At 70.1% G+C, this 57,671-nt stretch carries 47 protein-coding genes (1 of these 47 only partly in view); 13 read left to right on the top strand and 34 right to left on the bottom strand.

Features of this window, described 5'->3' with window-relative positions; translation table 11 throughout:
* Positions 1-1,169: 1,169 nt before the first annotated feature.
* A complete protein-coding gene (locus tag J4573_RS26835; protein ID WP_208258632.1) occupies positions 1,170-1,394 on the top strand; it encodes a hypothetical protein in 225 nt (74 codons plus the stop codon).
* Between the two features lie 612 nt (positions 1,395-2,006).
* On the opposite strand, the gene J4573_RS26830 is transcribed toward J4573_RS26835, so the two are convergent.
* On the bottom strand, positions 2,007-3,818 hold the full coding sequence (locus J4573_RS26830; protein ID WP_208258631.1) for a hypothetical protein: 1,812 nt from the start codon (positions 3,816-3,818) through the stop codon (positions 2,007-2,009).
* Between the two features lie 812 nt (positions 3,819-4,630).
* Positions 4,631-5,200 carry a response regulator gene (locus J4573_RS26825; protein WP_208258630.1) on the bottom strand — a complete coding sequence of 190 codons (570 nt, stop codon included), beginning with the start codon at positions 5,198-5,200 and terminating at the stop codon, positions 4,631-4,633.
* A 400-nt stretch (positions 5,201-5,600) separates the two neighbouring features.
* Here J4573_RS26825 and J4573_RS26820 point away from each other — a divergent pair, with 400 nt between their 5' ends.
* Entirely contained in the window at positions 5,601-6,050 is a 450-nt protein-coding gene (locus tag J4573_RS26820; RefSeq protein ID WP_208258629.1) for an SRPBCC family protein, read from the top strand.
* A gap of 291 nt (positions 6,051-6,341) precedes the next feature.
* On the opposite strand, the gene J4573_RS26815 is transcribed toward J4573_RS26820, so the two are convergent.
* On the bottom strand, positions 6,342-8,879 hold the full coding sequence (locus J4573_RS26815; RefSeq protein ID WP_208258628.1) for an ankyrin repeat domain-containing protein: 2,538 nt from the start codon (positions 8,877-8,879) through the stop codon (positions 6,342-6,344).
* A gap of 393 nt (positions 8,880-9,272) precedes the next feature.
* On the opposite strand from J4573_RS26815, the gene J4573_RS26810 reads away from it, so the two are divergent.
* Complete coding sequence (locus J4573_RS26810) at positions 9,273-10,241, top strand: NAD(P)-dependent alcohol dehydrogenase (RefSeq protein WP_208258627.1); 969 nt, start codon at positions 9,273-9,275, stop codon at positions 10,239-10,241.
* A 74-nt stretch (positions 10,242-10,315) separates the two neighbouring features.
* On the opposite strand, the gene J4573_RS26805 is transcribed toward J4573_RS26810, so the two are convergent.
* Positions 10,316-10,591: a hypothetical protein gene (locus J4573_RS26805; RefSeq protein ID WP_208258881.1), complete on the bottom strand. Its 276-nt coding sequence runs from the start codon at positions 10,589-10,591 to the stop codon at positions 10,316-10,318.
* Between the two features lie 57 nt (positions 10,592-10,648).
* On the opposite strand from J4573_RS26805, the gene J4573_RS56690 reads away from it, so the two are divergent.
* Positions 10,649-11,011: a proteasome accessory factor PafA2 family protein gene (locus J4573_RS56690; RefSeq protein ID WP_372442896.1), complete on the top strand. Its 363-nt coding sequence runs from the start codon at positions 10,649-10,651 to the stop codon at positions 11,009-11,011.
* On the opposite strand, the gene J4573_RS26795 is transcribed toward J4573_RS56690, so the two are convergent.
* From J4573_RS26795 to J4573_RS26780, 4 genes are all read right to left on the bottom strand, one after another.
* Positions 10,967-11,914 (bottom strand): hypothetical protein, encoded by a 948-nt coding sequence (locus J4573_RS26795; RefSeq protein ID WP_208258626.1) that lies wholly within the window; start codon positions 11,912-11,914, stop codon positions 10,967-10,969. The genes J4573_RS56690 and J4573_RS26795 overlap by 45 nt on opposite strands.
* A 649-nt stretch (positions 11,915-12,563) precedes the next feature.
* Entirely contained in the window at positions 12,564-13,382 is an 819-nt protein-coding gene (locus J4573_RS26790) for an LLM class flavin-dependent oxidoreductase (protein ID WP_208258625.1), read from the bottom strand.
* Complete coding sequence (locus J4573_RS26785) at positions 13,379-14,224, bottom strand: alpha/beta fold hydrolase (RefSeq protein WP_208258624.1); 846 nt, start codon at positions 14,222-14,224, stop codon at positions 13,379-13,381. The genes J4573_RS26790 and J4573_RS26785 overlap by 4 nt, the downstream gene beginning before the upstream one ends.
* Before the next feature lie 38 nt (positions 14,225-14,262).
* Positions 14,263-15,531, bottom strand: coding sequence for an MFS transporter (locus J4573_RS26780; RefSeq protein WP_208258623.1), 1,269 nt, complete (start codon positions 15,529-15,531; stop codon positions 14,263-14,265).
* A gap of 83 nt (positions 15,532-15,614) precedes the next feature.
* Here J4573_RS26780 and J4573_RS26775 point away from each other — a divergent pair, with 83 nt between their 5' ends.
* Positions 15,615-16,508 carry a LysR family transcriptional regulator gene (locus J4573_RS26775; protein ID WP_208258622.1) on the top strand — a complete coding sequence of 298 codons (894 nt, stop codon included), beginning with the start codon at positions 15,615-15,617 and terminating at the stop codon, positions 16,506-16,508.
* Between the two features lie 33 nt (positions 16,509-16,541).
* On the opposite strand, the gene J4573_RS26770 is transcribed toward J4573_RS26775, so the two are convergent.
* From J4573_RS26770 to J4573_RS26755, 4 genes are all read right to left on the bottom strand, one after another.
* Positions 16,542-16,985, bottom strand: a complete 444-nt coding sequence (locus J4573_RS26770; protein ID WP_208258621.1) for a pyridoxamine 5'-phosphate oxidase family protein — start codon at positions 16,983-16,985, stop codon at positions 16,542-16,544.
* A 287-nt stretch (positions 16,986-17,272) separates the two neighbouring features.
* Entirely contained in the window at positions 17,273-18,154 is an 882-nt protein-coding gene (locus tag J4573_RS26765; RefSeq protein WP_243773619.1) for an aminoglycoside phosphotransferase family protein, read from the bottom strand.
* Positions 18,155-18,203: 49 nt separating this feature from the next.
* Complete coding sequence (locus tag J4573_RS26760; protein ID WP_208258619.1) at positions 18,204-19,790, bottom strand: pyridoxal-dependent decarboxylase; 1,587 nt, start codon at positions 19,788-19,790, stop codon at positions 18,204-18,206.
* Positions 19,787-20,647 carry a class II glutamine amidotransferase gene (locus tag J4573_RS26755; protein WP_208258618.1) on the bottom strand — a complete coding sequence of 287 codons (861 nt, stop codon included), beginning with the start codon at positions 20,645-20,647 and terminating at the stop codon, positions 19,787-19,789. The genes J4573_RS26760 and J4573_RS26755 overlap by 4 nt, the downstream gene beginning before the upstream one ends.
* A gap of 173 nt (positions 20,648-20,820) precedes the next feature.
* On the opposite strand from J4573_RS26755, the gene J4573_RS26750 reads away from it, so the two are divergent.
* Together J4573_RS26750 and J4573_RS26745 are read left to right on the top strand one after the other, a co-directional pair.
* On the top strand, positions 20,821-22,143 hold the full coding sequence (locus tag J4573_RS26750) for a dihydrolipoyl dehydrogenase family protein (RefSeq protein WP_208258617.1): 1,323 nt from the start codon (positions 20,821-20,823) through the stop codon (positions 22,141-22,143).
* A gap of 91 nt (positions 22,144-22,234) precedes the next feature.
* Complete coding sequence (locus J4573_RS26745; protein WP_208258616.1) at positions 22,235-23,212, top strand: pirin family protein; 978 nt, start codon at positions 22,235-22,237, stop codon at positions 23,210-23,212.
* A gap of 168 nt (positions 23,213-23,380) precedes the next feature.
* Here the strand turns inward: J4573_RS26745 and J4573_RS26740 are convergent, their stop codons facing one another.
* From J4573_RS26740 to J4573_RS26725, 4 genes are all read right to left on the bottom strand, one after another.
* Positions 23,381-24,679 carry a cytochrome P450 gene (locus tag J4573_RS26740; RefSeq protein ID WP_208258615.1) on the bottom strand — a complete coding sequence of 433 codons (1,299 nt, stop codon included), beginning with the start codon at positions 24,677-24,679 and terminating at the stop codon, positions 23,381-23,383.
* 1 nt (position 24,680) lies between these two features.
* Complete coding sequence (locus tag J4573_RS26735) at positions 24,681-24,881, bottom strand: ferredoxin (RefSeq protein ID WP_208258614.1); 201 nt, start codon at positions 24,879-24,881, stop codon at positions 24,681-24,683.
* On the bottom strand, positions 24,878-25,525 hold the full coding sequence (locus tag J4573_RS26730) for a TetR family transcriptional regulator (protein WP_208258613.1): 648 nt from the start codon (positions 25,523-25,525) through the stop codon (positions 24,878-24,880). The genes J4573_RS26735 and J4573_RS26730 overlap by 4 nt, the downstream gene beginning before the upstream one ends.
* Positions 25,526-25,594: 69 nt before the next feature.
* Positions 25,595-27,310 (bottom strand): alkaline phosphatase family protein, encoded by a 1,716-nt coding sequence (locus J4573_RS26725; RefSeq protein ID WP_208258612.1) that lies wholly within the window; start codon positions 27,308-27,310, stop codon positions 25,595-25,597.
* Between the two features lie 257 nt (positions 27,311-27,567).
* On the opposite strand from J4573_RS26725, the gene J4573_RS26720 reads away from it, so the two are divergent.
* Positions 27,568-28,056 carry a hypothetical protein gene (locus J4573_RS26720; protein WP_208258611.1) on the top strand — a complete coding sequence of 163 codons (489 nt, stop codon included), beginning with the start codon at positions 27,568-27,570 and terminating at the stop codon, positions 28,054-28,056.
* A 25-nt stretch (positions 28,057-28,081) separates the two neighbouring features.
* Here the strand turns inward: J4573_RS26720 and J4573_RS26715 are convergent, their stop codons facing one another.
* The 10 genes from J4573_RS26715 to J4573_RS26670 form a co-directional block, all read right to left on the bottom strand.
* A complete protein-coding gene (locus J4573_RS26715; protein ID WP_208258610.1) occupies positions 28,082-28,456 on the bottom strand; it encodes a gas vesicle protein K in 375 nt (124 codons plus the stop codon).
* Positions 28,453-28,662: a gas vesicle protein gene (locus tag J4573_RS26710; protein WP_208258609.1), complete on the bottom strand. Its 210-nt coding sequence runs from the start codon at positions 28,660-28,662 to the stop codon at positions 28,453-28,455. The genes J4573_RS26715 and J4573_RS26710 overlap by 4 nt, the downstream gene beginning before the upstream one ends.
* Positions 28,662-29,429 (bottom strand): GvpL/GvpF family gas vesicle protein, encoded by a 768-nt coding sequence (locus J4573_RS26705; RefSeq protein WP_208258608.1) that lies wholly within the window; start codon positions 29,427-29,429, stop codon positions 28,662-28,664. Before J4573_RS26705 ends, J4573_RS26710 begins: the two co-directional genes overlap by 1 nt.
* Entirely contained in the window at positions 29,426-29,812 is a 387-nt protein-coding gene (locus J4573_RS26700; RefSeq protein WP_372442891.1) for a gas vesicle protein, read from the bottom strand. Before J4573_RS26700 ends, J4573_RS26705 begins: the two co-directional genes overlap by 4 nt.
* Before the next feature lie 13 nt (positions 29,813-29,825).
* Positions 29,826-30,086, bottom strand: coding sequence for a gas vesicle protein GvpO (locus tag J4573_RS26695; RefSeq protein ID WP_208258607.1), 261 nt, complete (start codon positions 30,084-30,086; stop codon positions 29,826-29,828).
* 1 nt (position 30,087) lies between these two features.
* The gene (locus J4573_RS26690) at positions 30,088-30,333 is read right to left on the bottom strand and encodes a gas vesicle protein GvpG (RefSeq protein ID WP_208258606.1); all 246 of its coding nucleotides are present in this window, start codon (positions 30,331-30,333) and stop codon (positions 30,088-30,090) included.
* 3 nt (positions 30,334-30,336) lie between these two features.
* The gene (locus J4573_RS26685; protein ID WP_208258605.1) at positions 30,337-31,083 is read right to left on the bottom strand and encodes a GvpL/GvpF family gas vesicle protein; all 747 of its coding nucleotides are present in this window, start codon (positions 31,081-31,083) and stop codon (positions 30,337-30,339) included.
* Positions 31,080-31,532 (bottom strand): gas vesicle protein GvpJ, encoded by a 453-nt coding sequence (gene gvpJ, locus J4573_RS26680; RefSeq protein WP_208258604.1) that lies wholly within the window; start codon positions 31,530-31,532, stop codon positions 31,080-31,082. Before gvpJ ends, J4573_RS26685 begins: the two co-directional genes overlap by 4 nt.
* Before the next feature lie 42 nt (positions 31,533-31,574).
* Positions 31,575-32,171: a hypothetical protein gene (locus J4573_RS26675; RefSeq protein WP_208258603.1), complete on the bottom strand. Its 597-nt coding sequence runs from the start codon at positions 32,169-32,171 to the stop codon at positions 31,575-31,577.
* Between the two features lie 90 nt (positions 32,172-32,261).
* Entirely contained in the window at positions 32,262-33,167 is a 906-nt protein-coding gene (locus tag J4573_RS26670) for a YihY/virulence factor BrkB family protein (protein WP_307796910.1), read from the bottom strand.
* Between the two features lie 210 nt (positions 33,168-33,377).
* Between J4573_RS26670 and J4573_RS26665 the strand changes: the two genes are divergently transcribed.
* Positions 33,378-34,193, top strand: a complete 816-nt coding sequence (locus J4573_RS26665) for an SRPBCC family protein (RefSeq protein ID WP_208258601.1) — start codon at positions 33,378-33,380, stop codon at positions 34,191-34,193.
* A gap of 37 nt (positions 34,194-34,230) precedes the next feature.
* The gene (locus J4573_RS26660) at positions 34,231-35,313 is read left to right on the top strand and encodes an SRPBCC family protein (protein WP_243773617.1); all 1,083 of its coding nucleotides are present in this window, start codon (positions 34,231-34,233) and stop codon (positions 35,311-35,313) included.
* 7 nt (positions 35,314-35,320) lie between these two features.
* Here J4573_RS26660 and J4573_RS26655 read toward each other — a convergent pair whose 3' ends face one another.
* Positions 35,321-36,004, bottom strand: a complete 684-nt coding sequence (locus tag J4573_RS26655; protein ID WP_208258600.1) for a response regulator — start codon at positions 36,002-36,004, stop codon at positions 35,321-35,323.
* On the bottom strand, positions 36,001-37,656 hold the full coding sequence (locus tag J4573_RS26650; RefSeq protein ID WP_307796908.1) for a sensor histidine kinase: 1,656 nt from the start codon (positions 37,654-37,656) through the stop codon (positions 36,001-36,003). The genes J4573_RS26655 and J4573_RS26650 overlap by 4 nt, the downstream gene beginning before the upstream one ends.
* Positions 37,657-37,769: 113 nt before the next feature.
* On the opposite strand from J4573_RS26650, the gene J4573_RS26645 reads away from it, so the two are divergent.
* Positions 37,770-39,149, top strand: a complete 1,380-nt coding sequence (locus J4573_RS26645) for a cation:dicarboxylate symporter family transporter (RefSeq protein WP_208258599.1) — start codon at positions 37,770-37,772, stop codon at positions 39,147-39,149.
* A gap of 2 nt (positions 39,150-39,151) precedes the next feature.
* On the top strand, positions 39,152-40,108 hold the full coding sequence (locus J4573_RS26640) for a CE1 family esterase (RefSeq protein ID WP_208258598.1): 957 nt from the start codon (positions 39,152-39,154) through the stop codon (positions 40,106-40,108).
* Positions 40,109-40,126: 18 nt separating this feature from the next.
* On the opposite strand, the gene J4573_RS26635 is transcribed toward J4573_RS26640, so the two are convergent.
* The 6 genes from J4573_RS26635 to J4573_RS26610 form a co-directional block, all read right to left on the bottom strand.
* Positions 40,127-41,398: a phosphodiester glycosidase family protein gene (locus J4573_RS26635; RefSeq protein WP_208258597.1), complete on the bottom strand. Its 1,272-nt coding sequence runs from the start codon at positions 41,396-41,398 to the stop codon at positions 40,127-40,129.
* Positions 41,399-41,401: 3 nt separating this feature from the next.
* Entirely contained in the window at positions 41,402-42,874 is a 1,473-nt protein-coding gene (locus tag J4573_RS26630; protein WP_208258596.1) for an MptA/MptB family glycosyltransferase, read from the bottom strand.
* 69 nt (positions 42,875-42,943) lie between these two features.
* Positions 42,944-43,300: a hypothetical protein gene (locus J4573_RS26625; protein WP_208258595.1), complete on the bottom strand. Its 357-nt coding sequence runs from the start codon at positions 43,298-43,300 to the stop codon at positions 42,944-42,946.
* A gap of 27 nt (positions 43,301-43,327) precedes the next feature.
* Positions 43,328-43,525 (bottom strand): MbtH family protein, encoded by a 198-nt coding sequence (locus tag J4573_RS26620; RefSeq protein WP_243773616.1) that lies wholly within the window; start codon positions 43,523-43,525, stop codon positions 43,328-43,330.
* Positions 43,525-44,538 carry an iron-siderophore ABC transporter substrate-binding protein gene (locus tag J4573_RS26615; protein WP_208258593.1) on the bottom strand — a complete coding sequence of 338 codons (1,014 nt, stop codon included), beginning with the start codon at positions 44,536-44,538 and terminating at the stop codon, positions 43,525-43,527. The genes J4573_RS26620 and J4573_RS26615 overlap by 1 nt, the downstream gene beginning before the upstream one ends.
* A 57-nt stretch (positions 44,539-44,595) precedes the next feature.
* The gene (locus J4573_RS26610) at positions 44,596-56,505 is read right to left on the bottom strand and encodes a non-ribosomal peptide synthetase (protein ID WP_208258592.1); all 11,910 of its coding nucleotides are present in this window, start codon (positions 56,503-56,505) and stop codon (positions 44,596-44,598) included.
* 130 nt (positions 56,506-56,635) lie between these two features.
* Here J4573_RS26610 and J4573_RS26605 point away from each other — a divergent pair, with 130 nt between their 5' ends.
* A protein-coding gene (locus tag J4573_RS26605) for a salicylate synthase (RefSeq protein WP_208258591.1) crosses the window boundary here: on the top strand, positions 56,636-57,671 show its 5' portion. 254 nt of this gene lie beyond the right edge of the window; the window shows 1,036 of its 1,290 coding nt (coding positions 1-1,036); it begins with the start codon at positions 56,636-56,638; its stop codon lies beyond the right edge, outside the window.

Genomic DNA, 57,671 nt, shown 5'->3' with positions numbered 1-57,671 from the left:
CAAGTCCAACCAGAACCCGAGGTACCTGCGGTATTCCAACGCGGTCACGGCACTCCGGTGGATAGTCGGTGATCTCAATAGGGAACGCGGTGAGAGCAGTCGCGGTTGAGTGTTCGCTCGCCTCCCGGCGGCATGTGAGTGTGTTTCGCGCGCCAGCTCGCCGATGTGGGGTCTGGGTGGGGAGAGGCCGTGCCGCGCAGTCAGGCTGTGGCGGCGCCGAGCGCAGGCTACTCCGAGGCACATAGTGGCGGGTCTGACGACGACCCGGTCACGTGGCGGTTGCCCTCGGTGATCGGAACCATGCCTGTCACGTGGGCTGCGCGATCGCTGAGAGTCTGCGTCGGTATCAGCTGTTGTGCATGTGCCTGCGGGTAGTGAGGTACGCGAGCGCCTCGTCCAGTGCGAGCAGGCCGGTCGTGGTCATCGTTCCGCGATCTGCGCCGGCTGCTCGGCGTCGACGTCGCCGACCGCGGCGAGACGCTCGCGCATGCGGCTGACGATGCGAGGATCTCCGCGTCCTTGGCGGCCGAGCCAAAGATGCGAAAGTCCGGACGGTAGACGAGTGCGGCGAGTTGGGTGCGCTCGAAGAAGTCACGGTAGGCGCCCTCGATGTCTCGGTTTCGATGATCGACACGATGCATCCGCCGATCGCAGCGAAGAAGGCGGTGCCCAGGCCGGTGAGATCCGTGGCGGTGCGGGTGAGCAGAGGACGTCGTCGAAGCGACCACGCTGCCCGTCTCGGACGACGCGGCCCTGCGAAGCCAGCGTGCCGGTGAGCGGGTCGGCCGGGTCGGCCAGTGCTCCGCCGTGCGGCGGCGGCACGTCACCGCCCCAGAACGCCTCGTCGCGCCGGCGGGCGGCCTCGAGGTGGGTGCGGCTGGCCGAGGGGGCGCGAAGGGCGTTGGGTCTTGCCTTGCAGGAGAGCACGAGCTCAAGGCCGGGCAGGATCGGAACTGATCACCTGTTGTTTGGCCTGTTGGCGGGAGGTGGGGTGGCCGCCGAGATGCTCGCCGTCCATGGCGCGACCACGGAGCGTGTCCGCTCTACTCGGCGGCAGTTGGCAAGCGTATGTATTGCGGCTGCGCCGAGGGCATCGGTGCAGAGGCACCGACTGGCGGTTCGCTGGTGCTGCCGGAGGAACTGGTGGTGGTGAGGGGCGGCTGGCGGTTGTGTGGCAGGCCAAGGACGATGCCATCGAAGCTCAGGACTATGCTCGCGCCGCCGAACTTAGGGACGAGGAGAAGGCCACGCTGCGCCGCGCCGTGAGTGAACTTGACGAGCAGCTGGCCAGAACCCAGTTCGCCGCCGCGATCGACGCGGTCATGAAGCTGCAGGCTGAGGTGGGCAGGCTCGGCGGACTTCTTCAGCACTGGCATGGCGCCGACGCCTGGTGAGCTCCTGAAGGCGGTGAGGGAGTAGTCGTCGGGGGCGTGGAGTCGGTGGTGCTCGCGGTGCCGCTGAAATCGCCGGTAACCGTCGATCACGTGGCGGAGGTCGGCCGCGGCCAGTGCCGATGTGCACCTCCACGAACGGGACCGTCGAGCAGGCGATGCTGTGCTATTGCCGGGCCGGATCGGGGCCGCGGTGCGTCCCTATGGGCACTCGGTGCTCTGGGGTGCTCGGGCATGTCCATGTGGCCGATTCGATCTCTCTGGCGAGAGTCATGGGGTGCGGGTGCCCGGGAAGACAAGCAGGCCACACTGGAGCACCCGTCCCGGGACGCATGTACTCCAAGAAGAGATCTTGAACTTGTTCGGCGCATTGTCTTGTCGCGGTCACCGAGTTCCAGGAGGGGTCTACGGCCAGGCTGCCGAGTCGCGCCCCGTTAATGAGCAGGTCGCCGCGCAGCATCCCGTCTTGCATTCCGTAGGAATCGTGACCGAGTTCGGCCGCGTATCCGGCCGCCGCAAGGTCGTTTGCGACGGGCCGGAACGCGTCCTCAAGGTGAGTGTCCATCACCCTCATCTTAGGCCTGGCCTATGAGCACAGGCCGTCACGAGCATCAATTAAGGGCCTGGCTTGTACGTGCAATTCACGAACGCGTACCCGCCAGCGGCAGGGTACGGGATGTTGAACCAGTACCAAAGGAACGATACTTCCGAGCCATCCTGCATGGTGTGCGACAGATTGGCGCCGACGACCGGGAAGGGGTTGGACAGGCTTCCATGGAAGAAGTAGTCCCATGGCTCGACGTGTGGTTGATACGAATTGGCTTGGTAGCCGTCGGCAAACGTCTGGTTGGCGTAGTAGACGGTTCCCTGAATGCCGGTCGATGCTTTGATCGGTGCCGACCACGGGAGGCTGGTCGGGCCTGACTCGATGTTGACTGTTGCCGATGGCTCGTCGAATATCCCGGTGCATGGCGGGAAAGCGGCGGCCCTCGCGGCTTTCGGGCGTACCAGGACGAGTGGCCGGGAAGCTAGCGTGTCGTCTTGTCGCGCCTTGTTGAGCTCGTCCATTTCCTCCTGTGTCAACTGGCCTCCGCCGTGCGGCTGTCCTGTCCCGATGGTTTTGGCGATGAGCTTGAGGACCGGGTCGGGCAGGAGGTCGTTGAGGAAGTAGCCGCGGACCGAGATCTGAACGTGCACGGGTGCGGCGCCGTGGTTGGTGACGGTCAGTTTGCCGTCTCGGCTGGGGATCGAGATGTCCGAGCCGGAGGATGTGCCGACGGTGCCGCTGAGGTCGTCGTAGTTGACTGAGGAGATGTTGGGGTCTTGGGTTCCGGCCGGGTAGACCGACAGGTATCCGGCCTCGGTCGGCTGACGGGCGCCGATGTTGATGGCAGCCGCATCGACCGCGCTGGCCGGCACGTTCGCCGGCTGCACCACATCAAAGGTGAGTGAAGCTCCCGCACCGAGGGGTGTGGTGGTCTTGTCGGGCTGCTGCCCTTCGATGGTGTTGAGCACGTTGGTGGGCTCGACCGGCTTGTAGGTCGCACCGCCCTGTTCGGCGGCGTTGTTGAAGTAGCCGCGCACCGACACCGACACATGCACGGTCCCGGACCCGTGGTTGACCAACGTCAGCTGCCCGGTACCCGACAGGGGCGCAAGGGTCAGGTTGGAGTCCTGCCCGCCGGGGCTGTAGTCCAGGACGCCGATACCCGAATCCTTGGAGTCGGACGGGTACAGCGAAATCCAGCCCTTTTGCGGCTGCGACACCGCCGCGACGTGCAGCGCGGCGACCCGCGCCCCGGTCGCGGGAATGCCGCCCTTGCCGGCGACGGTGAAGGTCACCTGGGAGTTTGCGGGGATCGGGGTCGTCTGAGACGGGGTGCCGGTGCCGTTGCGGGTGTCGTAGATGACGGCACTGTTGACCGGGTAGTACTCGGTGCCGGCGCTGGTGGCCGAGGCGTCCAGGAAGTAGCCGCGGGTGGCCACGAACAGATGCACGGCGCCGTCACTGTTGTTGGTGACGGTGACCTTGCCGGCCGAGGTCAGGCGAGTGATGTCTTGCCCGGTGGCGCTCTCCCCTTCGCGGAACGCCAGGGTCGCGGTGGTGGTGAGTGCGTCGGAGGGGCTGACGGTGAACCATCCGAACTTCTCCGCGCCGATCGCGGAGATGTTCAGCGAGACCGCCGACACCCCGGTCGCTGGGACCTGGCCTTGCCCGGCAACGTTGAAGGTCACCGACTTGCCGGGGGCGAGCTTGGCAGTGCCGACACCGCCGGTGCCGTTGCGGGTGTCAGCGATCGCGCTGATGGGGACCGGTACGTACTGCTGGTTGGAGGGGGCAGCGTCTTGCGCTACGTCGGCCCTGGCGGCCGGTGTGGCGGCGCGCGGCGCGGTCATCGCACCGGCCAGGGCGAGGACGATGGCCAAAAGCGCGAGGGCTCTGTGCCCTCTCTGTTTGCTCAGAGAACTGTGGGGGGACAAGTACGTCCTTCCGCTCGATCGAGGTTTGCGGGCCTGCGGCCTCTGTCGAGCGGGGACTCGGGCGGGGGCGCTGGCACGCCGGGGAACCTCCCCACCCACAAACTCGAACATAGATTCGAGTCCGTGGTGCGCCTCCAGAACGTAGCCCAGTCGGGCATATGGAGCCAATGGGGTCTGCGGCAAAGAAGCTTTTGCCATCAAGGCAGCGTTAAGACCGTCAACCGGCCGCGCATCGCAGGCGTCCGCACGCGGAAAGCTGCCCACTGCCCCGACCCGGAGGTAGTGCAGCGGTACGTGCCGAGCGCCGTAAGAATTGGCATGGGTCCCCGGTAACAGACCGCTTTTGTGGCTCGGGGCCCGGGGCGTAGGGCCCGAGTCGATGTCCAGCAGGTCGACGACCTCCTCACCCGATGAGGTCACTCGGCCGCCGCTGGTGCCTTGAGCTCGTCGACGTAAGGCCAGGCCCGGGAACCGGGGGGCCGCGCCGCAGGCCGGACAATCAGCTGGCTCGTGGATTTCCAGGACCGGGGACGGAGGTGAGCTGCCCCGGGTTCGGTGAAGTTTGTGGGATGCCCCGGGTTCGATCACGGATCTGATGGCGAGGTAGCCACCCGGCAATCCACCGACCCCATCGCGGCAGAAGAGTGCGTTCGCATTGGTCGGATGACGATCCGCGGTGCGCCCGGCTTCGCGCCATGCGCACTGCGGATGGTCAGGTTGTCAGCCGTTCAGCACTCCGCCCGTGATGAGGCCTGGCGTCACCTGGCCGCCAAGCGCGAGGTGACATCGTGGACCAACTCGTCTGGCATGTGCACTACAGCATCTGCGCCGGCCTCGAGCAGAGCCGCTCGCCTCCGCGCGGCGCCCACCGTGTACACGACGATCGGAAGGGTGTGGCCACCCGAACGTACCCGTCGAATGAGATCCTTGCCTGCCTGGTGATCGCCGTCTCGGCCCACGTCCGTGATGATGAGTGCGAAGTCCAGTTCGTCGAGGTATCTCAACGCCGCCGCGGTCGACGTGGCCTTAGTGACGAACTTTCCCAGCTGTTCGAGAGCGACCGTCTCGTAGAGGTTTCCGTCGGGATAATCATCTACCCAGAGAATCCTGGCCAGCTTCGTCGTGGAAGCAGTCATCACAGTTTGGGTGCGAGGTTCGGGCTCTCCCCTCTCGCGGGCGGCGCGCCGAACAGCTGCGTCCGCCGACGAAGCGTCCTGGGGCTCCAGCTTGACCGCGGCAGTGAATATCTCACCAAGAGAGATGGAAGCCTCCGCGCCTCCGCCATGGCTCTGCGACCTCCATAGCAGGACCGCGATGACAACGAGCACAGCACAACCGAAGAGCAAGCCGGCGGCTGTCGTATTCATGTTCAGAAGTCCGCCATGGGTTCATGAGGTGTCCGGTATTAAGTGAAACCTGAGGTGGCCGTCGCTGTACCTGAGGTTTTCTCAGTGGCAGGTCTCTGGTGGATCGACCAAGATCAGCCGTCGGGGGGCCACCGACAGTAAGTCCTACCAGAACAAAGACGGTGTGGCTCAGGTACCGCGCCGCAATCGACGGATGCCGGGGTGGTGACCACCGCGCCCGATGCTCGAACACGCCACAGAGCCGCGTGACCTGCGGCACGAGCAGACAGCTTCGCAGGTTGAAATCCTGGCGGCTCGCCCTTGCTCTCGGCGAGGAATCGATAGCAAAGGCGAGTGCGTTCTCAAGCGCTAGGGTGGCCGAATGAAGGGATCTGTGACGGTTCATATGGCGGCGTCGCCCGAGGCGGTTTGGGCACTGGTCAGCGATGTGACACGTATCGGCGAGTTCAGCCCGGAGACCTTCGAGGCCGAGTGGCTCGACGGCGCCACCGGTCCGGCGGCAGGCGTACGTTTCCGCGGGCACGTCAAACGCAACGGCAAGGGTCCGGTCTACTGGACGACATGCACGGTGACGGCCTGCGAACCGGGTCGGACGTTCGCCTTCGCGGTCGGTTCCGGAGACACGGTGGTGAACACCTGGCGGTACGACCTGGTGCCCGCAGCCGACGGCACCGACGTGACCGAATCTTTTGCGCTGGCCAAGACCCCGTTGCTGCGGCTGTATTGGTTCCTGCTCGGCTGGACCCGCGGCCGAACCAATCAGAAAGGCATGCAGGCCACGCTCGAGCGCATCAAAGCCGTCCTCGAATAGGCAAGGGTAAAGCTCGTTCTGCGCACCGACCCCGGTAGCACGCTGGAGTCCGGCCTTCGCCTGCTCGACACCCGATTACGTGGATCTTCGGCTACCGATGTTCGCTCACTCGACCTGCGGCATGAGAGTGCGTTCTGAGGCGCTTACTGCTCCCGAATCTGGACCCAACCGTTGGGTGAAGACACCTCGCATCCGACTGATCCACAAAAGCCGCGAACGCGAATCACCCGATAACGCCAATGCCGGGCCGAGCTGCCTTGCCGGTGCCAAATAATCGTCAGCCATGAACAACTAGATGAAGATCATTCTGGTGTGTCTTCCTAGGAGATCAAACCATTTGGCCAGATGAGGGAGATCGAGTGGTTCGAGGTGGTCACCGGCGCCCGCCGCCACACGGATCAGCTGCTCAGCTCCGCTTCGATCGCCTGCCTTGAACCGCCATATCGCCAGCCAGCGCAGCGCGTCGGTGTTCCCGTCCTTGGCCATCGCCCTGGCAAGCGGTTCTGTCGGTCCAATGCCCAGGTCTTCTCGTCGCACCACCAGCCAGCGCAAAGCTGCGGTCTTCCCGCCGTCGGCCGCCATGCGGGCCAAGCGTTCCGCCTCGTCTCGATCGCCGGCCTTCTCGTGCCGTTCCGCGAGCCAGCACAACGCGTCGGTGTTTCCCACACTGGCGGCGTCGCGAGCCAACCGTTCAGCCTCATCCAGGTCGTCGGTCATCCTCCACCGCGGCGCTAGTGCCATACGCCACGCAATGGTTTCCTCGACGCCGAACATGGGCGGCATTTCTGAGGACAGGTCTCGGCGGCTTTTCATTCTCACCGTGCGTAGTCCGTCCGGCCCCGCGGTATCAGCTGCTAGCCGCCACGAGCTCTCTCCTCCATCGGTTCGGCGCCGAACCAAAAACAAATCACTGCCGTTGGGGAATAGCCAGAGACGTAGCCCCTTGAGGGACCTGCTGTCCCGTGGCCTCTCGGTTCCCCGCGCAAAACGGGCTCCCAAGTCCGGCCGCGTCTCCTCATTCTGAACGCGCCAGGTTGTCCGCTCCCGCTGTCCCTGCAGCCAGTCCAGCGCATCGGGGTCGCCTGCAGCGTCGGCCGCGCGGGCGAGCCGTTCAGCCTCGGCCAGGTCCCCTGCTTCTGCGCGCCGCTCGGCCAGCCGGGCCAGAGCGGTGGGGTCACCACCGTCTGCAGCCTCGTAAGCGAGCCGCGCAGCTTCAGCGTGATCGCCCGCCCGGTCCCGCCGTTCCGCCAGCCAGGCCAGTACCTCAGGGATGATCGCTACGCGGGCGAGCCGCTCAGCCTCAGCCCAATCCCCTACCTCGATCTTCCGGTTCGCAAGCCATCCCAGCGCGATCGTGTCGCCAGCGTCGCCGGCGGACTGAAGCAAGCTGTAGGCGTGGCCGTGTCGGCCGCGGTCCTGCGCGGCTCGGGCGAGCGCTACCTGGTCTGCGGGTGTGCGGGCGTGATGCGTGGCAGAGATCCAGAAGGAGGCGGGCGGGCAGAGCAGGGCGCGCTCAGCGCGGCCGTGCTGTTCGAGGTAGTCGGCAAGCCGGTACAGGCGGTGAGATGAGGGTGGTTCGTCCGGGAGCGGGTGGTGCTCGATCAGGGGTCCGGGCAGCAGGTTCGGCCGGGCCGTCAAGCTGCCGATGGCTTGGAGGAACCAGTCGGGCATGGTCTGGTCCCAGGTGTCGGTGTCGAGGTAGCCGGGGGCGGCTGCCTGGAGCAGCGGTTCTGGCAGGTAGAGGCCGTGGCCCAGACGGCGGGCGTCCATGGCCACCCGGACGACTGCTTTGGTAGCTGGGTCGGCGTGCTCGTAGCGGCGCAGCAACTCCGGCGCCCCGGCCAGTTCCTGGGTGAGCCGGCCGCCGCGTGCCCGCTCGGCCGCGACCGCCAGCCGCGCATCGCTGCCGATCGTGGTGGCCAGTTCGGTGACCTGCTCGTCGGTGAAGCGGTCAGGTGCGGTGATGTCGGTCGCGTGGCCGAGCAGGGTCCGGGCCGCCTGGTGCGAGTCAGGCGCGGAGGTGCCGGTAGAGGCTGTGCGCAGGGTGTGCCAGAACTGCGGCCACATCGACCCCAGCACCAGCACCGGGCCGCGCTCAGGATCGGCGATCAGGGCCTGCAGCTCGGCGGCCACCTGCTCCCCGGCCTGGGGCTGCAGGTAGAACTGGGCCTCGTTCAGCCAGATCACCGTGCGCGGCGCGACCTGTCCGCTGTGGATCGCCTCGACCACGGCGTCCGGCCGCTCGGGGGTGAGGGGGTGCCAGATCCGCCAGTCCGGCAGCTCGGCCCGTACCGCCTCCCAGCACGCCCGCGTCTTGCCGGTCGAGGAGTCCCCCACCACCATCACCAACCGGCTACGGTTCCGGGCGGCCGCCACCGCCTCACGCAGCCGATCATCAAAACCGTCCCGCGGCAGATATCTGGGCAGCACCGGCAACGCACGCGCCGCCTCGCCCGCCTGCTGCGAGATGCGGAACGCCTGGTGGACCTCCAGCGCCAGCGCCGCCTGCTCATCCAGGTCCCCGATCGACCACCCCAGCGGCGGCGCGGAAACCTCCTCCGAACGCTCCCCTCTCCGCCGCTCCAACTCGCCCTCGCCGCCGGGTTGCGGAGGCTGCGCCTGGCGGGCGAGGCGCCACTCGGCCAGAACCTCGCTCACGAACGAGCCCGCGGCACCGGCCGCGATCGCGACCGTTACCTTCACCAGCCGCTGTATCCAGTCCGCCCAATTGCCGGGCACGGTGACGCTCGCCACCGCACCGGCGGTCAGTGTGCACACCAGCCACCACACCAGCGGCCGCCACCGCAGCCAACGACGCCATAGCCTCATCCCTCCAGGATCGACCCGATTGAACCGGCGATACACAGCGCCCTACCCGGCGAGTCCCTACCGTGACCGACCACTCGCACGTTCAGGCTTCGCGCGGCAGTGACAGGCCGCAGGCAGTGAGCAGGTGCGGGATCAGATACCACCCGGCCGCCCTCGGGTGGGTGTCCCTGCTCGGCGCGTTCAACGCCATGCAGTTGGCGGGCCGCGTCCGGCCACTCGCTGTCCGCCACGTTCTGGCTGCAGGTCTCGGCACGGCTGGCCGACGCCTCTCAGATTCACGCGACCTGCGGCAGATGAGGGTGTTCTCTGGTCCGTGGCCGGGGCGCACGCTGCCCCTGTCTGATGCGTGGGGAGGCCGAGTCCTTGTGGGTGAAAGGCCGTTAGGGTTTCGCCATGAAAGCTGCGGTCCACACCAGGTACGGCCCGCCGGAGGTTGTTCGGATCCGCGAGGTGGACAGGCCGGTGGCCCAGGATCACTGCGTGCTCGTTCGGGTGCATGCGACAACGGTGAACCGGACGGACTGTGCCTACCGGGCGGCCAGGCCCTTGTTCATGCGACTCCTCACCGGCCTCACCCGGCCACGACGGACGATCATGGGGACCGAGTTCGCCGGCGTGGTCGAGGCGGTCGGCGGCGGCATCACGTCCTTCGCAGTCGGTGACCGGGTGTTCGGATACAACGAGGGCGCGTTCGGGGCGCATGCTGAGTATCTTTCGGTTCCGGAGAACGGTTCGATCGCGACCGTGCCCGCGGGTGTGACCTTCGAGCAGGTCGCTCCCGGGACCGAGGGCGCGCACTACGCGCTCGCGTTCATCAAACACGCCGGGACGCGTGCGGGTCAGGAGGTCCTGGTCTACGGTGCGACCGGTGGGATCGGCTCGGCGGCCGTACAGCTGCTCAAGATTCTCGGCGTCGCCGTGACGGCGGTATGTGCCACGCAGCATCTGCAACTGGTGCGGGAGTTGGGCGCCGACCGGGTCATCGACTACACAGCGGGGGACTTCACCAAGGACGAGCAGACCTACCACGCGGTGTTCGACGCGGTGGGCAAGAGCACGTTCGGCCGCTGCAAACGGCTGCTGAAGCCCGGCGGGGTGTACGTGTCCTCCGAGTTGGGGCCCTGGGCGCAGAACCTGATCCTGGCCCTGGTCACCCCGCTGCTGCGCGGCAGGAAGGTGAAGTTCCCGTTCCCTCGGGACAGCCAGGAGATCGTGCGCTATCTGCGAACGCTGATCGAGGTCGGGGCATTCACGCCGGTCATCGACCGGCACTACTCGCTGGACCAGATCGTCGACGCCTATCGGTATGTGGAGACAGGACAGAAGATCGGCAACGTCGTGATCACCGTCCCGGATTACTGACCAAGCAGCCGCGATCGATCAGCGGCATAAGAGCGCTTCGGAGAAGCTGGCTCCAACGATCGTCCGCGCCGTGATCAGACGTCGTGTTCGCGGGGCGGAAACGCGAAGACGTCACCCCGAAGGCAGTCATTCCTGGGTTCGGGCGACAAGGGAGCCGGTTCGCCGACGAGGATCTGCGCCCGCCATCCACCGATCGCCGGCCCGTCGGCGGCGTGACCAGCGAGTCGGTCGTCGGCTGCGTCACCGAGCAGGCCAACCTGTTCAAGGACGACGAACAACGCGTCTGCGGCACAGGTCACCATCCCGTCGGCGAGCGGATCGTCCCCGATCATGCTCTCATCGCTCGGCATGCCGATACGGTATCGAGGTCAGCCCATGACACCGTCTCACAGCACGGTCTGCGGCATGTGCGGCTCGGTGGAGCGGAGCGCGATCTGGAGATCTTCGAGGCCAAGCCAGTGACGCCGCAGACCACGCGGGCACGGTTGCGTGGCGAGTTCATCCGCAAGGCGCAGGAGAAGCGGCGTGACTTCACCGTCGACTGGATGCACTTGAAGCTGAACGAGCGGGCTCAGCGCACCGTGTTGCCGCTCGGTCGACGAATGCGTCGACAGACTCATCGACAGCATGTGACACCCGGAACGCCAGGTGCCGGAGCCGCCACCCGACGACCGGTCGGCGACCGAGCTGCCGGCCAAGGCCCGCAGGCGCGCCCTGCAGGTGCGTTAGCGCCAGATGAAAGCGCCCATCACCAGCGCTGTGCCGATTAGTCCACAGGGAAGACCGGCGTAGGTTGCCCAGGAGCTACGGAAGCGGAGCCGGTAGAACTCTCCAATCACCGCCACTTGGCAAGCGGCGTCTCGCAATTCCTTGAGTCTGGCTGCACGTCCCTTCTGTGCCTTCTCTAGAATTTCGTTGTCTTCGGGTGTGCAAGTGGAGACGGCGTTGGCGAGGGCAAACAGGGAGAGCTCTTCGATGATCATGGCTTGCCTTAGGCTGGTCAGGCATTTCACACCGCACGGCAAGTAGAGATCTTGTTGGGACTCGACGGTGACCTTCCATTTGTGCAGTGGCCTGAAGAGGTTGGCGCGAAAACTGCCGCTGCGCTGTACCTCATCGAAGGAGACCGATTGCGGTCGCATAACCTGCAGCAGCAGAAACAGGGTGACCCCAAGCAGAGCCAGACCGGCTACTCCTGTGATAATCGCCAGTGTTCTGGGCGGATTCTTGTGCATCTCGGCCAGTGGCGAGGTGCCGACCAGTGCGCCGAGAGCGAGACCGAGCACGGTGGCCATCCATTTGGCCGAGTCGCGCAGCCGCTCTCCGGTCGTGCTCCAGTAGTCGTGAATATTGGTCAATGGCGTCGTTTCTGAGATCTTTATATCGAGTAGACCAGGAGCCCACATGGGCCAAATGATCGGCTCGGGTCGCCAGGAGCGAGGGTCATCGGTCGAGGCAACCGCGAATTCCTGCCATGGTTCATCCGGCGTGGCACGCTGGCAGACGGAACGTTCGAGGTGTCCCGGCTGACCACGTGTGATGGTCACCCGCCAGAAAAGATCTCTTCCCTTTGGGAGGCCGTCGACCGTGAGCGTGCAGAATTCACCGAGGATCTCGCCCCGAGCTGGGCGCTGTTCGAACAGCGGCTCGCGTTCCTCGTCAACGGTGGTCACGATATGCCCCCATACCCCCGAAATCTCGTAACCATACAGACTACTCCCCAGGACACCATAATGTGCATATTGTCGAGAATTCGCGACACGGACAACCGGCCATAATCGGTCATGCTGTGATCCATCGATGATGAGCACGGCCGGAATACCAGAACTCGGTAGTTCCGACAACAGACACACGCTCATCGGCATGAGCGGACGTCAAGAAGAGCCCAGCTACTAGCAGATGCGTGCCAGAGGCCTCCGCTCCTGCCGGGACTAGAACCGGAGGCGGCATTGGCCGGCGGCCGGATTCGATGGCCAGCGGGGCCAAGGACGCACGCAGTGAATATCACGGACCGTGACGGATCTAGCTGTCTTACGAGGGCCACGGTCTCCAAGATCTGGAGAGATACGGGAGATCATTTCTGCACTGAAGGGCGCTCAACGGCGCTGAACTGACATCAAGGGAGGCGCGTGAGCTGCACAGATGCCTCACAGTGCAGGTCGGAGGTGATCGCGGATTACCTTGACACGGTAGAGGTCACTGGTTCAATCCCAGTATCGCCCACCACTCTTTCCCGAGGTCAAAGCCTCGTCTCAGTCAACTGAGACGAGGCTTTCGCCGTTTCTGGAGACAACCCGAGGTGTCCGCCCATCCCTGTCGGCCTCAGAGATCTGCCGGGCCGTCGCGGAGTACGCCTCGGACCTCGTCCAGCGACACCGCCTCCGGATCGAACTCCGCCAGCCACCAGGTGCCGCCCGCCTTGGCGTAGGGCGCCAGGTCGGTGGTGGGCGGGAGGGCGAAGGCGATGTCGAACGGGCTGGTCTTCTCCCGGCGGAGCTCGGTGATGGTGGCGACGATGTCGGCGAGCTGGTCGGGGCGTTCGAGGTTGACGGGGAAGAAGCCGTCATGGCGGGCGGCCCGGCGGAGCGGTTTGGCGTTCCCGGGGAATCCCGCGGCCCAGACCGGGATACCGGGCCGTTGCGCAGGTCGGGGCAGGAACGTGACGCCGTCGACGGTGTAGTGGTCGCCGTGGTGGTGCACCGGCGTGCCGGACCATGCGGCGGTGAGGATCTCCAGTGACTCGTCGAGCATCTGCCCCCGCTGCCGGTCGCCGAGCTCCTCGCCTGTCGCGCTGAATTCGCCGGCGAAGCGGTCGCTGCCGAGACCGACGCCCAGGGTGAGGCGGCCGCCGCTGAGCAGGTCCAGGGTCGCGGTCTCCTTGGCGACCTTGGCCGGCCTGCGGCGGGCGAGCGGCGTGACCATGGGGCCGAACCGGAGGCGTTCGGTGGCGGTGGCGACCGCGGCGAGCGTGATCCACGGGTCTGCGACCTGCCGGACCGGCTCCCGCCAGCGCAGGTGGTCCCAGACGAACAGGCCGTGCCAGCCGGCCTCCTCCACCTCGGCGGCCAGCCGGGCGACCACGGACGGGTCGGCGAGCTCGTCGAAGATCGGCAGCCAGAGCGCCGAACGCAGCCGGGTCATGACCGGCCCCCCGTGTGCCGCAGGATCTCGGGGACGGCGACGTCCCAGGCCGCTCTCGGGATCTCGTGTCCGGTCCGTTCCATCGCGACCAGCCGGGCGCCGGGGATCGCCTTCGCCATGGCGCGTCCGTGCTCGTACGGGAACAGGGGATCCTCGGTGCCGTGCAGCACGAGCGTCGGAGCGCTCACCTTCGCCAGGTCCTCGCGCGGGTGGCCCTCTCCCCCGAGCATGAAGTGGTTCATGGCCGAGGCCATGTTGCTGCTGCGGTCGTACACGCGGCTGATGAGGTCCCGCATGGCCTCCTCCTCGAAGGTACGTGAGGGGGCCGCGTACAGGCGGGCGTCCGCGACGAAGTAGTCGATCACCGAGGCGCGGTCGGACCAGTCCGGCTCGGGCATCCCTTCCGAGAACGCCGCCTGGATGTGCGGGGCCATCGGCGGCAGGTCGTCGGCGCCCTGTCCGGGGCTCGTCGACAGCAAGGTGAGCGAGGCGACCCGGCCCGGGTGGTCGAGCGTCAGGTTCCGGGCGATCTCGCCGCCCATCGACATGCCGACGATGTGCGCGGCGGGCAGGTCGTAGGCGTCGAGCACTCCCACGGCGTCGGCCACGAGATCGTTCGAGACGTAGCCGGGGGCGCCCGGCTCGTAGGTGGTCGAACCGCCGGTGTCACGGTGGTCGTAGCGGATGACGAACCGTCCGGCGGCGGCGAGGCGTTCGCAGAACTCCTCCTCCCACCAGTCCATCGACGCTCCCCCGCCCATGATCAGCAGGATGGCGGGGTCGGCGGGGTCACCGAAGGTGTCGGTGGCCAGGGTCACGCCGTTGGTCTGAATGAGTCGCATCTTGATCTCTCCCTCGTTCGTGTCAGTGTGGTGGATCGTCAGCTCGCGTACGCGAGCCGGTTCGAGCGGGACGATGCGCAGCGAACGGATGGACGTCGTCCGTCCTGCGCGGTGGTTCGGCAGCGGAGCGCCGGGCCGAGCGCCTGCTGGCCGGCGAAGAGAGCGATCCCGGCGATCGCGGAGACCACCGCCAGGCCGCCTCGTCCGGCATGGGTGAGCAGTACGGTGCCGACCAGCGGGCCGAGCATGGCGCCGACACTCCAGGTGGCGGAGGCGACGCCCATGTACCTGCCGCGCAGGCCTTCCGGTGCGAGGCCGGCGAAGCTGGCGCCGAACATGACGGCGATGCCGATCTGGCCGAGCGTCCACACCACGACCGACGCGGCACGGCCGGCGTCACTGTGCACGGTGAGGACCGAAGCGACGCCGATGCCGACCAGGAGCATCGACGCGGCCAGCACCGTGCCGGGGTCGCGGCCTGCGAGGAGCCGTACCGCCAGCGGCTGGCCCGCGACGATCAAGATCCCGTTCAGCGCCAGTAGCGTGCCGTACGCTGCGGGGCCGTGACCATCGGCCGCCATGACGAGCGGCAGCGTCGCGAACATCTGCAGGAACAGCGTGAAGTAGCCGACGTGGATCACCACCATGGCGAGCATCAGCCGGTCGCGCAGGAGCACCGGCAGCAGCGCCCGCTTGGCCTGCCGCGATGCCGGCTGAAGGGTCTCGGGAACGCGGCGCCACACGATCAGCGCCGCGAGGACCGAGGCCGCGGCGTTGATCCAGAACAACAGTCCGTACCCGTTCCGGGCCAGCGCCCCGGCACTGACCGTGGCGACGGAGAAGCCGAGGTTGGTCGCCCAGAACAGCACCCCGAAGGCGCGGACCCGCTGGCCTGGCGGGAGGTCGGCCACCGCGGCGGACCCGGCCGGGCGGAACAGGTCCGCCATCAGCCCGACGCCGACCGCCGCCGCCCAGATCGCCGGCAACGTCGTGGCCGAGCCGAGCGCGACGATCGCCACGGCGGTGCCCAGGAACCCCGCCAGCATGGTGTGGCGCCGGCCGATCCGGTCGCCCAGCCAGCCGCCGAGCACCTGGGATCCGATGCCGCCGACCCCGACCGCCGCCACCACCGCGCCCGCGGTCGTCGGCGTCAGCCGCTGCTCCTGCGTCAGGTAGAGCACGAGGAACGACTGCACGGCCCCGCCGGCGCGGCTCACGAAATGCGTCGCCGCCAGGGCCCAGACCAGGTTCGGCAGGCCCGATCGCGTGCGCCCGGCCGCCGCCGTGGGTGTTCCGTAGATCGTCATGTCGATGACTCTAGGAACGTAAGCCCATCAAGAAAAGCGATTGTTTCCGATCAAAGCGATCGCTATCGCTTATGCTCGATGTCATGACCGATGTCGAACTGCGCCACCTCAGGACCATGGCCGCCATCGCGGAGGAGGGAACGTTCGGGCGAGCGGCCGAACGGCTCGGCTACACCCAGTCGTCGGTGAGCCAGCAGATCGCCGCGCTGGAGAAGACCGTCGGCGGCGCCGTCTTCGACCGGCCCGGCGGTCCCAGGCCGGTACGGATCACACCCCTCGGCGAGGTGGTCCTGGCCCACGGCCGCGACCTGCTCACCAAGGCCGAACTCCTGAACGACGCCGTCGATCGTTTCAGGGCGGGCAACGGCCGGATCGACATCGGCACCTTCCAGAGCGTGACCAACCTGATCCTGCCGGACGTCATACGCCGGCTGCTGGACGAACATCCCGGCTGCGACATCAGGCTGTCGGACGTCCAGGCAAACGATCCGCAGCTTGGGGACCTCGACCTGCTGTTCCACGACGGCCCGATCGAAGGCGACACCGAGCACGTCAAGCTGCTCGACGAGCCGTACCTCCTGGTGACCGGCGTCGGCGCCCACCCCGATGGTCCCGTACGGGCGAAGCTGCTCGACGATGCCCCGATGGTCGCCTGGCCTCTCACGTTCCACCAGACCTGGCTGGAACGGGAACTCGCCCGAGCAGGTGCACGGCCGCGGATCGTGTTCCGGACCACCGGTCACGAGACCATCCTGTCCATGGTCCGCGCGGGCATCGGCTCGGCGGTGCTGCCATGGCTCGCCCTCTACGGCTGCGACGCCTGGTCCGACGACCAGCTCAGCCTCCACCCTCTGCAGCCGTCCCCCACGCGCGAGATGTACCTGCACTGGCACGCCAAACGCACCCAGTCACCACTGGCGATCCAAGCCATCGATCTGGCCGTCGAAGCCGCCGGCAACCTCGCCCGCCAGATGTGACCACCGGCCTCGAACGCTGAGCCACCAGGATCGTCAGCCGGACTGTTTGCCGTAATCGCGGGTGTACCAGCGCTCCGGTCGCACCCGCGTCAGCACCATCGTCTCGGCGACGTCCTTCCTCGACTCCAGGTACCGGGCGCCGTCCTGGGCGCCGAGGTAGCGCTCGGCCAGCTCGCGGCGGTCCTGCAGACGGGCCGGCTCCTCGAACGCCACGACGGTCCCCTCCACCGAGACATACCGGTAATAGGGCGGCGCGGCCTCCTGCACCACCAGGCTCACCCGTCCCGCCGCCCGGATCAGGGCCATCTTGCGGCTGTCCCGGCCGGTGATGAAGGTGATCTCGCCGCCCGGCTCGTAGGCGTACCAGACGGGCACCGCCAGCGGAGCCCGGCCCGCCTCGTCCGCGACGCTCAAGATGCCCACGTACGTGCCGGCGAGAAACGCCTCCCGCTCGGCCACGCTCATCGTCAGGGTCATCACGGCTCCTCTCCGCCGATCCCCAGGATGACCGAGACCCGCCCTTTCGCGATCTCCGGAGCCCGCGGCGGGTCAGCGACCGTTGTTCCGGCGCCGTATCGTGATGATGCCTGCGACAACGAGCAGTACGGGAAGAATGAGTCCCCACATGAGCCAGCCGTTCATGGGTGGGCTTGTCCTCTCTGACCGGGCGGCAACGACGATGATCGACCTTTGAGGTCGATGGGGCACAGCCTCGACCGTCAGCGCCCGGCGGAGATCACCCGTACCGGATGAGTTCGGATGCCTCAGCCCTCTTCCAGGACCGTCCGGATGACGTGTCGGGCGTTGTGCGCCATGGCCGGGTTGGTCGTGCGGTAGTACGGCAGCGCGATCAGGGCCTGGGACAGCGTCCGCCCTCGTCCGCGCCTCCACGTTGCGTCGTCCACTCCGAGCGCTTGGCGGAAGACTTCCCGTGCATCGGTCGGCAGCAGATTCCACGCCGGGAACAGATCGCAGGCCGGATCGCCGATGCCCGTGCATCCAAAGTCGATCACTCCGGTCAGCCTGCCGTCGTCCACGAGGAGGTTGCCCGGCATCAGGTCGGCGTGCAGCCACACCGGCGGCCCGTCCCAGTCCGGGGCCGCGAGAGCGTCCTCCCAAGCGGCGGCCACGGCATCGCAGTCGATGCCTTCCTGCGGGATCCCGCGCAGTTCTTCGATCGCCGCGCTGGTCGACGCGTCCAGCAGAGTGAGCGGGCCGCCTCGGTAGGCCTTCGGCGCTCCCGGCAGGACGATGCCCCGCATTACCGTCACGAACGCGGCCAGGTCCTCAGCCAGCTTGGAGTCTCGCACCGCCCCGGCCTCGGGGTTCTCGCCCTCCAGCCACCGGTACACCGACCACGGCAACGGATACTCGTGGGTGGGATCGCCGGCGCCGAGGACTTCGGGAATGGCCGTGGGCAGTCGGCCCGCGAGGCGAGGCAGCCACTCCTGCTCCAGCGACACGCCCTTGACCCCGGCCTCCACCAGCGGCAGGCGAACGACCATGTCCTCGCCCAGCCGGTACATGGCGTTCACCGTGCCGCCGGAGGGAAACCGTTCCAGACCCAGCTCCGCCCACTGCGGAAACTGCGCGGCGACCAATCGCCGCACCAGACCCTCATCGATCGGGACCATGTCGGCGTGCATCTGACCCGCGCTCATGACGCATCATCCGATCGCCGAAGGTAAGCGCACGTCAAACACATTTGCGGCCGGCAGCGCCGGCCGGGTAGCCGTCGGCCTTCAGGGCTGCCACGAACTCGTCGATCACTTGCTGGGTGACGTGGGGCATCAGGTAGATGTGGCTGAAGTCGCGCTGCACGCCGTTCACATTGAGGGGGACGCAGGCCAGGCAGTAGGCGTCCACCACCTGTTCGGCGGGCTGGCGGAACCAGACGCTGAGGGAGTTGGGGGTGTGACCAACCTCCAGGTGGGGGCCCAGGTCGCGCAGTCGGTCGGCGGCGTAGTCGGCCAGGCGGAGGGCGCTGACGATCTCGGTGATGTGGTCGACCTCCGAGCGGCGGGCCAGGTGGTTCCACATGGCGATGGCCGCCAGGCCGCTGCGGGAGCCCGCGAAGGTGGTGTCCGGGGAGGCGATGACGGCCGGGTCGTTGGGCGGGGAGATCTGCCTGCCGATCTTGGATAGGTAGACGCCCGTGGGGAACGGCGCGCCCGGGTACTTGTGGCCGCTGGTGACGATCGAGGCGACTTCGGGGACGCGGAAGTCGAAGACCGGGGGCCGCCAGGGGTGCTGCCCGAGGTCGTGGGCCTTCTCCACATAGGGCAGGTACGCGCCGCCGAGCGCGGCGTCCACGTGGATCCAGTAGCCGTCGCGGATGTCGTAGACGTTCGGGTCGGCGGGGTCGTAGTGGACCTTGCGGCGGACGAGGTCGTGCTTCTCGAAGATGGGGCGGAGCCTCGCGCAGGCGCCTTCCACGTCGTCGCAGGCGCCCTTGAACGTGCTCCCCACGTTGAAGCAGACCAGGATCGGGTGGCCCTTGGCCGCGAAGAAATCGACGAGCGCGGCCAGGGCGTCGATGTCGATCGTTCCGGGGCCGTCGTCGCCGCCGGTCGAGGGGACACCGACCGGCCAGCCGGCGACCGTCTGCGTCCCTGGGGAGGTCAGGGGGCACTCGCCCGGGTAGCGGTCCGCGCCCATGTCGTAGAACGCGGCGATGTCCAGGACGTTCATGCCCTTGAGGTGGGAGTAGTGGGTGTCCTGCGAGAAGAACGCCACCGGCGTGTAGGCGTTGGGGCCGTCGTCGGGGTGTGAGGCGCGGGTGTAGGTCGTTCGGGAGACCTCGCCGTCGCCGATCGTGATGCGGTCCCCCACCAGGGCGTTGCCGTCGAGGTAGTCGCGGGCGTTCCAGAGCGCGTAGAGGTTGCCCTCGGTGCTGCCCATCGACAGCACGTAGCCCCAGTAGTCCTCGTCGGAGGCGTTGCTCCGGTCGGCGGGGATCGAGGCGTGCCAGAGGCGGGCGTAGTAATCCAGGACCGCGCGTTCCAGCCAGCGTGAGTGGACGGTGAAGCGGCCGTCCACGAACGGGTCGCCCGCGTTGTTGATGTGGTGCCGCAGGAACCGGCCGAGCGTCTGCGCCTCGGAGAGGCCCTGGCGGACCTGGTAGCCCATGGCGCGGGGAGCACGCCGGTCGTAGTAGGCCGACAGCTTGTCCAGCGCGGCATGGCGTGCCTTGTGGGTCATGCCGGCCGGGCTGATCTGGAAGTCGGCGTCGGTCGGGTCGCCGGTCGGGCCGTCGGTCTGGATCAGCTGCTCGGTGGTCACGATGCGACTCCCTCGGGGTGGAAGGCGAACGCCCCGTCCGCGCCGGTCAAGTCTTCGAGGCGCAGCGTGCGGGCGGGCTCGTCGAACGGGAACAGGGACGTGGCCTCCAGCCCGTCCACGATCAGGAGTTCGCCCGGTTCCAGCAGGCGCCAGTCGGGGTCGTCGTCCAGCGGCTGGCTGGCCACCAGATAGGCCGGCACCTTCGGGCCCACCTCAAGGCGTACGTCGCCGGTGCCGAGTGAACGGGTGGAGCCGAAACCGCCGCCCTCGGGCGACAGCGCCCACAGCTCGCGGTTGTCGGGATAGCGCAGTGCCCACAGCTTGCGGGGCTCGGCGAGGACGAGGTTCAGCGAGAAGATCGGCACCCGTGCGCCCAGCCGCCGGACGGCCTCGATCAGTCCGGTGGTCGTGTCGCCGTGCCGCTTGATCTGAGCGGTGATGAACGCGAAGACGAGCTCGGAGTCGGTGCTGCCCTCGACGTGGGCGCGGTCGACGTCGGTCAGCCACGAGTCGATGAGGTCCAGCCCCTGGACGAGGCCGTTGTGCGCGAAGAGCCGGTCATTGATGTCGAACGGATGGGTGTTGTGCACGTCGAGCGCGCCGGTCGTCGCGTACCGGATGTGGCTGACGAACGTGTGGGAGATGACATGCCTGGCCGCGGAGGCGAAGTCGTCGTTCTCGAACGCCGCGACCGGCGCCCTGTCCCGTACGGGCTCGTCGCCCAGAGAGAACCAGCCGAGGCCGGTCCCGTCGGGCTGCTGATGACTGAGCCGGGTGAGGCTGCTGGACGACTCCAGCAACCAGAACGACGTCTCCACTCGCGGTCCACCAGTGGTCATGGCGAATAGCCGGCACATCCGACCCGCTCCTTCCTGCCCCTGGTTACCGACAGTAATCAGAGGGTTCGTGAAGAGCCATGGTCGATGGGACCTAGTACCCCTTTTCATCTGCGGTTCCTCGGGTGAGGATGACGCTGTCCCTGGCCGCGAGGTCGCCGGGCCGTGAGGTCGCCGACCGTGAGGAGGTCCCCATGACCGACTTCGATGTCATCGTCGTCGGCGGTGGCTCGCCGGGCGAGCACTGCGTCGGCGCGCTGGCCGACGGCGGGCTGCGGGTGGCGCTGGTCGAACGCGATCTGGTCGGGGGCGAGTGCTCCTACTGGGCGTGCATCCCGTCCAAGACGCTGCTGCGCCCCGGGGAGGCGGTGCACGGCGCCAACGACGCGGCGGCCCATGCCCAGGTCGACGTGGCGGCCGCGCTGGCCTGGCGTGACTACATGGTGTCGGACTACTCCGATGCCGGGCAGGAACGCTGGCTGGCGGGCAAGGACGTCGCTCTGCTGCGAGGCACCGGCAAGCTCGCGGGCACCGGCGTCGTCGAGGTCGACGGCGTGCGGCACACCGCTCAGGACGTCGTGCTGGCCACGGGCTCGGATCCGGTGATCCCCGACGTTCCGGGTCTGCGCGAGCTCGGCGGCGTCTGGACCAGCCGCGACGCGACCGGTATGAAGGACGTCCCGGCGCGCCTGGTCGTCCTCGGCGCCGGGCCGGTCGGCATCGAGATCGCGCAGATCGTCCGGCGGCTGGGCGGCGAGGTCGTTCTCGTCGCGGGCGCCAGGGTGCTGGGCCGCGAGCCCGCTCCCCTGGGCGAGGCGCTCGGTGAGGTGCTGCGGGCGGACGGCATCGAGGTGATCACGGGAGTCCACGCGACCGGCGCCCGCCTCGAGGGCGACGACTACGTTCTGGCGCTCGAGGACGGCAGCGAGGCACGCGGCGAACGGCTGCTCGTGGCCACCGGGCGCAGGCCGCGCGTGACCGGGCTCGGCCTGGAGACGGTCGGCGTACGGGCGGACGCGCACGGGATCCCGGTCGACAAGCGGCTGCGGGCCGGTGAACGCCTCTGGGCGATCGGCGACGCGACCGGCGTCCGCCTGCTCACCCACGTCGGGAAGTACCAGGGCGAGGTCGTCGCCTCCAACATCCTCGGCGAGGTGCGCGAGGCCAATTACGACGCCGTCCCGAACGTCGTCTACACCGACCCGCAGGCGGCCTCGGTCGGCGCCGCCCAGGGCAGGTACAGCGCCACGGTCCCGGTCTCGGAGGTGGCCAAGGCCGCCGCCTACTCGCGCGCCGGAGGCACCGGTTTCCTGACGATCCTGTCCGACGGTGAACGGCTCGTCGGCGCCTACGCGCTCGGCCCCGAGGCCGGTGAGTGGCTGCAGCAGGCGACCCTGGCGATCCGCGCCCGGATCCCGCTGGCGGTCCTCCGCGACACCATCCAGCCCTTCCCCACGTTCTCCGAGATCTACGTGGAGGCGCTCAACCGCCTGGCCACCGCAATCCGCAACAGCTGACCGCACCGAGGCTCGGGTTGTTAGGCCGAACGGCCTTCTCCTGGTCTGATGGCAGCGGCACAGTCGTCGTGCGCAGATTGAGGAGAACCCGATGAGCAACCTCGAAGCCAAGCCTGTCGAAACGGTGTGCGGTGAGCCCGACGGCCCGGAGGGGCCCGCGGTCGAGGTGCTGAAGGCCCGGGAGGTGCCGCTCGGCGGTGTCCGCGCCATGCGGGTTCGGCGCACGCTCCCCCAGCGCGCCCGGTCGCTGATCGGCGCGTGGTGCTTCGCCGACCACTACGGTCCTGACGACATCACCGACACCGGCGGCATGGTCGTTCCGCCGCATCCGCACACCGGGCTGCAGACCGTCAGCTGGCTGTTCGCCGGGGAGGTCGAACACCGCGACAGCCTCGGCTCGCACGCCCTGATCCGGCCGGGCGAGCTCAACATCATGACCAGCGGGCAGGGCATCTGCCACTCCGAGGTGTCCACCGAGCGGGAGCGGACGCTGCACGGGGTCCAGCTCTGGGTCGCGCTGCCGGACGCCGCCCGCCACGGCCCGCGCGACTTCCAGCACTACGCCCCGCCGCTGGTCGAGCTGGACGGCGCGACTGCCCGGGTGTTCCTCGGCGAGCTCGCCGGCAGTGATTCGCCGGTACGGACGTTCACACCGCTGCTCGGCGCCGAGCTGACCCTCCAGCCGAGGGCGGAGGTCACCCTGGAGGTCGATCCCTCGTTCGAGCACGGCGTACTCCTCGACAGCGGCGCGGTGACGATGGCGGGCACGGACCTTGCCCCCGCCGACCTCGGCTACCGGGAGCCAGGGACGTCCGACCTCACGCTGGCCAACCCGGCGGACGAGCCCGCCCGGATGCTGCTGCTCGGCGGGCCGCCGTTCGGCGAGGAGCTCGTCATGTGGTGGAACTTCGTGGGCCGCGGCCACGAGGAGATCGTCGCCTTCCGGAACGCCTGGGAGGCCGAGTCCGACCAGTTCGGGCGGATCGACGGCTATGAGGGCACCCCGCAGCGTCTCCCCGCACCCGCCCTCCCGGCCACCCGCCTCAAGCCGCGTTCAACACCCCGGTGACACATCAGACGAATCACGGGCGACCAGGCCGGTGACGCGCGGCTGCGTCTACGACGCTGGACGGCGCCGCCAGGGTCCTCGACCTGGTCGGCCTGGAGACCGACCATCTCGCCCATGTCCGGCTCTGCGAGTGCGAGTTCACGCGGATCAAGGACCCGCCGACGTCGTTCAGTTCGTCGACGACCTCAGGTTGGAGAAGGTCACCGTCAACGGGAGCGTCCGGGGACCGCGGACCTGACCGGCCGCCCAGGTCACGGCCGCGGGGTCGGCCAGCTCGAAGTCCGGGATCCGTTCCAGCCAGGTCTCGAGCGCGACGCGCAGTTCCATCCGGGCCAGGTGCGAGCCGACGCAGCGGTGGATGCCGAGCCCGAACGCCGCGTGCCGGTTGACCTCGCGGTCGATGACCACCTCGTCGGCCCGGTCGAACTGCGCCGGGTCGCGGTTGGCGGCCGGGAACGACAGCAGGATCCAGTCGTCGGCCTTCATGTCGACGCCCTGCCACCGCATGTCGTCGCGGACCAGCCGCGCCATCGTGACCGGCGCGTAGACGCGCAGCAGCTCCTCCATCGCGGTCGGCAGCAGCCCGGGCTCGGCGACCAGCCGCCGCCGGTCCTCCGGCGTCCTGGCCAGGTGCCACAGCGAGGCGCCGATCGCGCTCCACGTCGTGTCGATGCCCGCGATGAGCAGCAGCGACATCGTGCCGGCGACGTGGTCGGGGTCGAGCTTGCGGCCGTCGAGCTCGGCGTTGATCAGGTAGCTGGTGAGGTCGTCGCGCGGGTTGTCGACGTGGTCGCGGATCTGGGCGAGCAGGTAGTCGAACAGCAGGTTCATCCGGCCGATGCGCTCGTCGACCGGCAGGTTGATGCCCTCCAGCGCGTTCTCCACGAACTCGCGGAAGCGCGGGCCGTCCTCGGGCGGGAAGCCGAGCATGTCGGCGATGACGCGGGTCGGGATGTGCTGGGCGTAGTCGCGGGCCGCGTCCACGACGTCGCGGCCCTCGACCTCGTCGATCAGGCCGTGGCAGAACGCCCGCGTCGACTCCTCCAGCTTGGAGACCGCGGACTTGGTGAACGCCGGGAGCAGCAGCCGGCGCGCGCCGTGGTGGAACGGCGGGTCGGAGGAGATCGGCGGCACGGCGCCGACCGGCGCCATCTCGGGCGGCGGCCGGAAGTTGCTCATCACGACCGACCGCGAGGAGAACCGGTCGGAGTCGTAGGCGATCGCGGCGACGTCCTCGTACCGGGTCGGCAGCCAGCCGCCGCCGAACCGGTCGGTGTGCGCGATCGGGCAGCGCTGCCGCAGCTCGTCCTGGATCGGGTACGGGTCGGCGGCCCACTCGGGTTCCAGGTGGGAGAAGTCGGTCGCCCAGTCCGAGACGGGACCGGTGACGATCTCGTTGCGGGTGCCGAGCGGCCGCTCCTCGCGCCCGTCCCGGAAGGTCTCGCCGAACCGGTCGTCGGTGGTCATCTCACGCCTCCTTCTGGACGATGACGGCACGTTCGGGGCAGTTGGCGGCGGCCAGCCGCGCGTCCGGTTCCTTGTCCTCGGCTACGACGCCGTCGCCGAGGACGGTCCCGTAGCCCTCGTCGTCCTCCCCGAACAGGCCGGGTGCCAGGTCGTAGCAGCGGCCGTGCCCCTGGCACTTTCCCGTGTCGATCTCGACTTTCACCGCGTCTCTCCCGTCTGGTTCGTGCTCGTCCGTGTCGTGGATTGCGCCACCGTGGACGCCGCCGGTGCGAGCGCGGCGACGACGCGGGTGAGCAGTGCCGTCCACTCCCCGTCGTCGACCGCGTGCAGGTCCGGCGTGACGAGCTCGCTCCCCATCGCCAGCAGCAGGCAGAACTGCGCGAGCGCCTTGGGCGACAGGGCGGGGTCGAGCTCGCCCGCGAGCTGCCCCGCGGTCACCAGCCCGGCCAGCCAGTCGGCCTTCTCGCCCATGTAGTCGCGCATCTGCCGGGCCACGTCGTCGTCGCGCCGGGCCGCCACCAGCGCCTCGACGATGAGGTTGCCGCGCACGTCCCGCCCGTGCGGGAGGGAACGCCCGGCGATCAGGAGCACTTCGGTTATCGAACGGTCCGGATCCTCGGCGAGCAGGTCGGCCAGCAGCCGTCGCCCGTGCGCGCCGAGCGCCGCCACCAGCAGCTTCGCCTTGGAGTCGAAATGGGCGTAGAGGGCGCCGTTGCTGACGCCCGCGGCCGCCGCGATGTCGGCCACGCGCGTGCCGTCATAGCCGCGGTCGGCGAAGACGTCGGCCGCGGCGCGCAGCAGCCGTTCCCTGGTCTCCGCGGCGGTGACGCCCGATATCCGGCCCATACCTCAAATTAAAAGAGTGTTCATTTGAGACGTCAAGAGTGAGCCTGGGAACGAGCGGGACGGACAGGATCAAGAAAAGGCGGTCAGGAACCGGTCGCGGAAGGCGCTCATCGGCCACACCGGGGCGTCGTGGCCCGGCCTCAGGCCGTCCTGCCAGCCCCAGCCCGAGATGCGGTCGAGGACCGCCTTGTCGTGGGCGACGATCGTGATCGGCACGTCCCGGCTGGCGCCCTCGCCGGTCACGATCGGGGCGGGCTGGTGGTCGCCCAGGAAGACCAGGACCAGGTTCTTGTCGCCGTACTTCTCGACGTAGGAGATCAGGCTGTCGACCGAGTACTGGATCGAGCGGCGGTACTCGGTGCGGACCCGGCCGGGGTCGCGCCAGACGACGTCGGGCTTCTCCCCCTGGCCCGGCATGCTGTCGTAGACCGAGCCGTCGCCGACGTCCTGCCAGCCGATCATGTGCGGGATGGGCGCCCACGGCATGTGGCTGGACAGCAGCGGGATCTCGGCCATGAGCGGCGCGTGGCCGGGCTTGGCGCGTTCGGTCCGCTGGAACTCCGCCAGCGTGTACTGGTCGGGCATCGTGGCCCAGCTGAAGTTGGGCCCGTGATAGCCCATGTCCCGGTCGGCGTAGATCTTGTCGTAGCCGAAGAACCGGCCCTCCGGCCAGGTCCTGGTCACGCCCGGGACCACGGCGACGCTCCGCCACCTGGCCCGCTGGAACGCCTTGTTGAGCGTCAGCCGGTCGCTGGCGACCACCGCACGGTAGCGCTGCTGGTTGTTGATCCACAGCCCGGACAGCAGGGTCGAGTGCGCGAGCCAGCTCCCGCCGCCCGCGGTGGGCGAGGTGAGGTAGCCGCTGCGCGCCGAGAAGCCGGCCGCGGCCAGGCGGCGCGTCCCGTCGTCGAGCGTCGCGTCGACCGCGGGCGCCATCGACGGGTCCTCGACGGCGCTGCGCCCGTAACTCTCGACGAACGCGAGCACGACGTCCTTGCCGCGCAGGCCGGTCAGCAGTTGCGAACCAGGGGTGTTCCGGAAGGCGTCCACCGAGGCCTGCTTGGCGAACTCCTCGCGGTCCTGGAAGCTGTGGGTGACCTGCTTGGCGTGGTCGAACGCCAGGTGGGCGGCGCCGTAGGAGGCGAGCGGCGCGCTGAACGCGGCGCCGACCAGCCAGATGACCGTGAGCGCCGCCGCCGCACGCATTGCCTCCATCCGGTGCCGCGCGACGATGCCGCTCAGCCGTACGGCCGAGAGGGTCATCAGCACCAGGACCGCCACGGCCAGCACGACCACCCCGACGACCACGACGGTCGCCCCGGTCTCGCCCATGGAGGAGTCGAGGAACTCCACGGCGGGCCGTACCAGCACCCAGTCCAGGATCGGGTCGAACTTGCGCGCCAGAACCGAGTCGAAGCCGATGTCGGTGACCTTGACGATGGTCAGCAGGCCCAGAAAGGCGCCCACGAGCGCCGCGACGGGCTTTCGTGCCCTGCCCGGTAGCAGGAGCACCACGCAGACACCGGCGATCGCCTCCACCGGGACGCGCAGAAACGCCCCGGGCGAATAGCGGCCGAGTTCGCTCGGCGCGAGCAGGGCGAAACCGACGAGCAGGCACGCCGAAACGGTCGCCGTCCAGCCGGCGACGCGGCGCAGCCTCGGTCGCGAGCGCCCCGTTCCGGCCGCGCCGTCCCCGCCGTTCTTCTCTTCAGGCTCGCCGAAGTCGCCCGGGGTCTCTTCCGGTGCGTGCTTCGGGCGGCCGAACGTCGTCAGGTCGTCCCCCACACAGACACACAAGCTATACGTCTGGGAGGTCGGAGTGGTTCAAACAGAACCGCCGGAATGCCCGAAAGAAAACACCCGGAGTGTTATGTCTTTGATGGCGTCTCCGCGTGGTGTGTGAAACAGTCCTATCTCGAAGCCGCCCGTTCTCTAGCCCTATGGGAAACATGCCTGCGGATCGCGTGATTACAGAAGCGAACACCGAAAGCCTCAGGAGATCCCGACCCGCCGCCGATGACGTCCGCCGCCGCGTGGTGGAAGTGGTCAGCGACACGACCCGGCTACAGCTCCCGACCGACCATTCGGCGCTCGACCTCTACCTCGCGCTGCTCCAGGACCGGCTGCCGGTCTACGTCGGAACGGTCTCCGAGGTGCTCGGGCGGGTCGGTCAGGGTACGGTCCGGGAGAACCTGCGGGACGCGGCCCGGGCCACGATCGACTTCTACTGCCAGATCCTGGCCGCCAAGCTGGCCGTGATCGCCGATCCCCTGCAGGTCGCCCGGCTCCGCCAGGTCCTCCTGAAGCGCGGCATGGGCCAGCACCAGGCGGAGGAGAACGTGGCGCGCTACCTCCGCCTGGAGCGTGACGCCGGCGGGGTGGGAGCCGGTGTCGAGCCCGGCGCGGTCGCCCGGCTGCTCATCGGCGCCTGCATCAACTACGCGTTCAACCGGCTGCTCATGGGCGAGAGCGAGATCCCCGAGCGCGGCGAGTACGCGGCCGACATCGTGCGCGGCATCAGCCTCGGCTGACGTCCCCTCTGACGTCCCCTCTGACCTACGCCTCGGGCAGGAGCGGGCCGAGCGGGCCCAGGTCGAGGTTGAGGTCGGCGGCGTCCAGGCCGAAGTGATCCTTGAGCTTGGCCATGGCCTCCTCGAGCCGCATCAGCGCCAGCCCGACCTCCTCGACCTGCTCCTCGGTGAGCGTCTCGCTCTCGACGCGGCGGATCGCCTGCCGTTCCATCAGCTGGCGGATCAGTTCCACGACCGTGAGGACGAGCTTCACCAGGTCCCGTTCGACGTTCTCGGGGTCGGACCGGATCCGCTGCATCACGCCCGTCGAGCCGGGCGTCGAACGGATCGGGCGCGCGGCCATCGGGGCGTCCCGTTCCTGGGGCAGATGCCCCTGCGGCAGGGAACCTTCGGGGGTCATGGGACCTCCTTGGTGAGCTCTTCGCGCACCGTGGTGATGAGGGCGCGCAGTGACACGTGCACAAGGTCCACGTCGGCGATGGTGATGACGACGTCGCCCGCGATGACGACGCCGCCCGCCAGCAGCCGGTCCAGCAGGTCGACCAGCGCGACGCGCTCGGCCGGCACGCTCCCCGGCCCGGACCCGGTGTCGACGGTGACGGTCATCAGGTCTCGTCGATGAAGGAGTAGGGCGGCCACGGCCCGGTGACCTCGAGGCCGATGCCGGGCAGGCGCGTGTCGACGTCCTGGACGACGGCCAAAAACGGGTCCACCTGGGCCTCGTCGAGCAGGTAGGCGACGTTCAGGATCTGGACGCCCTCGTGCTGGGACAGGCGCGGGTCCTGCGCCGGGTGCTGCCTGCTGGCGACCGAGTAGTCGGCCAGCTCGGCGTGCACGGCCTCGGCCTGCGCGATGCGCCGGCGGCTGCCGTCCTCGACCCGGTTCCGCTGCGCCTGCCGGCGGCGCAGGTAGGCCGTCCCGGTCCCGCCGCCGGGCTGGGGCTCGGGTTCCGGCTCGGGTTCGGGTTCCGCGTCGGGGTAGGCGTAGGCCTTCACGCCCCACTCCGAACGGCCGGTGATGCTGTCCAGCGCCCGCCCGAAGGTCTCCTTGCGCTCGACCAGTACCTCGGCCACGCGGGCGTCGTCACGGTAGAGGGTGGCGATCCGCACCGGAACGGTCGGCGCCCAGCGCGCGGCCCGGTCGACCACGTCGTGGTGCGCCCGCGCGGTCTCCTCCAGGAACGTCAGGTCCTCCAGGTTGACGCGCAGCGCCTCCTCGCCGAAGTCGTCGGTCCGCACGGTGCTGACCAGCGCGGTCAGCCCGGCGGCGGACACGGCGCGGACGGGCGACCCGCTCACCCCGGCGACGCCGATCATCCGGGCGTTCTCCACGTCCCGCGCGACGCCGTACAGGTAGACGGCGGTATCGGTCACCGTTCCACCTCCTTCTTGGTCCCGTCACCCGCCTCCAGAGCGGCGATGCGCTCGCGGAGGCGGTCGTTCTCCTCAAGGACGCGCTCGTGCTCGCCGCGGCCGTCGACCTCCTGGCGCCGCGCGGCGCGCGACGACAGCGACGGGTCGTGCTCCCACCAGTCGATCCCCATCTCCTTGGCGCGGTCGACGGAGGCGACCAGCAGCCGCAGCTTGATCGTCAGCAGCTCGATGTCCAGGAGGTTCACCCGGATGTCGCCGACGATGACGATGCCCTTGTCGAGGATGCGTTCGAGCAGGTCGGCCAGGTTGGTGGTGCCGCCGCGCGCCTCGGCCATCGAACGGGCCGGCGAGCGGGCCCCGGTCCAGGAGATGTCGTCCGTCACGTTCTCACTTCCTCTAGTTCTCTCGGCCGACCTGGCCGCGCGTGTAGCGGCGGAGGCGCCGGTAGGAGACCAGGTCGCCGTCGCCGTCGACGTCGCACTGGTAGACGGCGAGGATGTCGGCGGAGTCGGGGATCCGGTGGATCTCCACGATCTCGACCGTGACGCGCCAGCCGTCGTCGTGCCGCTCAGCCCCGATCACGCTCTCGGCGTCGCGGCCGGTGAGCTCGGTGACGTGGTGGACGGCTGCCTTGGCGGCGTCGGCTGCGCTCAACATCTCAGGCTCCCTGAGTCCGAGTGCGGCCGATGGTGAGGCGCTGGATCAGCTCCTCCTCACGCTCGGCCGCCTCCTCCTCGGTCATCTCACCGGCGGCGACCGCGTCGGCGAGCTGCTGCATCTCGGCCATGACGGCTCCCGGGTCGTACAGCCGGCCCTCGGCCTCCTCCTGGAGCACCTCGGCCAGCCAGACCACGCCGCGCACGGGTGCGAGCGGAAGGGTCACCAGGCCGCTGAACAGACCCATGGCTCATCCCTCCGGCACGAAGTCATAGGGCGGCAGCGGGCCGATCAGCCGCAGCTGGATCCGCCCGGCGTGCGCCTGCCCGAGCTCCTCGACCGCCTGCACGAAGTCGTCCTGCTTGGCACGGTCGATGAGGAACGCGGCGTCGACCACGTCCTCCTCGCGCGCCGGCGTCTTCGCCGAGACCGCCACGGCGGCCGGGGCCAGCGGTTCGAGCAGCGCGCGGGCATCGCCCTCGCGGCGTGCGTCCAGCGCCTGCGCGATGAGCTCGCCCAGCCGGACGCGGTCGTAGTACGCCGCGTCGGCGGCGTCGGGCGGGACGTCGCGGACCCGCTCGTTCAGCTCGGCGATCGCGGGCTCCTGCTGCATGACCTCGCGCAGCACGTTCTCCTGCACGTAGGTGCCCTTGAGCCGCATCTCCAGCCGCCCCTCGAGCTGGTCGAGGATCTCCTTGAACCGGCCGGCGTTGCCGGCGAGCAGCTCCTGCTCGACGGCCTCGCGGCTGTTCAGCGCGGCGCCGAAGCGGAACGGGAGGACGACCGCGCCCGCCACCAGCAGCGCTTCGAGGACCTGCTGGTAGGCCATGAGGTCGGCGCGTTCGCCCAGCGGGCGTCCGGCCGGAAGTTCACTGACCACCGCGGCGACGTCGCCGTGGGCGACGAGCTCGACCGGATGGCCGTCCAGGCCCTTGGCGTCGCCGGGAACGTCGGTGCCCGCGCGGGCGACTCCGTAGATGTAGAGGGGGGCGGTCATTCGTCCTCCTCCTTCTTGCTGCGGCTGCTGCTCCGGCGCGAACGGGCCGGCTGCTTCTCCTCTTCCTCGTCGGAGGAGCCGAAGGCGTCCTTCAGTTTCTCTCCGGCGCCCTCGAGCGCGCCCTTGGTCTTGCTGCGGGCGCCCGACTCGGTCATGTCGTCGATCATCTGCGGCAGCCCCTTGGAGGTGCCGTCGTGGGCGATGTCGAGGCGGTTGACCGCCTCGGCGAACCGCAGGTAGGTGTCCACGCTCGCCACGACGATCCGGACGTCGATGGTGAGGATCTCGATCCCCACCAGGGAGACCCGGGCGTAGATGTCGATGACCAGGCCCTTTTCCAGGATCAGGTCAAGGACGTCGGCGAGGCTGCTGCCTCCCCCGCCGCCACCCCCGCCACCTCGTTGAACCGTGCTGGTACCCGAAGTCTGCTGGGCGATCGGCCCGCTCATGTGCGTCACTCCTTGTAGGTCTTGGTGTCGTTCTCAGTGCCTTCAACGGCGCTTGCGCGCCTTGCGGGCGGCCCAGACGGCCGCACCCGTTCCGACGGCCGCACCCGCGGCGGCGGGGACGACCCGCAGGAGCTTCTGCAGCGACAGAAGCTTCGTCAGGCCGACGACCTTCTGCGGCACCGCGGTCAGCTGCTTGGCCGTGGCCTGCACGCCTTCCCCGGCGGTCTTGGCCGTGTCCTTGGCCGCCGCCTTGGTGGTGTCGGTCGCGGCCTTGGCCGTGCTCCCGGCCGCCTTCGTCGTGTTCTTCGCGGAGGCGGCGGTGCCCTTCGCCGAACGGGCGGTGGTCCTGCCCGATCCGGCGGCGGTCTTGGCGGCCGTCTTCGCCGTCGTCCTGCTCGTGTTCTTGGCCGACGTGCCGGTGTTCTTCGCGGAGGTCGTCGTGCCCTTGGCCGAACGCGCCGTGCGCTTGGCCGCGCCCTTCGCCGAACCGGCCGCCGCCCGGGTCGCGCCTCGCCTGGAGGAGCCGGAGGAGTTCGTCGAGGAACTGGAGGAGTTCGTCGAAGAAGTCGTCTCCGACTTCGGCGTGCTCTTGCCGTTGTCGTTGCCGGTGCCCTTGCTCGGGCCCGTGGGGGTGTCCATTCGTGCGTCCTTCCAGTGATGCCATGCCCCGGGGATGTGTGTTCGAGTACCCGAACGTCCGCCCGCAAACATGGGTGCGCTTTCAGGTCGTCAGTTCCCGGTGTCGCTCAGGTCGTCGCGATCGCTGATCTTCGTGGTGTCGCGCGGTTCGGCGAAGACCTCGCTCTCCTCGGGCACGCCCTCCTCGATCCGGCGGACGCGCATCAGCTCGGCGTCCAGTTCGGCGCCGAGCAGGATCGCCAGGTTGGAGAACCACATCCAGATCAGGAAGATGACGATCGCCGACAGCGCGCCGTAGGTCTTGTTGTAGGAGCTGAAGTTGGCGACGTACACCGCGAACGCGGCCGACGCGGCGATCCACACCACGATCGCGAACACGCTGCCCGGGGCGATCAGACGCCAGCCGGACTGGCGGACGTTCGGCGCCGCCCAGTAGAGCGTCGCGATCGCGACCATGACGACCAGCAGGACGACCGGCCACTTGGCGATCCCCCAGACCGTCACGAACGCCGAGCCGAGCCCGAGCACCTTCCCGGCCTGCTCGGCGAAACGGCCGGTAAAGGTCACCGCCAGCGCGCTCGAGCCGATCAGCAGCACCATCGCGAGAGTCAGCAGCAGCCGGAGCGGCGCGAGCTTCCACATCGGCCGGCCCTCGGGCATGTCGTACAGCGCGTTGATCGCCCTGATGAACGCGGCGACGTACTTCGACGAGGACCACAGCGCGACCGCGAGCCCGATCGCCGCGAACAGCCCCGCCGTCGGCTCGGTGCCGCGCAGGTTCTGCAGCAGCGAGATGAGGATGTCGCGGAACTGGCCGGGTGCCAGCTGCCGCACGTTGTCGATGAGCGTCTGGGTGCCCGAGACGCCCGACAGCCCGACCAGCGACACCACCACGATGAGCGCCGGGAAGAGCGACAGGACGCCGTAGTAGGTGAGGGCCGCGGCCCAGTCGGCGAGATTGTCTCGCTGGAACCCCACGACGACGCGCTTGAACACGCTCCACCACCCTGGGCGGGAAGCGGCTTTGTTGGACATGGGATTCGCCCTTCTCGATGGAAGGCGGCTCTATACCCGGCCCGCGTCGCCGTACGCGAAGCACCGCGCTGTCCGGGAGGTCACGCGTCGCCATAACCGGGGCTCTGTTTTGTCCGCATTTGCCGGGGTAGCTGGCGCACTGACCCGGATCGACGATGAGGTGACGCGAACATGAACTTCAGGACCGGGGCGCTCGCCGGAGCCGCGGCGGGCGCGGCGGGCTACCTGAGCATCCGCACGGCATGGCACAGGCTCAAAGGACGAGCCTTCGGCGCGCTCGTCGCGCGCTGGGAGGCCATGCTCGACCGGGCAGTGCGCAGGCTCACCGCCAAGGCCGAGACCGGTGGGCCGCTGGTGAAGGGCGCACTGGCCGGAGCCAAGGCGCTGGCGGAGGGGAAGTCCCCGCTGCGCGCCGTGCTGAGCGCCGGCTGGACCGCCTTCAAGGCCGTGCTGTCGGGCATCTTCGGCGGTGGCAAGAAGGTCAAGGTCACCTCCATCGTCGAGGAGGTCGACGTCGGCGCGCCGCGGCGGCTGGTCTACGACCAGTGGACGCGGTTCCAGGACTTCCCCACGTTCATGAAGAAGGTCGTGAGCGTCGACCAGCCCGACGACGAGAAACTGCACTGGAAGGCCAAGATCTTCTGGTCCAACCGGACCTGGGAGTCGACCATCATCGAGCAACTCCCCGACCGGCACATCGTGTGGCGCTCCAAGGCACCGAAGGGGCATGTCGACGGCACGGTGAGCTTCCACGAGCTCGACCCCGAGCTGACCCGCGTGGTGCTGGTCCTGGAGTACCACCCGAAGGGGCTGTTCGAGCGCACCGGCAACCTGTGGCGCGCCCAGGGACGGCGTGCGCGCGTGGAGCTGAAGCACTTCCGCCGCCACGTCATGACCCAGAGCGTGCTCGACCCGGACGGCATCGACGGCTGGCGCGGCGTGATCCGTGACAGCGAGGTCGTCAGGCCCCATCAACCCGCATCGTGACTGCCGGAATCCGGCGGAGGTACGAGGTATTCAGATCATGAAACTGCCCACTGACAAGATCGCGGCACATCTCCCGGGACACAAGACGTCCACCATGGGCCGCATCGCCAAGAACCTGCCCACCGACGCGCTCAAGAACGTGCACATCCCGGGCGGACGCACCGCCGGCGCGGCCGGCGGCGCGCTGGTCGGCATGGGCGCTGCCGTCGCCGCCACCAAGGCCGCGAGCCGCCTGAACGAGCGTCGCCACAGCAACGGCGGCGAGAGCTCCTCCGGCTCGTCCTCACCCGCGCGTACCGAGGACAAGGACGCCGACGCCGACGCGTCCGACCAGGTCGAGGCGCAGGACGAGCAGGACCAGGACGAGCAGCAGGACGAAGGGCAGGAGGGCGAGAAGAAGCAGGGCTTCTTCGCGCGCCTGTTCAAGCGCGGCAAGGGCGGTGGCCAGACCGGCGGCAAGAAGCTGAAGGTCACCAACATCATCGAAGAGGTCGACGTCGGCGCGCCGCGGCGGCTGGTCTACGACCAGTGGACGCGGTTCCAGGACTTCCCGACCTTCATGAAGAAGGTCGTCAGCGTCGACCAGGCCGACGACGAGAAGCTGCACTGGAAGGCCAAGATCTTCTGGTCCAACCGGACCTGGGAGTCCACGATCGTCGAGCAGCTTCCCGACAAGCGCATCGTGTGGCGTTCCAAGGCGCCCAAGGGGCACGTGGACGGCGCCGTGTCGTTCCACCGCGTCGCGCCGAACCTCACCCGCGTCCTGCTCGTGCTGGAGTACCACCCGCAGGGGCTCTTCGAGCGGACCGGCAACCTGTGGCGCGCGCAGGGGCGTCGTGCGCGGCTGGAGCTCAAGCACTTCCGCCGGCACGTCATGACGCAGAGCCTGCTCAACCCCGAGGACGTCGAGGGCTGGCGCGGCGAGATCCGCGACAGCGAGGTCGTGAAGACGCACGACGAGGCGGTCGAGGAAGAGGAGAAGGCACTCAAGGAGGGCGGCGAGGACCGCTACGAGGAGACCTTCGACTCCGACGCCGATGCCAAGTCCGACACCAAGGCCGACACCAAGACGGACGCCAAGACGGACGCCAAGGAAGAGGCGGCCCAGTCGGCCAAGTGAGGCGCGGTCACCGGTCGGCCGGTGGCGTGACGAAGCGGACCTCGGGCCTGCCGACCTGGCCGTAGTTGGGTTTGCGCAGGGCGAGCCCGTTGTCGGCGAGGTACTCCAGGTACCGGCGGGCGGTGACCCGGGAGACCCCGGTCAGGTCCGCGGCCGCGGCCGCGGACAGCCCGTCGGCGGCCTCGCTGAGGGCGTCGGTGATGGCCTGCAGCGTCTCGCCGCTGAGGCCCTTCGGAAGGGCCTGCTGGTTGGGGGTGCGCAGTGTGGCGAGCATCCCGTCGACCTCGGCCTGGCCGGTGACCTCCCCCGACCTCGCGGCGCTCTCCCTGAAGCGTGCGTAGCGCTCCAGCTTGTCGCGCAGCGAGGCGAAGGTGAACGGTTTGAGGAGGTACTGGACGACGCCGACCGACACGGCGGCGCGGACCACCGTGAGGTCGCGCGCCGAGGTGACCGCGATGACGTCGACCGGGTGGCCCGCCGCCCGCATGGCCCGGCACACCTTGAGCCCGTGGGTGTCGGGCAGGTAGAAGTCGAGCAGGACCAGGTCGGCCTGCTCGCGCTTGAAGAAGCGCAGCGCGTCCGCGCCCGAGTGCACGACGCCCGCGACCTCGAACCCGGCGACGCGTTCGACGTACTGCCGGTGCGCCTCGGCGGCGACCGGGTCGTCCTCCACGACCAGGACCCGGATCATGCCGACCCGACCTTGGCGAGCGGGAGCCGTACGGTGAAGACCGCGCCGACCTCGCGGCGGACCTCGACGGCGCCGCGGTGGCGGCGGACGACCTGGCCCACCAGAGCGAGCCCGAGGCCGCGGCCGACGGGGCCGTCCGCCGACTTGGTGGTCCAGCCGCGCCGGAAGATCGTCTCGACGGCGCCGGGCTCCACGCCCGGGCCCGTGTCGGCCACCTCGATCACCAGCTCACCGTCCTCCGTGCGGGCGCTCACCGTCACGCGCGGCGGCTCGGCCCGTTCCGCGCCCGCCGGGCTTGACAGGGCCGCGGCGTCGACGGCGTTGTCTATCAGATTGCCCAGCACCGTGACCAGGTCGCGAGGCTCGATCGCGCCCTCGATGCCGTCCATGGCGGTGTCGTCGGCGATGACCAGCTCGACGCCGCGTTCGCTGGCCGTGGTGGCCTTGCCGAGCAGCAGCGTCGCCAGCAGCGGCTCGGTGACGGCGCCGACGACGCGGTCGGTGAGCTGCTGGGCGGTCTCCAGCTCGGCGGTCGCGAACTCCACGGCCTGCTCGGTCCGGCCGAGCTCGACCAGCGAGACGACCGCGTGCAACCGGTTCGAGGCCTCGTGCGCTTGTGAACGCAGCGCCTCGGCGAACCCCTGGGCCGTGTCGAGGCGGCCGGTGAGCTCCTGCAGGTCGGTGTGGTCGCGCAACGTGACGACGTTGCCCATCGGGCGGCCGTGCGACAGCACCGGCGAGGTGTTGACCACCACCACCTTGGTGTCGCCCACGTGGATCTCGTCCGAGCGCGGCTCGGCCGACACCAGGGCCTCGGTGAGCTCGGCGGGCAGCCCCAGCGCGTCGGCCGCCAGGCCACGCGGGTCGGAGGTCAGGTCGAGCAGGTCCAGCGCCGCGTCGTTGCAGAGCACGATCCGGCCGTCCCGCCCGACCAGCACCAGCCCCTCCCGGACGGCGTGCAGGATCGCCTCGTAGTAGTCGAACATGCCGCGCAGCTCGTCGGGGGCGACCCCGCGCGTCTGGCGGCGCAGCCGGCTGCTGACCAGGTAGCTGCCGGCGATCCCGGCGGCCAGCACGGCCATCGCCACCGCGACCAGGACCAGGAGCCGGTTGCGCAGCTCGGCCGAGATGGCGTGCACGGTGATCCCGACCGCGACCAGGGCGACCACCCGGTGCGAGTCGTCGAAGACCGGGGTGACGGTCCGGACCGAGGGCCCCAGCGTGCCGGTGTAGGTCTCGGTGAACGGGTGACCGGCCAGCGCCCGGCTGGTGTTGCCGAGGAACCGGTGCCCGATCTCGGCGGGGTTCGGGTGGGTGTACCGGATGCCCTGCGGGTTCATGATCGTGATGAAGTCGACGCCGGTGTCGGCCCTGACCCGTTCGGCGAACGGCTGGAGCCGCACGCTCGGGTCGGGCGTGGCCAGCGCGGCCCGCAGATCCGGGGCGTCGGCGAGGGTGGTCGCGACGACGCTGACGGTCGCGGTGGCCCGGGCGTCCGCCGAACGGCGCGCGTCGAGATAGCCGAGCGTCGCGCCGATCACGACGAGCACGGCGACGATCCCGGCCTGCAGCGCGAGCAGCTGCCGGGCCAGGCTCCAGCGCCTGACGTGCGCCGTCAGCCGGCCGGCACCGTTGGTCCTCGTTCTCCCCACCCACCTCCATCAGGCATTTCGTACGTGAACGAAATGTACACAAAGGTGACCCGGGTCACACAAGGCCGGATAGTCGGGGCGCGTCAACCAGCCCAGGAAGGCAGGAACCCCCGATGGCCGACTCCGCCGCCACGTCCCCGCCCACACCGCCGCCCGCGCCGGCCCGCCGCCGCGACCCGGTCCACTACCTGTACCTGGCGGTCATCGCCGCCGTGCTCCTCGGCATCCTGGTCGGCTTCGCCGCCCCCGACTTCGCCAAGGAGCTGAAGCCGCTCGGCACCGGCTTCGTCAACCTGATCAAGATGATGATCTCGCCGATCATCTTCTGCACGATCGTCGTCGGCATCGGCTCGGTGGCCAAGGCCGCCAAGGTCGGCAAGATCGGCCTGATGGCGCTCGGCTACTTCCTGGTGATGTCGACGTTCGCCCTGCTCATCGGCATGGTCGTCGGCAACATGCTGGACCCGGGCTCGGGCCTGCACCTCACCGCCGCCTCGACCGCCAAGGCGCACGCGTCCGCCGAGGGCTCCGAGGGCGCCGTCGACTTCCTCCTCGGGATGATCCCGACCACCCCGGTGTCCGCGCTGACCGAGGGCCAGGTCCTGCAGACGCTGCTGATCGCCCTGCTGGTCGGCTTCGCGCTGCAGCGGATGGGACCGGCGGGGGCGCCCATCCTGCGCGGCGTCGAGGTGATCCAGAAGCTGGTCTTCCGGGTCCTGGCGATGGTCATGTGGGCCGCCCCGATCGGCGCGTTCGGCGCGATGGCCGCCGTGGTCGGCGAGACCGGCTGGGCCGCGCTGCGCAGCCTCGCGGTGATCATGACGGGCTTCTACATCACGTGCGCGCTGTTCGTGTTCGTCGTGCTCGGCACCGTGCTGTGGCTCGGCGCGCGGATCAACATCCTCATGCTGCTGCGCTACCTGTCCCGCGAGTTCCTGCTGATCCTGTCGACCTCCTCGTCGGACACCGCGCTCCCCCGGCTGATCGCCAAGATGGAGCACCTCGGCGTGAGCAAGCCGGTCGCCGGCCTCACCGTGCCGACCGGGTACTCGTTCAACCTCGACGGGACCGCCATCTACATGACGATGGCCACGATCTTCATCGCCGAGGCGATGGACAAGCCGCTGTCGATCGGCTCGCAGATCACGCTGCTGCTCTTCCTGATGATCGCGTCCAAGGGCGCGGCCGGTGTCAGCGGCTCGGGCCTGGCGACGCTCGCGGGCGGGCTCCAGTCGCACCGCCCGGAGCTGGTGGACGGCGTCGGCTTCGTGGTCGGCATCGACCGGTTCATGTCCGAGGCCCGCGCGCTCACCAACTTCGCCGGGAACGCGGTGGCGTGCGTCCTCATCGGCAACTGGACCGGCGAGTTCGACCGGGCCCAGGCCGAGCGGGTGTTCTCGGGTCAAAGCCCGTTCAACGAGGCCACCCTTCTGGACGACGACACCGTGCCCGCGCCTCGGGAGGAACCCGACACCGAGAAGGTGGGCGTGTGATCATGAAGCGAGCGACACTTCCGCTGGGCGTGGCCGCTCTGGCGGCGGGCGGCCTGGCGGCGGGCGGCCTGATCGCCGCCTCGGCGACGGCGTCCGCTGCGCCTGCTCAGGGCGTCATCGACAAGCCCGTACGAACGACCGGGTGCGGCAAGACGCCGCCGGGCAAGCCGGGCGAGACGTTCGCCCAGACCACGACCTCGGGCGGCATCGCGCGGAGCTACACGGTGCACCTTCCCAAGGACTACCGGAAGGGGCGGCACTACTCGCTCGTGCTGTCGTTCCACGGGCACAAGCGCACCTCCGCCTACCAGGAGGAGCTCACCGGGCTGTCCGGGACGAACGCCATCGTCGTCTACCCGCAGGGACTCATCGGCACCGACGGCGAGAGCGCCTGGACGGGCGCGCCCTACTCCGCGTCCGCCGACGACGTGCTGTTCACCAGCGACCTGCTCAACCGGCTCCAGCGCGACCTGTGCGTGGACCCGCGCCGGATCTACGCCTCGGGCAAGTCCAACGGCGGTGGCTTCACGGGTGTGCTGGCGTGCCGGATGAGCGGCCGGATCGCCGCGTTCGCGATCGCGTCCGGCGCGTTCTACCCGCAGGGCGGCGCGTGCCATCCGCGGCGGCCCGCGCCGATCGTCGACTTCCACGGCACGGCCGACACGACGATCCCGTACGCGGGGGTTCCGGCGAAGGGCCTGCCGCCCATTCCCAAGTGGCTGGCGGGCTGGGCGGACCGCGACGGCTGCAAGGCCCGTCCGGCCGTACGGACCGAGGGCAAGGTCGAAATCAGCCGCTGGCGCGGGTGCGACCGAGGGTCTGAGCTGGTCCATTACAAGGTGGACGGCATGGGCCACGCGTGGCCGAGCACCAGCCCGAACCTGGACTCGGCCACCCCGGCGCCGCTGGACGCGACGCCGATCGTGATGCGCTTCTTCGCCCGCCACCACCTGCGGTAGCGGTCACCCGCGCGGCGATCACTTGCGGTAGAAGATCCCGATCCCGTTGGCGACGGCGCGTTCGGCGCCGTCGGAGGGAACGTTGCGCACGGTCGCGGCGGGCCGGCCGGGCTCCCGTACGGCGAACGTCGAGGAGCCGCCGCCGTCCAGGTTGACCGCGTCGTCGGCACCGGCCTGCTTGAGCAGGTCGGCCAGTTCGGCGACGGTCAACCCGCCGCTGCTCTCCGACCGGCCGTCCACCACCGCGAGATAAAGGTGGCTGCCGGTACGGCTGACTCCCGCGGCCGTGCGCGGCGCCGGGCCCTTGGGATCGAGCCCGGCGAGCGCGCGGCCGTCCAGCAGGATCGGGAAGCCGCCGACGGCGAAGCGGAACCTGACGCTTCCGGTGAGGTGGTGGCTGATCCCCACGCGGTCGCCCTTGCGCAGCCGGAGCAGGTCGGCGGCACCGGCCTCGCGGCCGACCAGCACGGTCGTCCCCTTGGGGATCGCGCCGCCGCCCACCTGCCGGGCGACCGAGGTGACCCGTCCCTTGGCCACCGTCACCTCGGCGACCTCGGTGCTGCACGGGGCGGTCCGCACGGTGTCGGTGCCGCAGACCGCGCGCTGCCGCGAGACCGTTCCCCAGGAGTGGGTGAACGCGCCGACGCCGCCCACGGGAAGGGCGTACTGGTTGAGCCCTCGCAGCGGAATCGACGTGCGCCCGTGTCGTACGGCCCCCTTCAGCGTCAGCCGCGAGACCCGCCCGCGCCGCTTGGCGTCCACGCCGATGACGTCCCTGACCGATGTGCCGGGCGGCAGCCCCGGGCCGAACCGCTGCCCTTCCGGCACGGCACCCTTGAGCGCGACACCACCGCTCACCTCGGCGCCCGAGGACGACCCGGTCGGCGTGACGCCTTCATGGGTCTCGCTGATGTTGAAGAAGTCCCCGTTGACGCCACCGATCGCGTTCTGCGCCTTGGCCATCGCCGAAACCGTCTCGCGCTCGGCGATCGAGGGCGGGTGCAGCAGACCGACCGCCGTATGCCGGTTGCGCAGATCCGCGTCCAGCAAATAGCCGCGCACCGCTCCGCCGATCCCGGTCGTCTGGAACGTACGGAACTCAACCCCGGCCGACACCCGCTTGGTCGAGGTGTATTGCAGCGCACCTCGCAGAGTCCGCGACGCGGTCGTCGTCCGCGCGTCGGGCCGTTCCCCCGAACCCGCACCGCCCGGCGGATCGGCGTGCGCCGGCACCTCCCAGCAGACGGTCAGCAGCAGTCCGGCACTCACAACGGTGGTCAGCCTTCGCACCAGTCACGCCTTCCTCAGCGGTATCCGAGCCCGCTGAGCATGCCCCAACGAAGGTGACGCGATGGTGGGTTCGACACGAACACCCAGGGACTTTCGCCGAGCCATCGCGCCCGCCACCAGGAGCAGCGCCAGGATGAGCAACGTAAGGGGCACCAAAGAGGGCAGAGTCCCCCGTTCGACGGCCGACCGCAGCCAGGAGTCCCCGAGCCGGCAGACCACCCCGGGCAAGGCCCCTATCGTCCCCACGAAAGCCCGCCCGATCTGCAACCAGTCCAGTCTCGAAGCGGGCGCTATCGCCAGCAGCGGAAAGACCAGCGCCTCGTACCACGGGTAGTAGACCGGCGTGGTGATGACCCAGGCCACCGACACCGCCAGGGCAGGCCCGAGCCAAGCCGGCCCGTTCGACGGCAACCTTAGGAAGATGCACGCCACCGCCGCGGCCAGCATGACCGAGGACACCGCAAGCCACGAAGGAGCGGGCGCGCCCGGCTGGAGCACAAGCTGCCAAGGCGTGTTCCATGACGGCAGACTTCCCCGCTTCACGACCGCCATCACGGCCTCGGCGCCCACCATCGAGTACGCCCCGACAAGCACTCCCCCGGCCGCGCCCACCACAATCGCAACGCCGCTGGGCGAGCGCCGCAGCACCCACACCATCCCGAACCCGACCAGCACATAGGGCAGCTTCACCGCAGCCGCCGCCCCCAGCAGCAGCCCTGCAGCCAAGGTCCGTTCCCTGCTGAACGCCACGAGCCCCGCCACCACCAGAGCAGCCGCGACGCCGTCCACGTGCGCCCCGCCCACCAGCGCCCACAGCAGCAGCGGATTAAGCGTCCACAACAGATGAACCCGCGCGCCCTTCCCCAGCCGGTGAAGGCCTACCCCCACCGCCAGAAAAGCAAGGCCGTTCCAGACCTTCAGCCACAGCACGGTCCAGGTGGCCGACTCTCCCCCGAGCTTGGACGCCGCCCACTGCATCGCCGTCGCGAGCGGCCCGTACACCGACGGAATCCCGTCCCACTCAGGCGGGGAGAGCACCCCCACCGGATCGCCGGTCAACTTGAACTCCGCAGGCGTGACCACGTGCGGGTTGAGCCCCTGCACCGCCATCCGCCCGTACGTGGCGTAGTCCAGCGGATCGGTGGACCCCATCGGCGGCGCGGCGATGAGCAAACAGACCGCCACCACCGCGAGCGCCATCACCCACACCGTCCGCGGCGCCCACCCCTGCCGCACCGCGAGCAGCCCCGCGACCATGGCCGCCGTGCCCACACCCATCGCGGACCACAGCACCACCGTCACGACCAGGTCCGGCTCCGGCGTCCACCCGATCCGCGGGAACAGCCCCTGCTGGTCCATCCGCGGCACCGCCGCGGGCGGCCGTGCCAGCCCGACCAGGACCATGAGCGCGAGGCTGACCCCGATCCCTCCGAACGCCGCGCCCCGCAGCACACGCCACCCTGGTTGAACGATCACTCACGCAACGTAGCCAACCCGCATGAACGCCACCCTTCGCCCCTTTGGAGCGCACCGGACGATTACATGTCACGCGATCGCGCGTTCGAGCTGGCCCCGAAGCTCGTCCAGCTCGTCGGGGCCGACCTCCATCACGCCGGTCGCGTCGTTGAAGAGCAACGCCCGGCGACCGTTCCGCCACGAGACGCCGGGCGCCTCACCCGCCCGCCTGATGTCGCAGAGCGGCCGGATCGGCCAGAACAGGAAGCCGACGGTGTAGCGCATGACCGTCCCGGCGCCGGGGTCGGCGGCCACGATCTCGACGAAGCCGCGCCGCTCGACGCTGAGCAGGCGGCCGCTGTCGGGGTCGCGCAGGGTCACGCCGCCGGGCACTCGCCGAACGAGCTGCCACAGCGGGCGGACCGACGGGTGGAGGGGTTCCCGCACAGGCGGAGGATAGACCGCCTGTGGCGGCTAGGACCTCAGGGAGGTGGGGCGGAGGTCGGTCCAGGTGGTGGTGATGTGGGACAGGCACTCGGCGCGGGGGGCGGGGCCGTGGGTGCGGGTCCAGCCGGCGGGGACGTCGGCGAACTCGGGCCACAGGGAGTGCTGGCCCTCGGCGTTCACCAGGACGAGGAAGGTGCCGTCGGGGTCGTCGAACGGGTTGGTCATCACGCGTCCTTCTTCGCGGCCGCCGCGATCTTCGGGACCACCTGGTCCACGACGTAGGGGACGGCGAGGGGGGTGGGGGTGCGCAGGGGCCAGAACGACTTGAGGTCGAGGGGGACGTAGGCGCCGCGCTTGACGACGGGGAGGTCGGCGAAGAGCTTGTTGCCCTCGATCTTCTTCTGGGTGGCCGGGTCGTCGTTGTAGTGGCTGAGGAGGACGTCGGTGTCCAGGACCCCGACCTTCTCCATGCTGAGCTCGGCGGCGAAGCCCTGGCCGGGCAGCTTCTTGAGCTTGTCGGGCAGCTTCATGCCGAACTGGTTCAGCAGCTTCACGCTGGTGTCGTCGTCGGCCTTCATGACGCCGATGTTGCCGTTCGGGAAGACGCTGGTGAGCGCGTAGCCCTTGCCCTGGAGCTCGGGGTGGGCGGTCTTGACCGAGGCGATCTTGGCTTCGACGTCCGCGACCAGCTTGTCGCCGTCGGCGGGGCGTCCGATGGCCTTGGCGGTCTGGCGGGTGATGTCCTGCCAGGAGTCCTCGGCGGGGCCGGTCTGGTAGGCGACCGTGGGCGCGAGCTTCTTGAGGTTGCCGTACTCCTTGTCGATGGTGAAGTCGCCACCGGCGAGGATCAGGTCCGGGCGCAGCTTGGCGATCTCCTCGATGGAGAAGCCCCCCTCGCCGGCCTTGAGGAGGGTCGGCTTGCCGCCGGTCAGCTTGGGTGCGGTCCAGGGGGCGAGGCCGTCGGGCTGGACGCCGGTCAGCTCGACCATGCCGGCCGGCTTGACGCCGAGCGCGAGCAGGGTGTCCTGGTCGACCTCGCCGAGCGCGACGATCCGCTCGGGCTTGGACTTGATGGTCGTGCTGCCGAGCTTGTGGGTGATGGTGACGGGGAACGCGGCCCCGCTCGCGCCGGCGGCGGGCGCGCTCGAGTCCTTGTCGTCGTCGCCGCACGCGGCGGCCGTGCCGAGGCTCAGGGTGAGCGCTGCGGTGGCGGCCAGGCTCCGCATCAGTGTGCGCATGGTGGGACCTTCCAAGTTTTCCAAGGGGGGGCGGATCGCAGATTAGGTTAGCCTCACCTAATCTCGCAATACCCCGAGCAGGCCGGCGACAGTGGGATGTGTCATGAGGGTCGCGACCTTCAGCGAGGCGCAGCCGGGCTCGCGGCGGATCCGGCGCACGAGCTTCATCGCGAGCAGCGAGTGGCCGCCCAGGTCGAAGAAGTCGTCGTCGGGTCCGACGTCGGGCACGTCCAGTTCCTCGGCGAAGATGCGGCACAGCGCCGCTTCGCGGTCGTCCGTTCCACGGGTTGCCGTTCTCGTCGTTTCCGCGGTGACGGAACGGGCCGTGAGGGTGGCGGGGAGGGTGCGGACGGGGATGGTCGGGTCGGCGGCCACGGCTTCCAGGACGGCGATGAGGGTGCCCGCCAGGGTGGCGACCGTGTCGCGGTCGAACAGCTCGGCCGAGTAGTCGACGATGAGCCTCAACTCGTCGCCGCCCTCACGGAAGATGAAGTCCAGGTCGAACTTCGCGGCGCCAGGGCTGAAGAGGGCCTCTTGCTGCTCCAGGCCGGGGAAGCGGACATCGCCGACGCCTTGGTTCTCGTAGCCGACCATGACTTGGAAGAGCGGGTTGCGGCCGGGGACGCGGCGTGGGCGCAGGGCTTCGACGAGCGCCTCGAACGGCAGGTCCTGGTTGGCCAGGCCCGCCAGGTCGGCCTCCCGTACGCGGGCCAGGAGATCGGTGAACGTGGGCGCACCGGAGACATCGGCTCGCAGGACGAGCGTGTTGACGAAGAAGCCCACCAGGTCACCGGCGGCCTCCTCCGTACGGCCCGCGACAGGGCTGCCGAGCGGGATGTCCTCGCCCGCGCCCATCCGGTGCAGCAGTGCGGCGACGGCGGATTGGCAGACCATGAACATGCTCGCGCCGCCGTCGCGTGCCACGCGCCGTAGCCGGGCGGTGAGGCCCGGCGGGAGGTCGGCGGTGAGGGTTCCGCCGCGCTGGCCGACCGTGCCGGGGCGCGGCCGGTCCACCGGCAGCGGGATCTCCTCCGGGATGCCCGCGAGCGCCTGCGCCCAGTGCGCGAGCTGGCGCGCGTGCACGCTGCCGGGGTCGAGCGGGTCGCCGAGGAGCTCTCGCTGCCAGAGCGCATGGTCGGCGTACTGGACGGGCGGGATCTCCCAGCCGGGCACCGCACCGCCGAGCCTGGCCGTGTAGGCCTCGGCCACGTCGCGGGCGAACGGCCCGAACGACCACTCGTCGAACGCGATGTGGTGGAAGACCGCCAGCAGCAGATGCTCGCGCTCGCCCTCCGGGAACACCGCGACGCGCAGCGGGATCTCGCGTTCCAGGTCGAACGGCCGGGCGATGACGTCCTCGGGCGGGCAGGTCGCGACCTCCAGCGCGGGCCGTGCCTGCTCGGGCGGCAGGATCCGCTGGTACGGGACGCCGTCGCCGTCCTGGGCGAAGACCGTGCGGAGGCTCTCGTGGCGGGCCGTCACGTCGCCGATCGCGGCCTCCAGGGCGGCCAGGTCCAGGTCTCCGCGCAGCCGTACGGCCAGCGGCAGGTGGTACGCGCCGCGCGGTCCGTCGTCCTCGCGGAGAAGCTGGTCGAGCAGCCACAGGCGGCGCTGCGCGAACGAGAGCGGGATCCTTTCCGGCCGTTCGCGGGGCGCGAGGGCGGGGCGGTTCTCGGCCCCGGCGTTGCGGTGCACCCGTTCGGCCAGCTCGGCGACGGTCGGCGCCTCGAACAGGTCGCGGATCGCCAGCTCCGTACCGAGCACCGAACGGGCCCTGCCGACCAGGCGGGTGGCCAGAAGCGAGTGGCCGCCGAGATCGAAGAAGTCGTCGTCGATTCCGACGCCGGGCGCGTCCAGCACCTCACCGAAGAGGGTGCACAGGAGCTGCTCGACCGGGGTGCGCGGCTGCCGGCCGCCGCCACCCCGGCGCGGCCCGTCCTGGCCGCCCGGGTCGGGCAGGGCACGGCGATCGAGCTTGCCGTTCACCGTCAGCGGCAGCGCGTCGAGCGTGACGATCGCGGCCGGGACCATGTAGCCGGGCAGCCGCTTCTTCAGGCCCTCGCGGACGCGTCCGGCCAGCACACCGAGGTCGCGGGCGGCCACCGGGTCGTTGGCGAGCGTTCCCGCACCGGCCTCCACGAACGCGGCGCCGCCGCCGAAGACCGCGTCGTAGCGGCCGATCTCGTCCGAAGGCGTCAGGACGACGGCTGAGTCGAGCGCGTGGATCGTCTCCGGCTCGACGCCCTCGGGCGGGGCGGTGAGCCGTTCGCGCGCCTCGTCCGGCGACGCACCGTCGCGCAGGGCAGCGAGGGCAGCGAGCTCACCGGACAGCCGCGGGTCGGGGATGCCCCGCACTCGCAGCGGCCCTGCGGGCAGGTCGTTCAGCGTCTCCGGGCCGGTCCACTGGACCGCCGGGGTCGGCGGCGCCTGCGGCACGTCCTTGCGCAGAACGACGTCGTAGCGGTGCCGGGTCAGCTCGTTGTGGTGAACGCCGCGCTTGGTCAGCACCTCGACCCGCGAGGGCCCGTCGAGCGCCGCGAAGAACGCGGGGTGGAGCAGCAGTTCCTTCTCCATCCGCACGGCGCGTTCGACCGCGTCCAGGTCTCCCCCGCCGCGTCCGAGCTGGATCGCCGCGTGCAGGCCGCGGACCGTGCGCAGGTCCCGTACGTCGCCGACGAACAGCGCGCCACCGGGGGCGAGCAGGTCCATCGCCTTGCCGATCACGTCGGCGAGGTAGGCGGCGCCTGGGAAGTACTGCACCACCGAGTTGATGACGATGGTGTCGAAGTGCGCGGCGGGCAGCCCCTCGGTGTCGTGCGCCGGGCGGCAGCTCAGCCTGACCGGCGAGTCGGGGCCGAGGTCGGCCCGCAGCTTGGCGATGACGGGCTCGGAGAAGTCGGTGCCCCAGTACTCCTCGGCCTCGGGAGCGAGCCGCGTCAGGATCAGCCCGGCGCCGACGCCGATCTCCAGGACGCGGCGCGGCCGCAGCGCGCGGATGCGTTCGACGGTCGTCTCCCGCCACTCGCGCATCTCCTCCAGCGGGATCGGGGCGCCGTCGTAGCTGCTGTCCCAGCCCGCGAACTCCTCGGCGTGCACGACCGTGCCGACCTCGGTGTACTCGGCGTCGTAGATCTGCCGCCACTCGGCGATCTGCTCCTCGGCGGCACCCTCGCGCGTCCCGTCCGGAACGACGTAGCCGACCAGCCGCTTCACCCCGGGCACGCCGGTGTCGGCGGCGATGACCGCCGCCTGCCCGACGCCGGGCTCGGCGGCCAGTGCGGTCTCGATCTCCTCCAGCTCGACCCGGTAGCCGCGGATCTTCACCTGATCGTCGGTACGGCCGAGGAAGTCGATGTTGCCGTCCTCGCGCACCCGCACCAGGTCGCCGGTCCGGTACATCCGCCCGCCGCCGAACGGGTCGGCGACGAACCGTTCGGCGGTCAGGTCGGGCCGCCCGAGGTAGCCGCGCGCCAGGCCCGCCCCCGCGATGTAGAGCTCGCCGGGCGCGCCCTGCGGAACGGGCCGCAGCCAGGAGTCCAGCACGTAGCCGCGGGTGTTCCAGATCGGCTTGCCGACGGTCGGGGTCGCGCTGTCCTCGGTCCCGCCGCCGAGCGTGTTGATCGTGTACTCGGTGGGGCCGTAGAGGTTGTAGCCGAGCACGCCGTCGGCCTGCGCGAGCCGGTCCCAGACCGACGTCGGCACGGCCTCGCCGCCGAGCAGCACCAGCGGCGGCCGGTGCCCACCGTCCAGCAGGCCCTCGTCCAGGAGCTGCTGGGCGTACGTCGGGGTCACGTTGATGACGTCGATGTCGTGGCGGCGCAGGTAGGCGGTGAGCGCCTCGGCGTCGCGGCGCAGGTCCTCGTCGCAGATGTGCACCTCATGGCCCTCGACGAGCCAGAGCAGCTCCTCCCAGGACATGTCGAACGAGAACGACACCGTGTGCGCGATGCGCAGCCGCCGCCCGCCGGTGGAGGCCACGACCGGGTCGAAGATGTTGGCCCGGTGGTTGTACTGCATGTTGGTCAGGCCGCGGTACGGGGTGATCACGCCCTTGGGACGGCCCGTGGAGCCGGAGGTGTAGATCACGTAGGCCGGGCGGTCCATGCGTCCGGGCGTGCCGGGGGCGGACGATCCCAGCTCGTCCGGGCCGAGGTCCTCGCCCGAGAGCGCCTTGAGCCGGGCCGCCGTCTCCGGATCGTCCAGTGCCACGATCGTGCCGCCGTACGACAGCCCGGCGGCGATCTCCTCGTGCGAGAGCAGGCAGGTGGGGGCGGCGTCGGCGAGCATGTAGTCGAGGCGGTCGGCCGGGTAGTCCAGCTCCAGCGGCAGGTAGGCGGCGCCGGTCCGCAGCACGGCGAACAGCGCGATCACCATCTCGGCCGAGCGGGGCAGCGCGAGTGCGACCACCTTCTCCGGCCCGGCGCCGTTCTGGATCAGCAGCCGGGCCAGCCGGTTGACCTCGGCGTTCAGCTCGCCGTAGGTGAAGCGCACGTCGGGCAGTGAGACCAGCGCGGGGTCGCCGGGCACCAGTGCCGCACGTTCGGCGAGCAGTTCGGCGACGGTGAGCTCCGGGACTTCCTTGACCGCGTCGTCCCAGTCGCGCCGCAGCCGCTCGTGCTCCTGCGGTACGAGCAGGTCGAGCCGGCGGCAGGGCAGGTCGGGCTGTTCGGCGAGCCGCGTGAGGACCTGCACGTACCGGTCGGTGATCCGTTCGGCCTCGGCGGTGTCGAACGCGTCGCCGCGGTACATCACGCGCAGCGCCGCGTCCGGCTCGACGACCATCGTGATCGGGTAGTGCGTGGCGTCGCGCACCTGGCGGCCGAGCACGCGCAGACCCGCGTCCGGGCCGAAGCCGCGGCCCGTCGGCATGCCGGGGAAGTTCTGGAAGACGAAGAGGGTGTCGAAGAGCGTGCCGAGGCCGGTCGCGCGCTGGACGTCGGCGAGCGCGACGAAGGTGTGGTCGAACAGCTCGGACTGCTCGGCCTGAACGCGCTCCAGCACGCCGGTCAGGGGGTCGCCCGGCCCGGCCTGAACGCGGATCGGGATCGTGTTGAACAGCAGCCCGACCATTGACTCGACGCCGTCCACGTCGGGGTGGCGGCCGGAGACAGAGGCACCGAACACCACGTCATCGCGTCCGGTCAGGGCCATCAGGACCAGTCCCCACGCCGTCTCGAAGAGCGTGCCCATCGTGACGCCGTGGTCCCGGGCGACCCCTTCGAGGCGTTCGGCGAGGCCGGCGGGCAGCGCGCGGTGCACCTCCCCGGCGGTCGCGAGGTCGGCGGGCCGGTCCACCAGCCCGGGGCGCACGAGGGCGGGCTCGTCGAACCCGTCCAGGGCGCGCCGCCACGCCTCGACGGCCGCGCCACGGTCCCGTCCGTTCACCCAGTCGAGGTAGGCGCGGAACTGCGGCACGGAGCGCGCGGCCTCGGCGGCGGCGTCGGTGTAGGCCTCCAGCAGCGAGGTGACCAGGAGCCCGCCCGACCAGCCGTCCAGCAGGATCAGCTCGGAGGTCAGCACCAGCCGGTGGTCGTCCTCGCCGAGCCGGGCCAGCGCGAAGCGGATCAGCGGCGGCGCGCCCGGGTCGAACGGCTCGGCCCGCTGCGCGTCGACGAACGCCTCAAGCCCCTCCTCGCCCGACACCTCGCCGTAGGTCCACGGCGTCTCGAAGCTCTCGGGAACGAACTGCACGGCCCGGTCCCCGTCGGTGCGGAAGCCGGCGCGCAGGTTCGGGTACTTCTCCAGAACGACTCGTGCCGCGTCCGCCATCCGTTCGGCATCGACCGGCCCGGACAGCGTCACCACGGCCTGCTGCACGTAGATGTCGCGGCCCTCGCCCGCCAGCATCAGGTGGAAGAGCAGGCCCTCCTGAAGCGGCGAAAGCGGCAGCTCTCCCCCGGCGTCATCGCCGTCGCCGGCCCGTTCCCCCGCCATCTCGACGGTGTCGGCGGCCTTGGCGAGGGCCTCGACGGTCCGCAGCCGGAAGACGTCGCGCACGCTGAACGACAGACCTGCGCGCCGTGCGCGGGCGACGAGCAGCGCGGCGCTGATGCTGTCGCCGCCCGTGCGGAAGAAGTCGTCGTCGGCGCCCACGTCCTCGCGATCGAGGACGATGCCGACCAGGTGCGCGAGCACGCGTTCGGCCTCGCTCGCGGGCGCGCGCCCGGCCGCCGCGACGCCCGGCTCGGGCAGCGCTCGCCGGTCGACCTTCCCATTCGGGTTGAGGGGAAGTTCCTCCAGGATCAGGAGGTCGGTGGGGACCAGGTACCCCGGCAGCGCGGCGCGAAGCCGGGCCTCCAGCGCACCGAGATCGATGTCGCCGACGACGTAGCCGACCAGGCGCGTCCCGTGCGCGGCGACGGCGGCGCGGCGGACGCCGGGCTGGGCGGCGAGAACGGCCTCGACCTCGCCCGGCTCGATCCGGAAACCGCGGATCGTGATCTGGTCGTCGGCGCGGCCAAGGAACTCCAGCGTGCCGTCGGCGCGGCGCCGGACCCGGTCGCCGGTGCGGTAGAGCCGCGAGCCGGGCGGGCCGAACGGGTCGGCGACGAAGCGCTCGGCGGTCCGGACGGGGTCGCCCAGGTAGCCGCGCGCGATGCCGTCGCCCGCGAGGTAGAGCTCACCGATCGGGACCTCGCGCAGCGCGCCGTCCAGGACGTACGCCCGGGTGTTGGCGATGGGCACCAGACCGCCCCCGCCTGCGGCGATCAGGCTGTCTCCGGCGGCCTCCGAGCAGCCGTACAGGTTGACCACGCGCGCCGGGACCTTGTCCGCGAGCGCAGCGGGCAGGGCCTCGCCGCTGCTGATCCAGGTGCCGACCGAACCGGGCAGCCCGTTCTCCAGCAGGGCCGCCAGGAGACTCGGCACGAGCGTGACCGTGTCGACGTCGTGCCGTTCGATGAACGCGGCGAGCGCGTCCGCGTCGGCCGCGGTGAAGTCGTCGGCGATGACGACGGTGTCCCCGGCGACCAGCCCGCCGAGCAGCTCGGTCGTCCCGTCGATGAAGGCGGGCGAGCTCTTGGCGATGCGGATGCCGGACGAGGCCAGCGCCTCGGTGCCCCAGGCGAGGCGGTTGGCCAGGGCGCGCTGGGTGCCGACCACGGCCTTGGGCGTGCCGGTCGAGCCGGAGGTGAAGATGACGTACGCCGGGTGGCCGGGAAGGGTCTCTCGCCGCTCGCGGCGCGGGGCGTCCAGCGGTGGCTCCTCGCGTCCGAGGACGAGGAGCGGCTGCGCGATCGCGAGCATGAAGTCGACCCGTGCGGCCGGGTAGGCGCGGTCGATCGGCAGGTAGGCCGCGCCCGTCTTGAGGACGGCCAGCAGCGCCACGGCGAACTCGTCCGAGCGCGGCAACGCGACTGCGACGACCTCCTCCGGCCCGGCCCCGGCGGCGGCGAGCCGGTCGGCGAGCGCCTCGGCGCGCCGGTCCAGCTCGGCGTAGGTGAGCCTGGCGCCGCCGAAGACGAGGGCGGTCGCGTCGGGCGTGCGCGCGGCCTGGGCCTCGATGAGCGCGGCGACCGTACGGGGCGGGAAGTCGCGGACCGTGTCGGGGTGCTCGACGGGTGCGGCGAGCGCGGACAGCCGCGCTTCCGGCTCATTCGCGACCCGGTCGAGCAGCTCGCCCAGCCGGGCGAGGAGTCCTTCGATGGTCGCGGCGTCGAAGAGGTCGGTCGCGAAGGCGGCGAAGCCTTCGACCTCCTCGTCTCCCTCGGCGAAGTAGAGGTCGAGGTCGAACTTCACCCCGCCCGTCTCGGGCAGGAACGGCTCGGCGCGCACGCCCGGCAGCGCCGGCCGCACGTCGTCGAGACGCTGGTGAACGATCATGACCTGGAACAGCGGGCCGCGCGCCAGCGACCGCTCGGGCGCGAGCCGTTCCACCACCCGTTCGAACGCGACGTCGGCGTTGGAGAACGCGGCGAGGTCGGTGGCGCGGATCCGTTCCAGCAGCTCGGCGAACGTCGGGTCGCCGGACAGGTCGGCGCGCAGCACGAGCGGGTTGACGAAGACGCCGACCAGCCCGGCCAGGTCCTCGTCGGCGCGGCCCGCGATGGGCGAACCGAGCGCCACGTCGTCGCCCGCACCGGCCTGCTGGAGCAGCGCGGCGACGGCGGCGTGCAGCACCATGAACACGCTCGTGCCGGTGTCGCGGGCCAGGCGCCGCGCGCCCTCGATCGGCAGCCGGAACGGGACCAGCCCGCCCTTGTGGCTCGCCTCCGCGGGCCTCGGCCGGTCGAAGGGCAGCTCGATCTGCTCGGGGAGCCCGTCGAGCGTCTCGGCCCAGAAGTCGAGTTGGTGACTCACGTCCGGCGCGGCCTCGCGTTGCCAGGTCGCGTAGTCGGCGTACTGAACGGGCAGCGGCTCCCAGGTCGGCGCGCTACCTCTGGTGTGCCGGGCCTCGTAGGCGACGGCCAGGTCCGCCAGGAGCGGGGTGAACGACCACTCGTCGGCCGCAGCGTGGTGCAGCAGGATGATCAGCGACCACTCGTTCTCGCCTTCGCGGACGAGCGTGCCCCGGATCGGCAGGTCGACGCCGATGTCGAAGACGTGCTGGGCGGCTGGAGCCTCGTCGGTGACAACGAAGTCGACCGGGGTCTCGGGCGGAAGGATCTTCTGGATCGGCAGCCCGTCCGGCCCTTCGACCAGCAGCGTGCGCAGCGCCTCGTGGCGCGCGACGACATCGCCGAACGCGGCGCGCAACGCGTCGGGGTCGACGGGGCCGGTGAGGCGCAGCCCGAGCGGTAGCGCGTAGGAGGTGGACGGCCCGCGCAACCGTTCCTCCAGCCACAGCCCGCGCTGCGCCGCCGACGCGGGCACGACGTCAGGGCGGGTGACGTCGTGGACCCGCGGTCCGGTCGCGGCGCCGAGCCTGGGCGCGAGCGCCGCCACGGTGGGAGCTTCGAAGACGTCGGCGATGGTGAGGGACTCGCCGAGGACGGCACGGACGCGGGCCGCGACGCGGGTGGCCAGCAGCGAGTGCCCGCCGAGGGCGAAGAAGTCGTCGTCGATGCCGACCCGTTCGAGCCCGAGCAGCTCGGCGAAGATCGCGCACAGCGCCGTCTCGCGGGCGTCGCGCGGCGCCCGGCCGGACACGTCGGCCTCGGGTGCGGGCAGGGCGGCACGGTCGAGCTTGCCGTTGACCGTGCGCGGCATCGCCTCGATCGCGACGAACGCCGACGGGACCAGGTAGTCGGGCAGCGTCGTGGCGAGCGCGGCCCGCAGGTCGGCGTCGGTGAGGGGCTGCCGCGTCGGCACGTAGTAGGCGACCAGGCGCGGCTCGCCGGGACGGTCCTCGCGTACGACGACCGCGGCCTGCGCGACGCCCGGCTGCGCGGCGAGCGCCGCCTGGGCCTCGGCGGGCTCGATCCGGAAGCCCCGGATCTTCACCTGGTCGTCGGTGCGGCCGAGGTAGTCGAGCGAGCCGTCGCGGTTGCGCCGGGCCAGGTCGCCGGTCCGGTACATGCGCGTGCCGGGCGGGCCGTACGGGTCGGCGACGAAGCGTTCGGCGGTCAGGTCGGGCCTGCCGACGTAGCCGCGCGCGAGCTGCTCCCCCGCCAGGTACAGCTCGCCGGGGACGCCGATCGGGACCGGGCGGAGCGCGGCGTCGAGCACGTGGGCGCGGGTGTTCCAGAACGGCAGGCCGATGCCGGAGGCGGGCAGGTCGGCGGACGTCGCCCAGATCGTGGCCTCGGTCGGCCCGTACATGTTGGTGGCCTGCTCCAGCGTTCCGGCGAGCGCGGCCGGGAGCGCCTCGCCGCCGACCAGCACCCGCAGTCCCTTGAGCGCGTCCGGGTCGAGCGTGCCGAGCAGCGACGGCGTGCCCTGGACGACGGTCGCGTCCTTAAGCAGGCGTGCGAGCGCGGCCGGGTCGCGCACGGCGGCGCGCGAGGCGAGCACGACGGTCGCGCCGCCGATCAGCGGCCCGTAGAGCTCCAGCGCGGCGATGTCGAACGCGATCGTCGTCACCGCGACCAGCCGGTCCTCCGGGCCGAGCGCGAGCTGGGCGCGGGTGGCGAGCAGGAAATTGGCGAGCGCGCCGTGCGACACCGCCACGCCCTTGGGCCGTCCGGTCGAGCCGGAGGTGTAGATGACGTAGGCGAGGTCGTCGGCGTTGATCGCGGGCGTGAGGTTGGCGGCGGTCTCGGGCAGGTTGTCGCCGTCGAGCACGAGGACATCGGTGCCCTCTGGGAGCAGGACCGCCATCTCCGGGGTGCCGATCACGCAGAGCGGCCCGGCGTCCTCCAGCATGTAGGCGATCCGGCTGAGCGGGTGGTCGAGGTCGAGCGGCAGGTAGGCCGCGCCGGCCTTGAGGACGCCGAGCAGCGCCACGACCAGGTCCGGGGTGCGCGGCAGGGCGAGGGCGACGACCGTCTCGGGACCGGCACCGCGCGCACGTAGGTGCGCGGCGAGCGCCGAGGACCGGCGGTCCAGCTCCTCGTAGGTCAGCGTGCCCGACTCGGCCTCGACGGCGGTCGCGTGGGGCGTACGGGCGGCCTGCCGTTCGAAGAGGGCCACGACGTTGGTGCCGGGCAGGTCCTGGTCGGTCGCGTTGGTCGCGGCGATGAGGGCCCGTTCGTGCTCGCCCATCACCTCCAGCGCGCCGATGCCCCGGTCGGGGTCGGCGAGCGCGTCGCCCAGCAGGGTCTCCAGATGCCCGAGCAGCGCGTCGATCCGGTCGTCGTCGAACAGCTCGCGCCGGAACGTGGCCTCGACGTTCATGCCGCCGGGCCGGACGAACGCCTCCAGCGACAGGTCGAAGTGCGTGGTCCCGTTGTGGATGTGCGTCCAGCTGGAGGTCACGCCGGGCAGGTCCAGCTCGCCTATCTCCTGTGCGAGGAACAGCAGCATCGTGTCGAAGAACGCCGAGCGTCCGCGCGCCCGCGAGGGCTTGAGCTCCTGGATGAGCGTGTCGTACGGGAGGGACTGGTGGGCGAAGCCTTCCGCGCACGTACGGCCCACGCGGCGCAGCAGCTCGCGGAACGTCGGCGCGTCCGACAGGTCGGTGCGGAGCACGAGCGTGTTGCCGAAGTTGCCGACGAGCCGTTCGACCTCGGCGTGCTCGCGGTTCATGACCGCCGAGCCGACCGCCACGTCGTCGGAGCCGGTGTAGCGGTGCAGCAGGACGGCGTAGGCGGCGAGCATCACCATGTAGGGCGTGAGGTTCTCCTCCGCCGCCAGCCGCCGCATTCCCTCGGTGATCGAGTTGTCGAAGTGCCGTGCCCTGCGCCCGCCGCGTTCGGAGACGACCGCTCCTCGTAGGTGGTCCGCGGGCAACTCGAGCGGCGCCGGAGGCGGATCGAGGCGGCCGCGCCAGTAGTGCAGGTCGTCCTCCGAGACGCCCCGCGTCTGCTCCCAGGTCGCGAAGTCGGCGTACTGAACGGCGAGCTGCGGAAGCCCGTCCGGCTCGCCCGTCACGGCGGCCCGGTAGAGGGCCGACAGGTCGCGCGAGAGCGAACCCCACGTCATGCCGTCCCAGGCGATGTGGTGAACGACGAGGACCAAGGCGTGCTCGCCATCGGACGTCCTCAGCAGCTCCAGCCGGATCGGCCGCTGCGTCCCGAGGTCGAACGGCTGCGCGGCCAGCTCTTCCGCCCGCGCCTGCGCGTCGTCGCAGTCCTGGACCGCCAGTTCGAGCGAGTCGTCCTCGGTCACGATCTGCACGGGCCCACCGTCGGCGTCGCCCGCGCCGTCGGTGTCGTTGCGGTACAGCGTCCGCAGGACCGCGTGCCGCCGGATCACGCCTCGCAGGGCCGACCGCAGCGCCTCGATGTCCAGGGCGCCCGACATCCGCACCAGCAGGCAGACGTTGTAGGCGGGGCTGTCGGGAAAGGTCTCGTGGTGCAGCCACATGCTCTGCTGCGCGTACGAGAGCGGTGCCGGTCCGTCGGAGGTCCGGGTTGTCAGCCGTGCGGTGTCCGAGCCCAGCCCGGCCTCCGCCATCATCCGCCGCATCAGTTCACGTCGCGCGCTCAAGCTCAGCTCTCTCCTCGTCGCTTCGGCCGCAGTGGGCAGCGCGAGTTAGGTTAGCCTTGCCTCAGAAAATCGCACAAGGTTAGCCTTACCTAAGTTAGCGCGACATACCGCCCAAAAGGAGTTGGCTGCCTTGCCGGAGAACCGCACGGAACTGGTCGTCGAGAACGCCGCCGACCCACTGCTCCTGCTGGCCAGGCTGGCGGGATCCGGCCTGTTCGACGACTACGTGGCCTACGAGCGGCCGGACGCGTGGACCTTCGCCGGAGGCACACTCGGCGAGGTGATTCTCGACTCCGACACCATCCGCGCACAGTGGCCGGACGCGGCTGCCACTACTCAGCCCTGGACCGGGCGCCCCGCCGACGCCCTGCGGGCGGCCTTCGCCGACGCGCCGCTGCCCGCGTGGAACGCCTATGGCTGGGTCGCCTTCGAGTTCGCCGCGGCCCGTCCCACCGGGCGTCTGGCCCATCTGATCGTTCCGCGTACCGAGGTCAGCATCCGGTCGGGCCGCGCCCACATCACCGGCATCGATCCGGCCGAGGTCGAGCAGGTCGCCAAACTGCTGGCGAAGACCGACTCCCCCGAGCCCGGCGAGCCCACGCCCGTCGACGTCCGTACGGGCGACGCGCCCTACAAGGCGCGCGTGGCGCAGGCCGTGGCCGAGATCACTGCGGGCGACTACCAGAAGGTCATCGTGTCGCGCCGCCTGGACATCACGTTCCCAGTGGACGTCATCTCGACCTACGTGCAGGGGCGGCGGGCCAACACCCCTGCCCGCTCGTTCCTGCTGGATCTGGCCGGCTTCCAGGCGACCGGCTTCAGCCCGGAGGTCCTGGCGAGCGTGGAGAACAACACCGTTCACACGCAGCCGCTGGCGGGCACGCGCTCGTTCGGACACGGGGACGAGGCGGACGCGGCCACCCGTCACGAGTTGGAGACCGACCCCAAGGAGATCTTCGAGCACGCGGTGTCCGTGCGCACGTCGCAGGACGAACTGAACGCTGTCTGCGATCCCGGCTCCGTCCGGGTCACCGGCTTCATGACGGTCAAGGAACGTGGCAGCGTCCAGCATCTGGGCTCGAGCGTCATGGGGACGCTCTCTGAGGACCGTTCCGCCTGGGACGCCCTAGCGGTCCTCTTCCCGGGAGTCACCGCCTCCGGGATTC

Origin of the sequence: Actinomadura barringtoniae (assembly GCF_017573505.1) — a bacterium.
Lineage (GTDB): Bacteria > Actinomycetota > Actinomycetes > Streptosporangiales > Streptosporangiaceae > Spirillospora > Spirillospora barringtoniae.
This window is presented reverse-complemented; position numbering and strand designations above follow the sequence as displayed.

Excerpts from the sequence above, each read along its gene's own strand:
- J4573_RS26820 (WP_208258629.1), top strand. The coding sequence starts at position 5,601 with ATGAAGGGATCTGTGACGGTTCATATGGCGGCGTCGCCCGAGGCGGTT.
- J4573_RS26805 (WP_208258881.1), bottom strand. The coding sequence starts at position 10,591 with ATGCCGAGCGATGAGAGCATGATCGGGGACGATCCGCTCGCCGACGGG.
- J4573_RS26785 (WP_208258624.1), bottom strand. The coding sequence starts at position 14,224 with ATGCGACTCATTCAGACCAACGGCGTGACCCTGGCCACCGACACCTTC.
- J4573_RS26615 (WP_208258593.1), bottom strand. The coding sequence starts at position 44,538 with ATGCGCACACTGATGCGGAGCCTGGCCGCCACCGCAGCGCTCACCCTG.
- J4573_RS26675 (WP_208258603.1), bottom strand. The coding sequence starts at position 32,171 with ATGGACACCCCCACGGGCCCGAGCAAGGGCACCGGCAACGACAACGGC.
- J4573_RS26780 (WP_208258623.1), bottom strand. The coding sequence starts at position 15,531 with ATGACGATCTACGGAACACCCACGGCGGCGGCCGGGCGCACGCGATCG.
- J4573_RS26645 (WP_208258599.1), top strand. The coding sequence starts at position 37,770 with ATGGCCGACTCCGCCGCCACGTCCCCGCCCACACCGCCGCCCGCGCCG.
- J4573_RS26755 (WP_208258618.1), bottom strand. The coding sequence starts at position 20,647 with ATGTGCCGGCTATTCGCCATGACCACTGGTGGACCGCGAGTGGAGACG.
- J4573_RS26775 (WP_208258622.1), top strand. The coding sequence starts at position 15,615 with ATGACCGATGTCGAACTGCGCCACCTCAGGACCATGGCCGCCATCGCG.
- gvpJ (WP_208258604.1), bottom strand. The coding sequence starts at position 31,532 with ATGAGCGGGCCGATCGCCCAGCAGACTTCGGGTACCAGCACGGTTCAA.
- J4573_RS26770 (WP_208258621.1), bottom strand. The coding sequence starts at position 16,985 with ATGACCCTGACGATGAGCGTGGCCGAGCGGGAGGCGTTTCTCGCCGGC.
- J4573_RS26665 (WP_208258601.1), top strand. The coding sequence starts at position 33,378 with ATGAACTTCAGGACCGGGGCGCTCGCCGGAGCCGCGGCGGGCGCGGCG.
- J4573_RS26620 (WP_243773616.1), bottom strand. The coding sequence starts at position 43,525 with ATGACCAACCCGTTCGACGACCCCGACGGCACCTTCCTCGTCCTGGTG.
- J4573_RS26790 (WP_208258625.1), bottom strand. The coding sequence starts at position 13,382 with ATGACCCGGCTGCGTTCGGCGCTCTGGCTGCCGATCTTCGACGAGCTC.
- J4573_RS26750 (WP_208258617.1), top strand. The coding sequence starts at position 20,821 with ATGACCGACTTCGATGTCATCGTCGTCGGCGGTGGCTCGCCGGGCGAG.
- J4573_RS26740 (WP_208258615.1), bottom strand. The coding sequence starts at position 24,679 with ATGACCACCGACGACCGGTTCGGCGAGACCTTCCGGGACGGGCGCGAG.
- J4573_RS26730 (WP_208258613.1), bottom strand. The coding sequence starts at position 25,525 with ATGGGCCGGATATCGGGCGTCACCGCCGCGGAGACCAGGGAACGGCTG.
- J4573_RS26655 (WP_208258600.1), bottom strand. The coding sequence starts at position 36,004 with ATGATCCGGGTCCTGGTCGTGGAGGACGACCCGGTCGCCGCCGAGGCG.
- J4573_RS26660 (WP_243773617.1), top strand. The coding sequence starts at position 34,231 with ATGAAACTGCCCACTGACAAGATCGCGGCACATCTCCCGGGACACAAG.
- J4573_RS26690 (WP_208258606.1), bottom strand. The coding sequence starts at position 30,333 with ATGGGTCTGTTCAGCGGCCTGGTGACCCTTCCGCTCGCACCCGTGCGC.
- J4573_RS26715 (WP_208258610.1), bottom strand. The coding sequence starts at position 28,456 with ATGACCCCCGAAGGTTCCCTGCCGCAGGGGCATCTGCCCCAGGAACGG.
- J4573_RS26810 (WP_208258627.1), top strand. The coding sequence starts at position 9,273 with ATGAAAGCTGCGGTCCACACCAGGTACGGCCCGCCGGAGGTTGTTCGG.
- J4573_RS26765 (WP_243773619.1), bottom strand. The coding sequence starts at position 18,154 with ATGCACGCCGACATGGTCCCGATCGATGAGGGTCTGGTGCGGCGATTG.
- J4573_RS26685 (WP_208258605.1), bottom strand. The coding sequence starts at position 31,083 with ATGACCGCCCCCCTCTACATCTACGGAGTCGCCCGCGCGGGCACCGAC.
- J4573_RS26695 (WP_208258607.1), bottom strand. The coding sequence starts at position 30,086 with ATGTTGAGCGCAGCCGACGCCGCCAAGGCAGCCGTCCACCACGTCACC.
- J4573_RS26745 (WP_208258616.1), top strand. The coding sequence starts at position 22,235 with ATGAGCAACCTCGAAGCCAAGCCTGTCGAAACGGTGTGCGGTGAGCCC.
- J4573_RS26815 (WP_208258628.1), bottom strand. The coding sequence starts at position 8,879 with ATGAGGCTATGGCGTCGTTGGCTGCGGTGGCGGCCGCTGGTGTGGTGG.
- J4573_RS26640 (WP_208258598.1), top strand. The coding sequence starts at position 39,152 with ATGAAGCGAGCGACACTTCCGCTGGGCGTGGCCGCTCTGGCGGCGGGC.
- J4573_RS26710 (WP_208258609.1), bottom strand. The coding sequence starts at position 28,662 with ATGACCGTCACCGTCGACACCGGGTCCGGGCCGGGGAGCGTGCCGGCC.